Origin of the sequence: Kitasatospora sp. NBC_01539 (assembly GCF_045040525.1) — a bacterium.
Taxonomy (GTDB): Bacteria; Actinomycetota; Actinomycetes; order Streptomycetales; family Streptomycetaceae; genus Kitasatospora.
This window is the reverse complement of record NZ_CP109390.1, coordinates 4176798-4231550: the sequence shown is the minus strand read 5'-3', so window position 1 is coordinate 4231550 and position 54753 is coordinate 4176798. Positions and strand designations below refer to the sequence as shown.

The window sequence follows — 54753 nt, the reverse complement described above, 5'->3', positions numbered from 1 at the left end:
GACGGCGACACCGTCGCGACCGTCCGCAAGAAGCTGTTCACGCCGTTCCGCGACAAGTACCACGTGGAGCTGGAGGGCGGCGGGGAGCTGGAGGTCCACGGCGACCTGATCGACAAGGAGTACAAGGTCGAGTCGGACGGCGACACCGTCGCCGAGATCTCCCGCAAGTGGTTCCGGATCCGCGACACGTACGGCGTCGAGATCGCCGGGGGCGCGGACGTGCCGCTGCTGCTCGCCGTGGCCGTCTGCCTGGACCGGATGGTCGAGCACAACGACTGACCGGGCCCGGTGCCGCCCCGCGAACCGGCCGGTGGCCGCGAGCGGGGCGGCGGTGCCGCCGTCGGCGTGGCCGGGCCGGGCCGTCAGAGGATGACGTGCGGCAGGAACCGGGCGCCCTGGTGGGTGATCGGCGAGTCGTGGGTCTCGCGGATGCCGAGGCCGGCGGCCTCGCCGTCCACGACCCAGGCGCCGAGCACGGGGTGGTTGCCGTCGAAGTCCGGCAGTGGGCAGAGCTGCTGGTAGCAGAAGCCCTCGGTGCCGTACCGGTCGGGATCGCCGGCCCAGGCGGGGAGCAGGGTCTGGGCGCCGTCGGGTTCGACGATCCGCACGCCGGCGCCCTCGCGGCCGAGCAGCGGCTTGGCCGCGTAGCCGGTGGCGGTGAGGTCGCGCGGCCCGTCCAGGTAGGCGGGCAGCAGGTTGGGGTGGCCGGGGAAGAGCTCCCAGAGCACCGCGAGCAGGGCCTTGTTGGAGAGCAGCATCTTCCACGGCGGCTCGATCCACAGGGTGGAGCCGGTGGAGCCGCCCAGGTCGATGCCGGCCAGCAGCTGCTCGCCGAACTCGTCGTCGGCGAGCCACTCCCAGGGGTAGAGCTTGAACGCCGAGCGGATGTAGCGCTGCTCCAGGTCGACGAAGCGGCCGGAGATGCCGTCGAGGCCGATGTCCTCCATCGCGATGGAGACGGTCTCCAGGCCGGCCTGTCCGGCGGTCTCCTGCAGGTAGAGGGTGGTCATCCAGTCCTCGCCCTCGGTGTCGCCGCGCGAGTGCGCGAAGTGCACCGGGCCGGGGGGCAGCAGGTCCTTCTGCCGGCCCCACGCCTCGACCAGCCGCTCGTGGAGGGAGTTCCACTGGTCGGCCTCGGGGAAGCGCTCCTCCATCCAGAACCACTGCGGGCTCGCCGCCTCGATCAGCGAGGTGGGGGTGTCGGCGTTGTACTCGAAGAGCTTGGCCGGCCCGGTGCCGTCGTACGCGAGGTCGAAGCGGCCGTACAGCGAGGGCTGTTCCTCGCGGCGGCGCCAGGAGGTGCTGACGACCTCGGCCAGGCGCGGGTCCGTGATGCCGTAGTCGGCGAGGCGGCCGGTGCGCACCACGTGGTCGGCGGCCTCCAGGCAGAGCTCGTGCAGCTCGTCGACGACCTCCTCCAGCGCCTCGACCTCGGCCGGGCGGAAGGAGTAGTAGGCGCTCTCGTCCCAGTAGGCGTACTCGGTGCCGGGGTCGCGGGGGTCCTCGCAGACGGCGTAGATGAGGCCCTGCGACTCGACGGCCGCCTGCCAGCCGGGCCGGGGTTCGACGGTGTGGCGGCGCATGCCGGTCAGCCCCCGCCCGAGCCCGAGGTGCTGCCGGTGGGGCAGCCGAAGCCGCCGCGCTTGGTGGCGGCCTTGTCGAAGGTGCCGCCGCCGGCGGTCAGCGCGCCGGAGCCGCAGTAGTACCAGCGGCCGGCGGAGGCGGCCGTGCCGCCGCTGCAGGAGTGGTCCTCCAGCACCTTGAGGGTGCCGGGGTCGACGCAGCGCCGCGGGGCGCTGCCGCCGCCGCTGCCGGTGGCGCAGCCGGTGAGGGCCAGGGCCAGGGTGCCCACCATGCCGAGGGCGACGACGCCGGAGCGACGGCGGGCGGGAGCGGTGTCGGTGGGGGTCATGACGGGTGATGGTACTTGGGGGTCCCCCGGGCCGGGGCCATGGGATATCTTTTGCCGGTCCTTGACTCGTCGCCACGGGGGAACACCATGAACGACATCGTCCACGGCCTGGGCGTCGCCGCCGCGTTCGGCGCGTTGGGCCTGGTGCTGCTGCTGCTGGGCGTGGGTCTGGTCGACGTGCTGACGCCGGGCAAGCTGGGCCGCCAGATCTGGGTGGAACGCAACCGGAACGCCGCCGTGGTGCTGAGCTCCGCGCTGCTGGGGATCGGCGGCATCGTCTTCACGGCGATCATGTACACCTACGACGAGTTCGGTAAGGGCCTGGCGGCGACCGCCACGTTCGGCCTTCTCGGCCTGGTGCTGATGGCGGCCGCGTTCTGGCTGATCGACCTGCTGACGCCGGGCAGGCTCGGCGAGGTGCTGGTCGACCCCGAGCCGCACCCCGCGGTGTGGGTGACGGCCGCCTGCAACCTGTCGGTGGCGGCGATCGTGGCGGCTTCGATCGCCTGACCCGTCTCCCCCTCCGTGACCTACCGGCCCGCGGCCAGGCGCTCTGTCAGACGAGCCCTGGCCGCGGGCCATTCGTCGTGCAGCATGGAGAAGTAGACGGTGTCGCGCCAGGTGCCGTCGGGGCGGCGGCGGTGGCGGCGCAGGGTGCCCTCGTACAGGGCGCCGAGGCGGCGGATGGCGTTCTGCGAGCGCTCGTTGAGGTGGTCGGTCTTCCAGCTGACCCGTCCCATGCCGAGGTCGTCGAAGGCGTGGGTGAGCAGCAGCAGCTTGGCCTCGGTGTTCACGGCGGTGCGCCACACGGCGCGGGCGTACCAGGTGCCGCCGATCTCGACCCGTTCGTGCGCGGCGTCGAGGTCGAGGTAGCAGGTGACGCCGACGGCCCGGCCGGTGCCGGGGGTGACGACGGCGAACGGCACGGACGCGCCGGCGGCGGCCTCGGTGAGCACGGAGTCGACGATCGCGGCCATCGCCTCCCCGGTGCGGGGCACCGGGTGCGTCAGCCAGCGCCAGACCTCCTCGTCGCCGCCGGCCGCGGCGAACAGGTCGGGGGCGTGGTCGGCGCGGAGCGGTTCGAGGCGGACGTGGCGGCCGGTGAGGACGGTGGGTGCGGGCTGCTTCGCGGTCATGCCGCCGACTGTAGGGCGCTGTTGCACTAGATGCAATCCATATTTGCACTAGTGCAATCGTGGGGACCCGGGCATGCCGAAGGGCCCCGCACGCCGGTGCGGGGCCCTTCGGAGGTGCGTCCTACAGGAAGGAGTTGATCTGGATGGTCTCGGTGCGGCCGGGGCCGACGCCGATCGCGGAGATCGGTGCGCCCGACATCTCCTCCAGCGCCTTCACGTACGCCTTCGCGTTCTTCGGCAGCTCGTCGAAGGTCTGCGCCTTGCTGATGTCCTCGGACCAGCCCGGAAGCGACTCGTAGACCGGCTTGGCGTGGTGGAAGTCGGACTGGTTGTACGGCAGCTCCTCGACGCGCTTGCCGTCGATCTCGTAGGCCACGCAGACCGGGATCTGCTCCCAGCCGGTGAGCACGTCGAGCTTGGTGAGGAAGAAGTCGGTCAGGCCGTTGACCCGGGTCGCGTAGCGGGCGATCACGGCGTCGAACCAGCCGCAGCGGCGGTCGCGGCCGGTGGTGACGCCGCGCTCCCCGCCGATCCGGCGCAGGGCGTCGCCGTCGGCGTCCAGCAGCTCGGTCGGGAACGGGCCCGAGCCGACGCGGGTGGTGTACGCCTTCAGGATGCCGATGACCCGGTCGATCTTGGTCGGGCCGATGCCGGAGCCGGTGCAGGCGCCGCCGGAGGTCGGGTTCGACGAGGTCACGAAGGGGTACGTGCCGTGGTCGACGTCCAGCAGGGTGCCCTGGCCGCCCTCCAGCAGGACGACCTTGCCGGCCTTGAGCGCCTCGTCGAGGACGAGGGTGGTGTCGGCGAGGTACGGGCGGATCTTGTCGGCGTAGCCGAGGTACTCCTCCAGCACCAGCTCCACCGGGATGGCGCGGCGGTTGTAGAGCTTGACCAGCAGCTGGTTCTTGTCGTGCAGCGCCGCTTCGATCTTCTGCCGCAGGATCGACTCGTCGAAGAGGTCCTGCACGCGGATGCCGACACGGTTGATCTTGTCCGCGTAGGCGGGACCGATGCCGCGGCCGGTGGTGCCGATCCGGCGCTTGCCGAGGAAGCGCTCGGTGACCTTGTCCAGGGTGCGGTGGTACGGCGTGATCAGGTGGGCGTTGCCGGAGATCAGCAGCTTCGAGGTGTCGATGCCGCGGTCGTCCAGGCCCTTCAGCTCGGAGAGCAGCACGCCCGGGTCGATGACGACGCCGTTGCCGATCACCGGCGTCACGTTCGGGCTGAGGATGCCGGAAGGGAGCAGGTGCAGGGCATACTTCTGGTCGCCGATGACCACCGTGTGACCGGCGTTGTTGCCGCCCTGGTAGCGGACGACGTAGTCGACGGAGCCACCGAGGAGGTCAGTCGCCTTCCCCTTGCCCTCGTCTCCCCACTGGGCGCCAACGAGCACGAGTGCCGGCACAGGCGTACACCCCTTCCGGTTGGGGCATCCTGCGGAAGGCCGCAGTCTGCCCCGAGATAGACGAAGCCCCTGGCGCAATAGCGCAAGGGGCTCTTGCACCGAGAGATTACCTGAGGAAGGACCGGTCGTGTCGTCGCAGTCCACGCCTGCGTCCCGCCCCGACGAGCCGCGCGGGAGGGATCCGCTGCTGGTGCTGGTCGACCCGGCGGCCGCCCGGGCGGACGGCGAGTCGGTGCGGATCGCCCGGGACGTCCTCCGCGGGGGCGCGGACACCAAGGTGGCCCTGCCCGAGAGCCCGTCCGAACTCGACCGGATCCTGTCGCACCGCGGCCGCCGCCGACCGGTCGTGATCGGTTCCGACCAGGCTGTGCAGCGGGTGCTGCAGGCCCTCCACCGGCAGCGTGACCTGGGCGCGGACCCGGTCGGCGTGGTGCCGGTGGGCCCGGCCGGGGCGACCACCGCCTGCCGCGCCCTGGGGGTGCCCGCCGAGCCGGTGGCCGCGGCCAGGGCGGTGCTCGCGGGCGCGCCCCGCAAGCTCGACCTGGTGGTCGACGACGGCGGCGGGGTGGTGCTCGCCGAACTGCGCGTGGTCGGGGAGCACCGCCGGGGTCCGATGTCCCTGCGTTCGCTATGGGCGAAACTGGCTGCGCCCGAGCAGGGGACCGCCTCCGACCCGGACGGCACCCGGCTGCGGGTCGAGGCGGACGGGCGGCTGCTCGCCGACGTCCACGAGAAGGTCCGGCTGCTCGCCGCGAGCGCCGCCGGCGGCGAACTCGTCCTGGACATCGCGGTGGGCGGGTCGTCCCGCCGGCTGCGCGCGGGCACCCTCAGCGTGGCGGGCCGCGGCTTCGGCTACACCGCGGACGGCTGCGCCGTCGGCCCCGTCCGGCACCGGACGTGGACGGTGCACCCGGGGGCCTGGGGGCTGATGCTCCCCACCGGGTGAGCAGGATCACGCCCGGACCCGGCCGTCGACGGACCGTCAGCCGCCCGGCCGCTCCGCAGAGCACGTGTGACAAGGGAAGTGCGCGCCCGGGCCGGATGCCCGCCGCAGCGGGTCCGCAGCGTGTAAGGGGCCTTCTCTACGCGCGTTGCCACCGTTTCGTCCAACGATCCGGCCCTCCCCTGTTCGGGAAGGCGCACGGAACTGGCCTAGACTCGAAGACGTGCCACGTGGTGACGGACGACTCAACCACGATCTTCTTCCCGGCGAGAAAGGCCCCCAGGACGCTTGCGGCGTCTTCGGTGTCTGGGCTCCCGGCGAGGAGGTCGCCAAGCTCACGTACTTCGGCCTCTATGCCCTGCAGCACCGCGGACAGGAATCCGCGGGCATCGCAGTGAGCAACGGCTCCCAGATTCTCGTCTTCAAGGACATGGGCCTCGTGTCCCAGGTCTTCGACGAGACCTCCCTGGGGTCGTTGCACGGGCATATCGCCGTCGGACATGCCCGCTACTCGACAACAGGTTCGTCGGTCTGGGAGAACGCCCAGCCGACCTTCCGGGCGACCGTGCACGGTTCGCTGGCCCTCGGGCACAACGGAAACCTGGTGAACACCGCCGAACTGGCGGCCATGGTCGCCGAGCTGCCCGGCGAGGAGCACGTCTCCCGCTCCGGCCGTTCCGCGGCGACCAACGACACCGACCTGGTGACCGCCCTCCTCGCGGGCTACCCCGAGCTGTCCATCGAGGACACCGCCCGGCAGATCCTGCCCAAGGTCAAGGGCGCCTTCTCCCTCGTCTTCATGGACGAGAACACCCTGTACGCGGCCCGCGACCCGCAGGGCATCCGCCCGCTGGTGCTCGGCCGCCTGGAGCGCGGCTGGGTGGTGGCCTCCGAGACCGCCGCCCTCGACATCTGCGGCGCCTCCTTCATCCGCGAGGTCGAGCCCGGCGAGCTCATCGCCATCGACGAGCAGGGCATGCGCACCTCGCGGTTCGCCGAGGCCAAGCCCAAGGGCTGCGTCTTCGAGTACGTGTACCTGGCCCGCCCGGACACGTCCATCGCCGGCCGCAACGTGCACCTCTCCCGCGTGGAGATGGGCCGCAAGCTGGCCGCCGAGGCGCCCGCCGAGGCCGACCTGGTGATCGCGACCCCGGAGTCCGGCACGCCCGCGGCCATCGGCTACGCCGAGGCCAGCGGCATCCCGTACGGCTCCGGCCTGGTGAAGAACGCCTACGTCGGCCGCACCTTCATCCAGCCCAGCCAGACCATCCGGCAGCTCGGCATCCGGCTCAAGCTCAACCCGCTCAAGGAAGTCATCCGCGGCAAGCGCCTGGTGGTGGTGGACGACTCCATCGTCCGCGGCAACACCCAGCGCGCGCTGGTGAAGATGCTCCGCGAGGCGGGCGCCGCCGAGGTGCACATCCGGATCTCCTCCCCGCCGGTCAAGTGGCCCTGCTTCTTCGGCATCGACTTCGCCACCCGCGCGGAGCTGATCGCCAACGGCATGACCATCGAGGAGATCGGCCGGACACTCGGCGCCGACTCGCTCGCCTACATCTCGATCGACGGCATGATCGAGGCCACCGCGCAGCCCAAGGACAAGCTCTGCCGGGCCTGCTTCGACGGGGTCTACCCGATGGAGCTGCCCGACCCGGCGCTGCTGGGCAAGCTGCTCCTGGAGGCCGAGATCGCCGGCAGCCAGCAGCCCCCGGCCGTCCGCGGCAAGCCCACCAGCGACCTGGACGGCGTCCAGTCGCTGCTCGGCGGTCACGGCGCGGCCGACGCGCTGCGCCGCCCCTAGTGCCCAGGCCGCAGGGCCCCGACCGGGGCCCTGCGGCTGTTTTTCCACCCCCATGACCCGAGAGGGCCGCAGCACGTGACCAGCAACGAGAGCGGTGCCACCTACGCCGCCGCAGGTGTCGACATCGAGGCGGGCGACCGCGCCGTCGAGCTCATGAAGCAGTGGGTGAAGAAGGCGAACCGCCCGGAGGTCGTCGGCGGCCTCGGCGGCTTCGCCGGGCTCTTCGACGCCTCCGCCTTCAAGCGCTACGAGCGTCCGCTGCTGGCCACCGCCACCGACGGCGTGGGCACCAAGGTCGCGCTGGCCGCGGCCCTGGACAAGCACGACACCATCGGCCACGACCTGGTCGGCATGGTCGTCGACGACCTCGTGGTGTGCGGCGCCGAGCCGCTCTTCATGACCGACTACATCTGCGTCGGCAAGGTCGTCCCCGAGCGCGTCGCCCAGATCGTCAAGGGCATCGCCGAGGGCTGCGCCCTGGCCGGCTGCGCCCTGATCGGCGGCGAGACCGCCGAGCACCCGGGCCTGCTCGGCCCGGACGAGTACGACGTGGCCGGCGCCGGCACCGGCGTGGTGGAGGCCGACGCGCTGCTCGGCGCCGAGCGGGTCCGCGCGGGCGACGTCGTCATCGCGATGGCCGCCTCCGGCCTGCACTCGAACGGCTACTCGCTCGTCCGCCACGTACTGCTCAACGAGGCCGGCTGGAAGCTCGACCGCGAGGTCGAGGAGTTCGGCCGCACCCTCGGCGAGGAGCTGCTGGAGCCGACCCGGATCTACTCGCTGGACTGCCTGGCGCTCACCCGCGCCACCGAGATCCACGCCTTCTCGCACGTCACCGGCGGCGGCCTGGCCGCCAACCTGGCCCGGGTCATCCCGGAGGGCCTGCACGCCCGCCTGGACCGCGGCACCTGGACGCCGCTGCCGGTCTTCCAGACCGTCGCGCAGGTCGGCCGCATGCAGACCCTGGAGATCGAGAAGACCCTCAACATGGGCATCGGCATGGTCGCGGTCGTGCCGCCGGCCTCCGTCGACGTCGTCCTCGCGATCCTGGAGGACCGCGGCGTCGAGGCCTGGCTGCTCGGCGACGTCGTCGACCGCGCGGACGAGCACGACGCTGCCGCGACGCTCTACAACGCGTACGAGGGCTTCACCCTCGCCTGACACCGGTCCGTGGCCGCCTCCCTCGGGGGCGGCCCCGGCCGTGCAGGAGCCCCGCCCGGCCGGAGTGCGGACGGACGCCGACCGCAGCCGCGTGCCGCTCCGCGGCGGCGCACCGGGCCGCGACCGTGCGTCGGGCAGCGGACACGCCGAAGACCGGTCCGGCACTCGTGGAGTACCGGACCGGTCTCGGTCGGCTGTCAGGCGCGGCGGCGGGAGTTGCCGTTGTCGGCGCTGTCCTCGTCGTCGTCCTCGTCGGCGTACAGATCCGCGTACGCCGCGTAGGGGTCGTCCTCGTCGTCGTCCTCGATCGGCTCAGGCTCGATCGCGGTGGACGGAGATACACCCAGCTCATGAGACAGACGATTCGCGTCGAACCCGCCGCTGTTGTACTTCAGCTCGCGGGCGACCTTCGTCTGCTTGGCCTTGGCCCGGCCGCGCCCCATGGGTCGACCCCCTCAACGATGGGGCTCACGGCCCCGAGTCTGACACGTGTTCATGATCAGGAGCGGCCTGCCCGGAGTGGGATAGCCGTCCCTTGGAGCATTAACGGTACCTGTTTCCGCCGCCGGACGGTACGTCACGGGTGTGACGTGGCGCGCACTCACAGCCTCCGAAACCAGGTCTTTCCAGGTCACGGGAGGTTTGTTCGGCTTCTGCAGGCTCCCGGGAGCATTCCCGGGCTTGTCGTTCCACTGCCGATTATCCCCCGCCGGAGGAGCGGGCATCGCCCGATCGGGCTAGCAAGTGAGAATCCGGTTCCACATTGTGACCGGCGGGGGGCGGGCTCCCGCCCCCCGCCGGCGGCACGCGGCGCGGATCAGGAGCGGCGGGCGCCCGGGAGCAGGATCGAGCGCAGCGCGCTCACCTCCCGCATCCGCTTCTCCGCGAGGCGGTCGGCCGCCACGGCCGGCGGCACCCCGTCGGCGGCGGCCCGGGTGAAGATCTCCAGCGTGGTGTCGAAGATCTTCGTGGCCTTGTTCTTGGCGCGGTCGAAGTTGAAGCCCTCGATCTCGTCCGCGACCTGGATCACGCCGCCGGAGTTCACCAGGTAGTCGGGGGCGTAGAGGATGCCCCGGTCCGCGAGGTCCTTCTCCACGCCGGCGTGGGCGAGCTGGTTGTTCGCCGCGCCGCAGACGATCACGGTGCCGGCGGTGCCGAGCACCCCGACCGTGGCGTCGTCGAGCGCACCGCCGAGCGCGCAGGGCGCGTACACGTCCAGGGAGGCCCCCAGCAGGGCCGCGGTGTCGGCGACGACCTCCACCCCGGGGTGGGCGGCGCGCACGCGGTTGACGGCCGCCTCGGAGACGTCCGTGACGACCACGGTGGCGCCGTCCGCGACGAGGTGGCCGACCAGGTAGTGGCCGACCTTGCCGACGCCCGCGACGCCGACCCGGCGGCCGCGCAGCGTGGGCTGGCCCCAGCGGGCCTGCGCGGAGGCGCGCATGCCCTGGAAGACGCCGAAGGCGGTGAGCACGGAGGAGTCGCCCGCGCCGCCGTACTCGGGGGAGCGGCCGGTCACGAAGCGGGTCTCGCGGGCCACGACGTCCATGTCCTGGACGTACGTGCCCACGTCGCACGCGGTGACGTAGCGGCCGGCCAGCGACTCCACGAAGCGGCCGTAGGCCCGGAGCAGCGCCTCGTTCTTGTCGCCGCCCTCGGCGGACGGGGCGGGGTCGCCGATGATGACGGCCTTGCCGCCGCCCAGGTCGAGCCCGGCCAGGGCGTTCTTGTAGCTCATGCCGCGGGAGAGCCGCAGCGCGTCCTCCAGCGCCTCCTCCTCGGTGTCGTACCGGTGGAAGCGGGTGCCGCCGAGGGCCGGGCCCAGGGCGGTGGAGTGGATGGCGATGACGGCCTTCAGACCGGTGGACCGGTCGTGGCAGAGGACGACCTGCTCGTGGCCGTCCCCGGGCGCGGCGTCCGGCCCGGTCGCGAAGATCCTGCTGAGCACTCCTGGTGCGGGGTGCGCGGCGGATGCGGTGTGTACGTCGGTCACTGTGGTGACTCCAGTATCTGCGGGCCCGCGGCTGTGGTGCGGGCGTCTGATCGAAGCCTAGCCCCGGGTCCGCCACCGGATCTGCCCTCTGACGGTCCCACGGGCATAACGACCGGAAGCCGTCCACGGCACCCTCCCCGGCGGCCGCCGGTGCGTGCGACGATGCCGGGTGTGACCGCCGTGCGCACTTCGGTGCTCCCGCCCTACGCCGCCCAGCTGCGGGTCTACGAGCCGCTCGCCGCCTATCCGGAGCCCGAGCGGAGCCGCTGGCAGGCCTATGCGGCGGAGCACGGCCCGGACGCCGAGGGGCTGGACGGGGCGGTCGCCGCCGCCGCCCTGGCCGAGCAGCGCCGCGCCCTGGCGGAGCTCGCGGGCCGGACCCCGGGCGCCCTGCCCGACCGGGAGGGCGGGCGGGCCCTCGTCCGGCTGGTCGACGGGGTCACCTACGTCTGCCCGTGGACGGACCGGCTGCGGAGCTGGCAGGCCCTGGACGAGCTGCGCGGGGCGCTGCCCGCGTTCCTCCTCGACACCGTGCTCCCGCCGGCCGTCCGGGCGGCCGCGGAGGCGGACCACGCCCGGTGGCGGGCCGACCATCCGGACGCCCGTCCGTGGGTGCTCACCAGCCGCTGGGAGGTGCCGGTGCGCTGGTGCCTGCCCTTCGGGGAGGAGGACCGCCGCTTCGTGCCCGCCGGGCCGGCCGAGGACGGGCGTGCGGCGGCCCCTGCGGCCCTCTTCTACCTGACGCCGATGGCGCAGGCCCGCCGCCGCGTGGCGCGCGGCTACCGGGCGCTGCGGACCTCCGTGCCGGGGACGCGGCGCGGACCCGGCGGCGCCCTCGTCCTCGGCGTGGAACAGGTCGGCCGGTGGCTGGAGGAGTTCCACCCGCGGTCGCTGGTCGAGCTCGACTACGGGGGCCTGGTGCACCTGCTCGGGGCCGAGGGGCTGGCCGCCGAGAGCTCGGTCGGGGAGGTCGAGTCGGGCATCGGCGCGCTGCGGGCCGGGGACACCGAGGCGGCGGTGCGCGCGTACGAGGCGGTGACCGCCCGTTGGCGGCGGGTGCTGGCCCTGCGGCAGGCGAGCTGACACGAGGTCAGCCGTGCGGGGTGAGAGTACCGGTGAACAGGGGTAGGAACGGTAGGGACCTTCGACCCTGTCCGAAGGACGATGGTCCGGGTTCGGTCAATACCTGTCGAACGTGACACTACTCACCGTTGACGCGAACTTACCCCTATATGCAAAAATGGGACAACCAGCCCAAGTTCAACCCGGTGTGTCCACTTCTGGGCGCATCTGACGGTGGTGCGTACTTTGCGGTGAAACGGAGGGTCTGGTCATCGCGTAGCCGAATGTCATGATTTCGTGACTGTCCGTTATGAGATGGTCCATGGCTGTCCGTCACACTTGACCCACCAGGGGGCAATTTAGGCGGTTTGGCCGATGGGGCTGGACGGATGGTGTAGTTGTAGACATCAGGACAAGCCGTTCGTCCTATTACCGACTCGGCCCGTCTGTGCCATTTCGGGCATCGCGGGTCAAGGTGCAGAATTTGAAGGATAGAACCGCCCTGGTTCGGTTCTCCCGAGGAGGCCGCTCATGACCGCTCGTACCCCTGACGCCGAACCTCTGCTGACGCCGGCAGAGGTCGCCACCATGTTCCGCGTGGACCCCAAGACGGTGACCCGTTGGGCCAAGGCGGGCAAGCTGACGTCCATCCGCACACTGGGCGGCCACCGCCGCTACCGTGAGGCGGAGGTACGTGCTCTGCTGGCCGGTATTCCGGCCCAGCGCACCGAGGCCTGAGGGGCTTCGGAAGCTTTTCCCGAGGGCCGCACCCCTGACTCCGCCGGGTCGGGTGTGCGGCCCTTCGGCATGCCGTGCGCAGGATTCCTGGTGGGGCCCCTGGGGGTGGGGGGAATTACCGGTAATGCATGTGCAATTTTACATATTAAATTCCGGGGGGCCCGGGAGGGGGCTCAAGTGTCCGATCTCAAGGATGGATAAGTGATGACCGTCACAGACTCGTTACCTTGAGGTCTAGACCTGACTCGGTGTAGAGGAGTGCTGACACGGCATCGGTCCCGCCGCGCCGGGAACACGGAGAGGCCCGGAACCTGACGGTTCCGGGCCTCTCCTGTACTGCGATCCCGACGGGACTTGAACCCGCGACCTCCACCTTGACAGGGTGGCGAGCTAACCAACTGCTCCACGGGACCAGATGTTTCTGATCCGTTCGCCTGCTCTCGCCTGCGAACAAGACAGACCCTACTGCATCGCGGGGCCCCAGGTCGAACCGGCTCCGATCGGCCGGAACCGGTGCGCCCCGGGGCCCCGCGACGGCTCAGCGCACCGCCGCGTCCAGCGCGCGCAGGATGCGCTTCTCCGACACCGGGGAGGGCGTGCCCAGCCCCTGCGCGAAGAAGCTCACCCGCAGCTCCTCGATCATCCAGCGGACCGCCCGCAGCTCCGGAGACGGCTCCCGGCCGGCCGGCACCCGGGCCAGCTCCTCCCCGTACGCGTGCTGGACCGCCTGCACCTTCTGCAGGTTCGCCAGGTCGCGCTGCGGATGGTCGGGCAGCGCCTCCAGCCGCCGGTCCACGGCCAGCAGATAGCGCTTCAGGTCCGGCAGCCGCTGCCAGCCGGTGGCCGCCACGAAGCCCGGGAACACGAGCGAGCTCAGGTGCAGCCGCACGTCGTTGACCGCCGTCAGCAGCACCGGGCTGCTGACCGCCTTCAGCCGGTTCGAGGCCCGGTGGAAGGCGATGAGCGCGGTCGCCGCCTTCAGGGTCGTGTCCGCCGCCAGGTCGTACAGGTCGGCGCGCACCTTGTCGTACAGCACGGTGAACGCCGCCTCGTCCCACACCGGACCGCCGTTGACCGTCATCAGGCGGTCGACCGCGGCCGTCACGATGTCCTCGAACAGCGCCGGGACCGAGCCGTGCGGGTTGTACGACAGGGCGAGCTTCGCCTGGTTGCCCAGCCGGCCCTGGATCGCCTTCGCCGGCGAGTTCACCTGGAGCATCAGCAGCCGGCGGGTGCCCGCCCACATGGCCTGCTCCTGCCCCTCCGGCGTGTCGAACAGCCGGATCGCCACCGACGAGCCCTCGTCCACCAGGGCCGGGTAGGCCCGCAGGGCGTGGCCGCGCGAGCGCTGCTCGAAGGTGCGCTGCAGCACCGGCAGCCCGGCCGGCCAGGCCGTCAGCCCGCTCTGCTCGATGCCCCGGCCCGACGCGGCGCTGGACAGCGTCTCCGACAGCTTCGGCTGGAGCGTGCGGCGCAGCTCCTCCAGGTCCTTCGACTCGGCGAGCTTCTTCTTGCCGTCCACCACCCGGAAGGTGACCTTGAGGTGGTCCGGCACCCGCTCCTCGTCCCAGGCCTCCGGCGGCACCGGGACGGCCGACATCCGGTGCAGCACGCGTTCGAGCGTGGGCAGCAGCGGCTCCTGCCGGTCCTGCATCTCCCGCAGCGCCGCCGCCGCGAAGTCCGGCGCCGGCACGAAGTTGCGGCGGATCGCCTTGGGCAGCGACCGGATGTGCGCGGTCACCAGCTCCGCCCGCAGGCCGGGGATCTGCCAGTCGAAGCCCTCCGCGGTGACCTGGTTGAGCACCGGCAGCGGAATGTGCACGGTGACGCCGTCCGCGTTGCTGCCCGGCTCGAACTGGTACGTCAGCGTGAAACGCAGCTTGCCCTGCTGCCAGGTGTCCGGGTAGTCGGCCTCCGTGATGCCGTCCGCCGACTCGTTGATCAGCATCGACTTCTCGAAGTTCAGCAGGTCCGGCTGCTCGCGCCGGGCCTGCTTCCACCAGGCGTCGAAGTGCCGGGTCGAGACAACGTCCTCGGGCAGCCGGGCGTCGTAGAAGTCGAACAGCGTCTGGTCGTCGACCATGATGTCGCGGCGCCGGGCCCGGTTCTCCAGCTCCTCGACCTCGCCGAGCAGCTTCCGGTTCTCCGCGAAGAACCGGTGGTGGGTCTCCCAGTCGCCCTCCACCAGCGCGTTGCGGATGAACAGCTCGCGGCAGAGCTCCGCGTCGATCCGCCCGTAGTTCACCTTGCGCTGCGCGACGACCGGCATCCCGTAGAGGGTGACCTTCTCGTACGCCAGCACCGCGCCGGCCTTCTTCTCCCAGTGCGGCTCGCTGTACGACCGCTTGATCAGGTGGCCCGCCAGCGGCTCGACCCACTCCGGCTCGATCTTCGCGTTGATCCGCGCCCACAGCCGCGAGGTCTCCACCAGCTCGGCGGACATCACCCAGCGCGGCGGCTTCTTGAACAGCCCCGACCCGGGGAACACCGCGAACCGGGCGCCCCGCGCACCGCCGTACTCGCGCTTCTCCACGTCGAACAGGCCGATGTGCGAGAGCAGGCCCGACAGCAGCGCCTGGTGGATGCGGTCGGCGTCCGGCTCGGTGTCGTCGTCGGCCCCGTGCGGACCCTCGTCGATCGTCACCCCGAGCTGCTTGGCGACCGTCCGCAGCTGCACGTAGACGTCCTGCCACTCGCGTATCCGCAGGTAGTTCAGGAACTCCGACTTGCACATCCGGCGGAAGGCCGAGGAGGAGAGGTCCCGCTGCTGCTCCCTGACGTACCGCCACATGGAGAGGAAGGAGAGGAAGTCCGACGTCTCGGACGTGAAGCGGCGGTGCCGGTCGTCGGCGGCCTGGCGCTTCTCCGCGGGGCGTTCGCGCGGGTCCTGGATGGAGAGAGCGGCGGCGATCACCATGACGTCGCGGACGCAGCCGAGCCGGTCCGCCTCCAGCACCATGCGGGCCATCCGCGGGTCGACCGGCAGCTGGGCCAGCTTGCGGCCGAGCGGGGTGAGCCGCTTGCGGTGGTCCTTCTCCGCCGGATCGAGCGCCCCCAGCTCGTGCAGCAGGTTGACGCCGTCCTTGATGTTGCGGGAGTCCGGCGGGTCGAGGAACGGGAACGCGGCGATGTCGCCCAGCCCGGCGGCGGTCATCTGGAGGATGACGGAGGCCAGGCTGGTGCGCAGGATCTCCGCGTCGGTGAACTCCGGCCGGGAGAGGAAGTCCTCCTCCGAGTACAGCCGGATGCAGATGCCGTCCGAGGTGCGGCCGCAGCGGCCCTTGCGCTGGTTGGCGCTCGCCTGGCTGACCGCCTCGATCGGCAGGCGCTGCACCTTCGTGCGGTGGCTGTAGCGGGAGATCCGGGCGGTGCCCGGGTCGACCACGTACTTGATGCCCGGCACGGTGAGCGAGGTCTCGGCGACGTTGGTGGCGAGCACCACCCGGCGGGAGTTCGACCGCTGGAAGACCCGGTGCTGCTCGGCGGAGGACAGCCGTGCGTACAGCGGCAGCACCTCGGTGAACTTCAGCTTCATGCGGTTCAGGGCGTCCGCGGTGTCGCGGATCTCCCGCTCGCCGGAGAGGAAGACCAGGATGTCGCCCGGGCCCTCGGCCTGCAGCTCCTCGACGGCCTCGCAGATCGCCTGCACCTGGTCGCGGTCGCGGTCGGCCTCGCGCTCGCCGTCCTCGTCCTCCGCGCCCTCCTCCAGGATCGGCCGGTACCGCACCTCGACGGGATAGGTGCGGCCGGACACCTCGACGATCGGCGCGTCCTCGAAGTGCGCGGCGAACCGCTCCGGGTCGATCGTCGCCGAGGTGATGACGACCTTCAGGTCGGGGCGGCGCGGCAGCAGCTGCTTGAGGTAGCCGAGCAGGAAGTCGATGTTGAGGCTGCGCTCGTGCGCCTCGTCGATGATCAGGGTGTCGTACTGCCGCAGCTCGCGGTCGGTCTGGATCTCGGCCAGCAGGATGCCGTCCGTCATCAGCTTGACCAGGGTGTCCGGGCCGACCTGGTCCGTGAACCGGACCTTCCAGCCGACCGCCTCGCCCAGCGGCGTCGCCATCTCCTCCGCGACGCGCTCGGCGACGGTGCGGGCGGCGATCCGGCGGGGCTGGGTGTGCCCGACCAGGCCCTTCACGCCGCGGCCCAGCTCCAGGCAGATCTTCGGGATCTGCGTGGTCTTGCCGGACCCTGTCTCGCCCGCGACGATCACGACCTGGTGGTCGCGGATCGCCGCCAGGATGTCGTCCTTCTTCTGGCTGACCGGCAGCTCCTGCGGGTACGTGATGGCCGGTACCGCGGCCCGCCGCCGCTCGACGCGCAGCTCGGCCTTCGCGATCTCGGCGGCCAGCTCCTCGGCGATCTTCTGGCGCGCCTCCGGCTTGCGCACCCTCCGAGCGCCGTCCAGCCGTCGGCCGATCCGCTGCTGGTCGCGGAGCATCAGCTCGGGAAGCCGGGCGGCCAGACCTCCGACGGTGGGGGCATCGACGGGCTGGGATACGGGAGAACTCACTGCGGGCATCCCTCTAGGTTCGCAAGGAGGCACGGGCACGCGCACCTCGGTTTTCGAGCGCCTCCAGTGTCACAGCCCGGGGCGGCGAACGGCGAACGGCCTGCGCGAACCGCGGGGGGCGGGCACGGACGGCACCCGTGCCCTGCCCGTCCGCCGCAGTCCCCGTCGTCGTCCCCGCACGCCGGGCACCGCCCGGCCGCTGGCTAGGCTGCCGCGCGGACGTTCGACGAGAGATCGTGGGGGAGCGATGGCCGGCGAGTTCGACGCGCACGAGCGGAGCATGTGGAAGGGGACCGCGGCCGCGTACGCGCGGAGTTTCGCACACCTGTGCGGTGCCACGGTGCCGGAGCTGGTTGCGGCGGCCGGGGCCGGCCCGGGTACGGCCGTGCTGGACGTCGGCACCGGGCCGGGCACGGCGGCCGCCGCCGCGGTGCGGCTGGGCGCCGCGGTAACCGCGGTCGACGCCGAGCCGGACATGGTGGCGCTGGCCGCCGCGAACGTGCCGGAGGCCGCGGTGCGCCACGCCGTCCTCCCGGACCTGCCCTTCGCGGACGGCTCCTTCGACGCGGTGGTGGCCAACTTCGTGATCAACCACGTCGAGGACCCGGTCGCCGCACTGGCCGAGCTGCGCCGGGTGACCCGCCAGGGCGGGCGGATCGCGGCCACCGTCTGGGCGGCGGAGGGCAACGGGGCGATGGCGGTTTTCGCCGGGGCGCTGGACGCGGCCGCGGTCGAGCGGCCGGTCTTCCCCACCCTGCCCGTCGACTTCGCCCGGACGCCCGAGGGCCTCGCGGGCCTGCTGGCCGAGGCCGGCTGGAGCGGGACCGCCGGGCGCGCACTGCGCTGGACGCACCGCGCCACCGCCGAGGACTACTGGCAGGGCCCGGCTGGCGGCGTCGCCAACGTCGGCCTGCTGGTGACGGCGCAGCCGCCGGAGACCGTCGCGCTGATCAAGCGGCACTACGACCGGCTGGCCGCCGGGCAGGCCGACGCGGACGGCCTGCTGGCCCTGCCCGCGGCGGCGGTGCTCGCGGTGGGCCGCAATTGAGCCGGTGCCAACTGCCCGTGCGGGGACCGGTGGGCTAGCCTTTTGACCGCTTGTCAGCCTGTCGTAGGAATGAAATCGGGGGAGCTGCTGTGGGACTGTGGGACGACGTCAAAGATCTTGGCAGCGCGGCGGTGCACGTCGCCGAGGACGTCTTCTGGGCGCCCACCAAGATCGCGCACTGGGTGCTCACCAAGATGTTCGGCGACCCTGACGCCGAACTGGAGAGGTACGCGGCCGAACTCCACCAGATGAGCACCGAGGTGGAGGCGTTCGGCAAGGAGATCGACACCGCTCTCGGCCACCTCACCTGGCACGGTGCCGCCGCGGACGCGTTCATCGAGCACGCCCGGAAGCGGATCAAGGAACTGAACACCGTCGCCGACGAGCTCGACGATCTGGGCTCGGCGATCAAGGGCCTCGCGGACGCCTTCTGACGCCGCGCGCCGCGCGCCGCGCGCCGTCGCACCGTCCACCAATCCAGGCACGAGGGAGAACGCGCCATGGCCGACCAGTTCGGTGTCCAGCTGCAGGAGCTGGCCAAGATCCAGAACGACTTCCACAAGATCAACGACCGCATGCAGAAGATGGGCCAGAGGGTCGAGGCCATCAAGTCCGCGGTCGCCGAGGCCGCGGCGACCGACCTCACCGCCGGCGGCCTGCTCGGCATCGCCAACTTCTTCGCGGTCGCCGCCCAGGTCGCCTCCAAGGTCAACGCGATCGCGGACAAGGCCCAGGCCCTGGAGGAGACCAAGAAGCAGCTCACCCGGGACATCGCCGAGGACGCCCGGAAGATCAAGCTCGTCATCGCCGAGTACGAGGCCGCCGAGAAGAAGCTCAAGGAGGGCCTCGGCAAGATCGGCGGCGGTGGGGAGAAGGACCCGAAGTCGCCCCACACCGGGATCGACGGCGCCGGCAACGGCGGCAACAACGGTGGCAGCAACGGCGGTGGCGGCAACGGCGGAGGCCACACCACCCCGGGCTCCCCGCACACCGGCGGTTCGGACACCAGCGGCAACGACGGCAGCGGCATCACCACCCGGCCGGGCGGCAAGCACGATGGTCCCAAGATCAAGGACCGCAGCGACGGCGACTGGAAGACCCGCATGATCAACGGGAAGGGCTGGGACGACTGGAGCCCGAGCCACAAGTGGCACCCGCGCAACGGCCAGGGTGCGGGCGTGCTCGACAAGCCGAACCTCGACGGCGCCTCGGACGAGCGCCGGGCCATGGTCGACCGCGCGATGGAGCGCGTCGAGCGGAAGCTCGGCTACAGCCAGGGCGCCGAGACCAACGGCTACCGCGTCGACTGCTCCGGCTTCGTCTCGGCCGCCTGGGGCCTCAGCCACCCCGGCACGACCACCGGCCCGCTGATCAGCGAGAGCTCGGGCATCGCCCACCACATCGCCAAGGGCGACATGCAGCCCGGTGACGCCATGGTCGTCCACCACACCGGCGGTGACATGAACCAGCACGTCGTGCTCTTCGGCGGCTGGGCCAACAAGGAGCACACCAGGATGATCATCCTGGAGGACAGCGGCAGCAAGGGCTGCGTCTCGCGGGAGACCTCGGTCGGCGCCTTCGCCGCCTACACGGCCATCCGCAAGAACGGCATGTAGGCCGGACGCCTCTCCGGCGGGGGGCCGCGCCCCCCGCCGGAGGCGCGGGTCAGGAGCTCCAGGTCTCCTTCAGCGAGGTGATGGCGCCCTTCGCGTCCACGGTGAACTCGTACGTGTTCTGGTAGCAGAAGTAGCCGGCCGGCAGCTCCTCCGAACCGTCCACGAACTTGGTCTCGGCGCACGTCTTCACGTGCGCCAGGCCGTCCTTGGCCGTGCCCGTCTTCACGGTCACGGTCTTCGTCGCCAGCTCCTCGGTGGTGAAGACGGTCACCTTGGCGTCGGGCGAGACGGTGTACGACCTGAACTTCTCCGTCGGGTTGAGGAACAGGCCGTTCGGGCTGCAGTTGGGCTCCGCGATGTCGGCGGTCAGCTTGCCGAGGCCGCTGTCGACGCTCTTCACGTGGATGACCTTGTGGGTCTTGAAGTACGTCTTGCAGTTCGGCCCCCGGCCGCCGTTGTCGGGCTCGGCACTCGCGGCCGGTGACGCGGAGGCCGCGTCGTCGGCGGGCGTGCCCGCGGCGGACGTCGCCGGGTCGGCCACCGGCTCGCTCACGGCCGCCGACGGCACGGCCGCCGTCGGGCTCGACCCGGCGGCCACCGCGCCGTCCCCGGACGACTCCGGGCCGCACGCGGCCGCGCCGAACGAGACGGCGACCAGCAGCGCGGCGATCGCGGCAGGACGGATACGCATGTGAGAACTCCCCCTGGATAGCTGTCGCGCGGCCACCGCCCCACCGCGGCGCGCCGCCCTCCCGGCCGCCACGGCACACGAACGGCCGCGATTGCGCGCTGGAGCCTACTAGTTGCCGTCCCACCGGCTGACGCCGACTCATGCCGCGTCGTTCGCCTGCAGCCCGTCGCGCAGGCGCCGCAGCCGGTCGGCGGGCGCGCCGAGGCCGTTGATCGACCGCCGCGCGGCCTCACTGCCCGGACGGCGGTGCGCCGCGAACGCCAGGTTCGCCGACTGGTGCAGCATCCACTGGTGGTAGCTCACCAGCCGGATCGCCAGGTCGCGGGCGCCCACCAGCTCTCCGTCGGCCGGCAGCACCCGCAGCCAGCCCGCGAACCGCGCGTACCGCACGGACTGCCGGGCCAGCAGCTGCGCCAGCTCCGCCGGGACGGGGCCGGGCTCGCCGCAGGCCGCGATCGCCCGGTCGGACCGGGCCTGCTCCGCCACCGCGGCGTCCAGCACGGCCAGCAGCGCCGCCCGCTGGGTGTCGGGCCCGCCCTCCGGCGGCGGCCCGGGCGGCAGCGCTCGCGGCGGTCCCGCGTGGCCGAGCCGGTGCGCCAGCCGCCGCAGCACGGTCGGCCGGGGAGTCGCGGGCACAGCGGGCACGGTCACCTCCCGGCAGGGCCGGTACGCGGGACCGGCGGTCGCCGTCCGCCCGGCATGCGGTTGCAGTTACCAGTGTGCGCCCGCCGGCGGTGGGCCGGGCCGCCGCGCCGGGCGGACGGGCCACGGTGCGGCGCCCCGCCCCGGGCCACGGCGTCAGACCGCGGGGCGGCGGCGTGTCCGGACGCGCAGGGCGAGCGCGAGCGGCGCGCGGAGCGCCGCCGCCGGCCCGCGGACCCCGAGGGCGCTGCGCAGCGGGGCGTCGAGCAGGGCGGCGGCCAGGGCCGGGCCCAGCGGGGCGAGCGGCGCGGGCAACCGGGCCGCCAGCAGGCCGCGGGTGGCCCGCCACAGCTCCCGTCCCTCGGCGGAGGGAGCGAAGCGGTCGGCCTCCCAGGCCCGCATCCACGCGGCCACCCCGGCCAGGTCGGCGCCGGGCGGTTCCGGCAGGTCGAGTGCGTCCGCCAGCTCGCGGTGGAAGGCGAGCGCGGCGGTCCGCTCCTCCGGCGTCGACGGCCGGGGGCCGTGGGCGTCGACGAAGGCCAGCGGACAGACCGTGAAGCACGCCAGCACGTACAGCATGAGGTCCGGCGTGATCCCCGGCCGGTCGTGGACGCTGCGCAGCCCCGCGACCACGGCGCGCCCCTCGGGGCTGTGCGGCCCCAGCCCGATCAGGGTGAACATCGCGGCGCCGGTGGCCTTGGCCCGGTCCGCGGGCCGGCCGGTCATCCGGCCGGTGGCGTGCAGCACGGCGGCGATCTCCGGCACGGCGAACGTCCGGACGAAGCCGAGGGTCAGGCCGACCTTCGCCTCCCCCGGCATGGCCGCCAGCACCAGCCGGGCGTACGGGTCGCGGTACCCGGTCACGCGGGCCCCGGGCCGCCGGCCGCGGCCAGGGCCTCGGCGGTGAGCGGGCCGTCCAGGCCGAGGGAGACCCGCACCAGGTGGGCGCGCTCCTCGGCGGGGTCTGCGTCCAGGCCGGGCAGGGCGGCCTGCTCCTCGCGCGGGCGGGGCGGGCGTCCGGAGGCCAGCGCGTCGACCGCGGACCGCAGTGCGACGGCCACCACCAGGGCGGCCCGCTCGGCGTCGCCGAGGCCGGCCCGCTCGGCCACCCGGGTGCCGGAGGCCACCGCCGCGGGGTCGACCCACGGCCGCAGCGTCAGCTGGCCGTCGCGGATCTCCAGGCCCCGCCGGGTGGTGCGCCACTCCAGGTCGCGCAGGGCGATCCGCTCCGTCCACGGGGTGGCCGGGGCCTCCAGGGCGAGCCGCCGGTCGGCCCGGTAGACGAGGTCCCAGAGCGGTCGCAGCGCCCGGTAGTCGCGGCGGCGCCGGGCCCAGGCCGCGGCCGCCGGGCCGGCGAACCCCGCGGTGATCAGCAGCGCGCCCGCCGCCGCGAACGCCGGTCCGGCGGCGGTGCTGAGCCACTCCAGGCCGCCGATCCCGGCGGCGGCGGCCCCGATCGCGGCGATCTTGCAGAGCACGTAGCCGCAGGCCGTCACCGAGCCGTACGCCAGCAGCCGGATGCCGCGCCGCAGCCAGCCCGCGGGCAGCCGTCCGGCGTGGCCGTGGCAGACCCGGCCGATGTCGATCAGGGCGAACGCGAACGCGCCCTGGTAGAGCGCGAGGAAGCCGGCGATCGCGGGCACCCGCGCGAACGTCGTGTCGAAGGTCAGCGGCGTCTCCGGGCTCCCCGCACCGCCGACCGCGAAGAGCACCGCCATCAGCGGCGCCAGCACTCCGAAGACCGCGAGGCGCGTCCGGACGCGCCGCCGGATGCCGGCCCGCGAGGCGTCCCAGACGCGGTCCGCGGTCCGCTCCTCGGGCGGTGTCCAGATCAGCGCCAGCACCACGGCGGCGGCCGAGAAACCGGTGATGCCCAGGTAGACCAGCAGGGTGGCGAGGTTGCCGACGTGCGCGACCCGGTCGACGAGGCGGTACACGACGGGCGCGGCCACCAGGAAGGAGGAGGCCGGTGCGGCGATCGCCAGCGCCACCACCAGCAGGCCGGACGAGGGGTCGCGCCGCCAGGCCCGGAGCTTCAGCCCCGCCACCGTCCAGGCGGCCGCGCCGATCGCGAGGTAGACCGCGTCGAAGGGGAGTTCGGAGACCGCGGCGGCCGCCCCCAGGGCGGTGTGCGGTTCAGACATGCTGGCCCTTGCGGTGCTCCAGCGCGGGTGCGAGCTGCGAGGTCGTGCCGAGCCCGGGGGCCAGCACCAGGATCCGCAGCAGTTCGGCGCCCAGCACCTCGGCCTCCTCCTCCGCGACGTCGTCGTAGTGCGAGCGGCCGAGGACGAGCCGCAGCATCTCGGGGGAGATGGTGGGGAGTTCGACGGAGGCGGTGTCCTCGCCCGGCCGCGGCGCCTCGGCGAGGTGCCCGCAGAGCAGGTGGGCGAGCTCGTGGCAGATGATGTGGGCGCGGTGCAGGTCGGAGGTCTCCTGCTCGAAGTGGATGACGTCCGCGTCGGCGAGCCGTTCCACGAAGCCGGAGGGCTCACCCACCCGCATCCGCCGCGGCGCCAGCCGCACCGGGCGGCCGGAGCGCTCGGCGACCGCCGTGCACAGCTCCTCCACGGTGCTGAGCGGCGGCAGTCCCAGACGTCTGGCCACGGCCCGCATCCGGCGGCGGGTACGCCCCACACCTCGCACGTTCTCCCCCTCGGACGGCCGCCAGTGCCCCAGCGGCGTCTGCTGCTGCCCGGTCACGTCACCGGGTCGTCGTCGGGCAGTCCGACCGCCCGGCGCAACTGTTCCACGACGGTCAGGGCGGCGTCCTGCATCTCGGGCGGAAGGCCGGCCGCGCGCATGGCGATCCGCTCGACCCGGGCGTCGCGAAGGGCCTCGATCTGCTGCAGGTCGCGCTCCACCGCCTGCGCGGTGGCGGAGTCGCTGAAGTAGTCGAGCGGCACCCCGAAGTGCCGGGCGATCTTGACCGCGTTCTCCAGGCTCGGCTTCTGGGTGCCCTTGCGGAGGTTGCCGATGTAGGTGCCGCTCAGACCGGTGCCGGCCGCGATCTCCGAGTCCCGCCAGGGGCGGCCGAGCTCCTTCGGGTAGATCACCTTGATCAGGCGCCGGAAGCGGGCCGCGAAGTCGGGGGAGTCCGGCGGCACGGTACCGTCGCCGGCCGGCCGGTCCGGCGGCTGCGGACGGGCGGATTCGGTGGGCATGGGCGGATCATAGAACGATCTGATGCTCCGCCAGTATCGCTTCGGCGCACCCGCCTGCACGATCGTTGACGGAGAAGTGCGGGGCGGGTGGCCCTTTCGTGGCAGTGTCCGGGATTCCGCCGACCACCGATCCACCATAGTTGACACCTCGTCACGCACCGAGCAGGATCGACCGCACAGGCCCGTCCGCGCACGGACGGCCGCGCAGTACCCCCGGTTCCTCGGACTCCGGACCGCCGCTGCCTCACGGGGGTGGGCAACGGCGGCCGGCCCGACGGGCGGTGCTGCTGCACTACCGTCGGGCCCGCACACCCGATCACCTCTGTGCGGGCCGCGGACGGCGGCCCGGCACGTGGTCGCCGAGGCGGAGACGGTGCCCGATGAGCCAGCTGTTCCCTCCCGGTCCCCTGGTCGGAGCCGACGCACTGGCGGCGCGGCTCGGCCATCCGGATCTCGTCGTGCTCGACGCGAGTGTCGGACCGCACCGCGGGGCCGCGCGGCGCATCCCGGGCGCCCGGGTCTTCGACCTCGACGGCGCGATGTCCGACCGGGCCGACCCGCTGCCCCACACCCTGCCGGGCCCGGAGCAGTTCGCCCGCGGCATGCGGGCCCTGGGGGTGGACGACCGCAGCACCGTGGTCGTCCACGACGCCGCGGGCCTTCACTCCGGTGCCCGCGCCTGGTGGATGCTCCGTGCCATGGGCTTCGACCGGGCGGCCGTGCTCGACGGCGGCCTCCCCGCCTGGACAGCGGCCGGGCTGCCCACGGAGCCCGCCGACGCGGTGGCCGCGCCGCGGCCCGGCTCGTTCACGGCCAGGCCCCGCCCCGACCTGATCGTCGGCCTCGACGCCGTCACGGCGGCCCTCGCGGACGACGCGGTCGCGGTGGTCGACGCCCGGTCCCGGGAGCGCTTCACCGGGACGGTCGAGGAGCCGCGGCCCGGGCTGCGGCGCGGGCACATGCCCGGATCGGTCAACCTGCCCTTCACCGAGGTGCAGGCGGACGGCCTGATGCGGCCGGAGGCCGAGCTGCGCGTCCTCCTCGCAGCGGTGGCCGGGCCGCGCGAACGCCTCGTGCTCAGCTGCGGTTCCGGGGTCACCGCGTGCGTGCTCGCCCTCGCGGCGGACCTGGCGGGCTACCGTGACCTCGCCGTCTACGACGGGTCGTGGAGCGAGTGGGGGCAGCCCTCGGACCGGCCCGTGGCCCGCGGCGCGGCCTGAGGCGGCCGGACGCGCGACCGCACCCGCCCGGGCGTCAGCCGGCGCGCGGGCGTGGCTGCACGCCGGGGCGTGCAGTACCGCGTACGGGGCCACCGGACGTCACGGCCCGCCCGGCCGGCCCGGCCGGGCACGCCGATCGGACCGACCGGCAGGGCGCCGCACACGGGCGACGCCGGGGCCGGGCGGCCGACAGGACCGCCGCAGTCGTTCGGGTCAGAGCAGGAACAGCTTGGCGAAGGGGGCCGGGAGCCGCTCCTGACGGGACCCGAAGTCGACCACGACCGCGATCTTGCCGTCGCCTTCGACCTCCGTGACCCGGCCGAGGCCGTACTCGTCGTGGCTCACCCGGTCTCCGGTGGCGAATCGCTTCGGCGGAGGCGGAGTCGCAGCTCGGAACGGGCTGGTGGGGAGATGGCGCCGGGGCGCAGCTGAATTCGTCATCGATGCCAGTATGCGCCTGATCCGACGTGCCGGGGTCGTCCGTAACGCCGAATTCTCCGGATCGTGGCCTGGGCCGAGGGCCCGGCGGGCCGGGCCGGGCCCGTGGCGGGCGCGCAGGTGCGCCAGCGTCACCGGGCCTCCACGCTGCGTGCCCGCCGGGTGCCGGGCGGTCGCCGGGCCGGCTCGTCCGATACCCGTTCGGCACCCGTCCGGCCCGCCCGCGGGCGGCGTGCGCGGGGGCGTGTCGGGCGTGGCCGCGCGGGTCCGGCACCGCGCGGGGGCGGGGTCGTTCGCGGGCGGGCGGGACCCGCGCGAAGACCGGTGCGCCGAGAACCCCCGTTCGGGACCGGACCCTGCTACAGTCGTGGTAGTTGCAGTTGTGGTCCCCATGAACTTTGTGTGCGCCTGCTGGTTGTAACAGCAGGTGCATTTTTGTTTTCCCGGAAAATCCCGGGGCGGGTCATCCATCGCGGCGACGAGAAACTCGTGAGTTGCGAGTTTCAGAATGCCCGTTCAAGGAGATTTTCAAATGGCTAACGGCACCGTGAAGTGGTTCAACTCGGAAAAGGGCTTCGGCTTCATCGAGCAGGATGGCGGCGGCCCCGACGTCTTCGCCCACTACTCGAACATCCAGGCCAACGGCTTCCGTGAGCTGCTCGAGGGCCAGAAGGTCGAGTTCGACGTCACGCAGGGCCAGAAGGGCCCGCAGGCGGAGAACATTCGCCCCGTCTGAGCATTCGCCGCTCTGCTTTTCCCGCCGCAGGCCAGTTCTGCGGCATGAAGGCCTGCACCGCGTCCGTCGCGGTGCAGGCCTTCGGCTTTCCCGGGGTCCCGCCGCGGCGCCCGGCCCCGGCCCGGCCCCGGCCGCCGCTTCCGGGGCTAACGCTTCCGGGTGACCTCGCGCCAGATCATCCGCGGGATGCGGGGCCTGACGTCCGTGGTGACCACACCCATCGCCCGGCGCACGTACCGGTCGTCGGTCAGCTGCCCGAGCATCGCGGCGGCGAGGTCGGCCCGGGAGGTGAACACGCCGTCGGCACTGTCCTCGGCCAGCCCGAAGTCCGTCACCTCCGGATGGTCGAACAGCCCGGAGGGGCGGGCGATCGTCCAGTCCACCGCGCTCCGCCGGACGAGTGCCTCCATCCGGCGCATGTCCGCGTGTGCCGCCCGCGCGACCACCCGGTTCACGTACGGGTCCAGCACGTGGTTGAAGAAGAACGCGCCGCTGGGCCGCCACGCGGGGTCGAGCACGCTGGAGCTCACCGCCACCAGCCGCTTCACGCCCTGCCGCTCCATCGCCGCGAGGACGTGCCGCATCCCGGTCGAGTAGAGGTCCACCGGCCCCCGCCCGGGCGGCGCCCCCAGGGCCGACAGCACGGCGTCGGCGCCGGAGACGGCCGCGTCGACCGCTGCCGCGTCCGTGACGTCGGCGCCGACCGCGGTGAGGCCGTCCTGCCCGGGGAGGGAGCCCGCTCGGCGGGCCACGGCGGTGACCCGGTGGCCTGCGGCCAGGGCCTGTTCGGTCAGGCGACGGCCGGTCGGGCCGGTCGCGCCGAGGACGACGATGCGCATGGGTCAGCTCCTTCGCTCCGCCCCGGCCTGCCCGCAGCGGTGAACCCCTTGACAGTGCCGTCCGCCGGTCACGATATTCAACGCTGATGAATAAAACGCGCGGCCGCCCCCGCGGCAACCCGCCCACCCGGGCCCGCATCGCCGAGGCCGCCCTCGGCCTCTTCCTCCGGCACGGGTACCGCGGCACCACCCTGCGCGCGGTCGCGGCCGAGGCCGGCGTCGACCAGGCGCTCGTCAGCTACCACTTCGGTTCCAAGCAGGGCCTGTTCGGCGAGGTCACGCAGCTGCACTGCGCCCAGTCGCTCGCGCTCGCCCAGGCCCTGGACGGCGATCCCGCGGGCGTCCCCGAGCGGCTCCTGCAGGCCGTCACCGACCTCTGGGACGACGTCGGGTTCAACCGGCTCGCGATGCAGAACGACGACGTGATGCGGGTCTTCCGCGAATACCTGGACAACGAGGTGCTCCGGCGCATCGCTGAATATCTCGGCGGCCACGACGCGACCGAACGCGCCCTCGCAGCCGTCACCGTCATCGGCGGGCTGATCTTCACCCGTTACATGAACCCGCTGCCCACCTCGGCCCGCCTCGCCTCCGCCGACCTCCACCGGATCCTCGCCCCGACCCTCCGCGCCGCCCTGCAGCCCCGCCCCCACCGCGCCCTCGCAGGCCGCCGGTGAGCCGGACGCCGTCGGACACCGGCGTGCGGGTCGACGCCGGCGCCCGGGCCGGCGTCGCGTGCGCGGCTCCCGGCCCGCCGTGGGGCTGCTCGGCGTCCGGCTCACCGGTGGCGGGTCGTGCGAGCCGGCGTGGGTCAGTGCGGCAGCAGGTCGCTCGTGATCAGGTCGAAGCCGAACGGCTCGGGGATGTGCAGCGTCTCGCCGAACTCGATGTCCTCGCGGCGGTGGTACTTCGTACCGTCGGGCCGACTGAACAGGGTGACGGTCTTCTGCCTGGCGTCGACCAGCAAGTACAGCGGGATGCCCATCAACGGGTAGTCGCGGACCTTCCCCACCCAGTCGTTCTCCGGGTTCGAGGGGGAGACAAGCTCGACGGCGACAGTGGCGAACTCGGATGGGACCTGGTTGTCGGACGTCTCCAACGCCTCGCTCGGAAGGTATGTCAGGTCCGGGTTGCGGCTCTTGCCGACGTTGGGCGACACCAGGTCGGTGTTCTCGCTCGGCAGCAGATCGACCGGGGCGTGTCTGTCGAACTGGCGGCGGACCAGCAGCAGGTTTCGCTGGTGGATGCCCGAGGGGCTGACCATCATGACGATGGTGTCGCCCGAGATTTCCACCTTGAATCCGTCGGGCAGGCTCCGTCGGGCTTCTTCGAGGAGTGCGAAGTGCTCCGGGTTCATGCGCGGTGTCTCCTGGGGTGTGCCGGGCAGCATCCTCAGAGTAGTCCGGCGCCGGGGCCGACAGCGCTCGTGCGCGGTGCTTGCCGTGGAGCCCGTTCTCCGGACCGTCGCGGGGCCTCGATCGCTCCGGCGGCTGACCGTCCGCCGTCCCGTTGGTGTCGAACGGCACGAAAATGCCCCCGAAGCGAACTGCTTCGAGGGCATCGTGCCTGGTAAGGCTGTGTGGCCAGGGCCGGGGTCGAACCGGCGACCTTCCGCTTTTCAGGCGGACGCTCGTACCAACTGAGCTACCTGGCCGTACTGCATCGCCTCTTGCGAGACGGGCGATCCCGACGGGACTTGAACCCGCGACCTCCACCTTGACAGGGTGGCGAGCTAACCAACTGCTCCACGGGACCTGGTGCGGAAATCCGCTCAGGCCTTGCGGCACTGCTGTACTACGGTAACGCGTACCCCCAACGGGATTCGAACCCGTGCTACCGCCTTGAAAGGGCGGCGTCCTGGGCCACTAGACGATGAGGGCTTGCGGCCCCCCTGCTGTTTCCAGCGTTCGGGGTCGTCGAGAAGCATATGGGATCCGGGCGGGAACGCCAAAACGGTTTCGGGGGCCGCTGCGGGGTGTCGCCGGAGCGCTCCGGCGCACCGTCACGACCAGCCGAGTTCGTGGAGCTCGTCGTCGTCGAAGCCGAAGTGGTGTGCGACCTCGTGGACCACCGTGGTGCGGACCTCGTCGACGATCTGCTCGAACGTCTCGCAGTAGCGCAGCGTGGGGCCCATGTAGATCAGGATCCGGTCGGGCAGGACCCCGGCGTACCACTCGCCGCGCTCGGTGAGCGGCGTGCCCTCGTAGAGGCCGAGCAGGTCGGGGGAGGACGGGTCGGGTTCGTCCTCGACGAAGATCGCGACGTTGTCCATCATCGCCGCGAGCTGCGGCGGAATCTGGTCGAGCGCGTCGGCGACCAGCGTCTCGAACTCGTCCCGGGTCATCTCCACCGCCTCATTGTCGGGTGTGCGGTGACGGTGTGCCAGGTGATCGGCGCGGGTGATTCACTGGAGTATGCGTTCGGACGGCACAGGTGAGGTGACGGCGCCCGCCGGAAAGTCCTCGGGCGGCGTGCGGCAGGTCCTGCACGGGCAGGGGGCGGCGGTGGCCGTGGTGGCGGTGGGCGGCGCCCTGGGCGCGTCCGCGCGGTACGGCGCGGCGCTGGCCTGGCCCACCGGCCGCGACGCCTTCCCCTGGACGACCCTCTTCGTGAACACCCTGGGCTGCGCGCTGATCGGGATCTTCCTGGTGCTCCTCACCGAGACCGGGTCGCCGCACCCGCTGTGGCGCCCCTTCGTCGGTACGGGCGTGCTGGGCGGCTTCACCACGTTCTCGACCGCGACCGTGGACGTCCAGCGGCTGGTCGACCACGGGGCGCCGGCCCGCGGCCTGGCGTACCTCGCGGCGACCGTGCTCGCCGCGCTCACCGCGGTCTGGGTGGCGGCCGGGTCGACCCGGCGGCTGGTCGGGCGGCCGGCATGAGCAGGCCGCGCGGTACGGCGCTGCGGCTCACCGTGCTGGTGGGCGAGGACGAGAGGCACCACGGCCGGCCGCTGTACACCGAGGTCGTGCACCGGGCGCACGAGGCGGGGCTGGCCGGGGCGAGCGTGTTCCGGGGGATCGAGGGCTTCGGCGCGTCGTCGGTCGTGCACACCTCCCGGCTGCTCTCGCTCGCGGAGGGCCTGCCGGTGGCGGTCGTCGTGGTGGACACGGCGGAGCGGGTCCGGGCGTTCCTTCCCCGTCTGGAGGAGCTGACCGGGCTGGGCCCGGTGCTCCTCGACGAGTGCGAGGTCGTCCGGGGGCCGGGCGAGGCGACCGGGGAGGCGCCCGGCGGGCCGGAGGAGGTCCGGTGAACTGGCTGCTGGTGGTGGTCGGCGCCATGGCCGGTGCGCCGCTGCGCTATCTGACCGACCGGGCGGTGCAGGCGCGGCACGATTCGGTGTTCCCCTGGGGCACGTTCACCGTCAACACGGTGGGCTGCCTGGTGCTCGGCCTGTTGGCGGGTGCGGCATCCGCCGGTGCGGCCTCCCCGGAGCTCCAGCTGTTGGTCGGCACCGGCCTGTGCGGGGCTCTGACGACGTATTCGACGTTCTCGTACGAGACGCTCCGGCTCGCCCAGGGCGGGGTGCGCTTCCTCGCCCTGGCGAACGTCGCGGGCAGCGTCTTCGCGGGCCTCGGCGCCGCGTACGCCGGGACGGCGCTGGCACAGGCGTTCTGGGGGTGACCCGGTCGGCCGGTCGGCGTGCCGTCGGCCGTGTCCGCGGGCCGTGCCGCGCGTTGGGCACCGGAGGGCGGTGGGCCCGGGTGGGCGGCGCGGGAGGTGGCTCGGGTGAGAGCGCGGGTGATGGCGGTCGGTACGCGGCGGCGCGCGGCGGCGGGTGCCGCACTGATGGCCCTGGCCGGGCTGGGGCTCGGCGGGTGCATGGCGGTGGGCCCCGGCGCGACGGGATCGGGGAGCAGCGGGCTGCGGGCGGGCCCGGACGGCGCCGCGGAGGCCTCCGGCGGGCCGGAAGCGGTGCAGGTGTCCGGCCGGCACCGCGGGGGCAAGGGCGTGACGGTGCCCGCCGCGGAGGCCGGGAGCGCCGGTGCGCAGCCGTCCGGCGGGGCGGCGGACGGCGGTGCGGAGTCCGCGGCCCCCGGGCCGGGTGTGCCCGAGGCCACACCGTCCCCCTCCGTGCCGTCCAACCGCTCCGCGGAGACGCCCGGGCAGCCGTACCCGTCGCCCGTGCCGGTCGAGCCCAGTCGGGCCGCCACGCCGGAGCCGGGGGCCTCCCCCAGCGGGCCTGCGGCACCGGACGGCCCGGGGCCGTTCCCGAGCCTGCCGGGATCGGCGGGCTCCGACGGCGGATCGCCGGAGCATTGACGGGCTGGCCAGGGCATTTGCCTCTGATCCCCAGGCTCGTCTATGGTGGTAGATCGTTCGTTTGATTCATTTGATTGGCGCCCTATTCCCATCTGGCGCCCTTGGCGCGTTCCGGCGATCCGTGGCTGACCGCATAGAGGCGGTTGTGTAACAGAACCCCGGACTTTGGCGCGTGCCACTTCCGGAAGGTTTTGCATGTCTCTCGTTGACGACGCCCGCTTCGCCATGCCCGCGAACGGTCTCGACGCCGCCGACACCATCGACCCCGCAGAGCTCCTCGAGGACGACGCCTCGGAGCTCACCGACACCGCCGACATCGCCGAGGGCGACACCGGCACCGACGAGCCCACCCTCACCTTCGGCGACCTCGGCCTGCACGACGACGTCGTGCGCGCCCTCGCCAAGCGGGGCGTCACCACGCCGTTCCCGATCCAGGCCGCGACCATCCCGGACGCCCTGGCCGGCAAGGACGTCCTCGGCCGTGGCCGCACCGGCTCCGGCAAGACCCTCAGCTTCGGCCTGCCGCTGCTGACCCGCCTCGCCGACGGCGAGCGCACCCGCGCCAAGCACCCGCGCGGCCTCATCCTCGTCCCGACCCGCGAGCTGGCCATGCAGGTCGCCGACGCCCTGGAGCCGTTCGGCTCGGTGCTCGGCCTCAAGCTCAAGGTCGTCTGCGGCGGCACCTCGATGTCGAACCAGATCTACGCGCTGGAGCGCGGCGTCGACGTCCTCGTCGCCACTCCGGGCCGCCTGCGTGACCTGATCAACCGCGGCGCCGCCAAGATGGACGACGTGCAGATCGCCGTCCTCGACGAGGCCGACCAGATGGCCGACATGGGCTTCCTGCCCGAGGTCACCGAGATCCTCGACCTGGTGCCGGCCGGCGGCCAGCGCCTCCTGTTCTCCGCCACGCTGGAGAACGAGATCGACACCCTGGTCAAGCGGTACCTGAGCAACCCGGTCACCCACGAGGTCGACCCGTCCGCCGGCGCGGTCACCACGATGACCCACCACATCCTCGTGGTGAAGCCGAAGGACAAGGCGCCGATCACCAACGCCATCGCCGCCCGCAAGGGCCGGACGATCATCTTCGTCCGCACCCAGATGGGTGCCGACCGCGTCGCCGAGCAGCTCGTCGAGGCCGGTGTGAAGGCCGACGCCCTGCACGGCGGCATGACCCAGGGCGCCCGTACCCGCGTGCTCGGCGACTTCAAGGACGGCTACGTCAACGTCGTCGTCGCCACCGACGTCGCCGCCCGCGGCATCCACGTCGACGGCATCGACCTCGTGCTCAACGTCGACCCGGCCGGCGACCACAAGGACTACCTGCACCGCTCGGGCCGTACCGCCCGCGCCGGCCGCTCCGGCATCGTCGTCACCCTGGTGCTGCCGCACCAGCGCCGCGGCGTCTTCCGCCTGATGGAGGACGCGGGCGTCGACGCCTCGCGCCACATCCTCGACCACGCCTTCGACGCCGAGGTCGCCAAGATCACCGGCGCCCGCTCGCTCGTCGAGGTCCAGGCCGAGTCGGCGGCCGGCATCGCCGGTGCCGCCGAGCGCGAGGTCGCCGACATGTCCCGCCACCTGGAGCGCGCGCAGCGCCGCGCCACCGAGCTCCGCGAGGAGGCCGACCGCCTGGCCGCCCGCGCCGCCCGCGAGCGTGCCGCCCTCGGCATCGAGGACGAGGTCGTGGAGGCCGTCGAGACCGACGGCACCGAGACCGCCGTCGTCGAGGCCCCGGCCGTCGAGACCGAGGCCCCGGCCGTCGAGACCGAGCGTGCGCCGTACCGCGACAACCGCAGCGAGCGCCCCGCGTTCAACCGCGACCGTGACCGCGAGCGCCCGTCGTTCAACCGCGACCGTGACGACCGCGGTGGCCGTCCGTTCAACCGTGACGACCGTGGCGGCCGTTCCTTCGGCGGCGACCGTGAGCGCGGCGGCTTCAACCGCGACGACCGTGGCGGCCGCCCGCAGGGCCAGGGCTTCAACCGTGACCGTGACGACCGTGGCGGCCGTTCCTTCGGTGGCGACCGTGAGCGTCCCGCGTTCAACCGCGACCGTGACGACCGCGGTGGCCGCCCGCAGGGCCAGGGCTTCAACCGTGACGACCGTGGTGGCCGTTCCTTCGGCGGCGACCGTGAGCGTCCCGCGTTCAACCGCGACCGTGACGACCGTGGCGGCCGCTCCTTCGGCGGCGACCGCGAGCGTCCGGCCCGCTCGTTCGGCGACCGCCCGTCCTTCGGCGGCGACCGCGACCGCAGCGCCGGCGGCAGCAGCCGTCCGTTCGCCCGCCGTGACGACCACCGCTCCGGTGGCCGCCCGCAGGGCCAGGGCTTCAACCGTGACGACCGTGGTGGCCGTTCCTTCGGTGGCGACCGCGAGCGTCCCGCGTTCAACCGTGACCGCGACGACCGCGGTGGCTTCAACGGCGGCGCCGACCGCAAGCCGCGCTGGAAGAACTGACGCCTGACAGTCGTCCGGACGGGCCCGCTCCACTTCGGTGGGGCGGGCCCGTCCGCGTACCCGGCCCTCGGCGCGGTTTTTCTCGGAAGGAGAATAACCGGTGGCGGAGGACGGCCGCCGGCGCGTACCGTCGGCGGCATGAGTCGTATGCATCAGCTGGCGGTCGAGAACGAGGAGATCGCCGACCGGGGGAGCTACCGCACCCGGGAGGGCGTGGCCGTGGAGATCGGCCCGCAGCTCGCGGCCGCACGGGCGGGCACGGTCTCGTACGGGCCCGGACCGCTGCCCGGCCACGTACCCGCGGGGCCGAGCACCGGGACGGTCGAGGTCACCGCGGAGGGCAGCATCCAGGCCGGTGCGCGGCTGACCGCCGCCGGCGGCGAGCACGTGGCCGTGCTCAACTTCGCCTCGGCGCGCAACCCCGGCGGCGGCTACCTGCGCGGCGCCAAGGCCCAGGAGGAGGACCTCTGCCGCAGCGCGCTGCTCTACCGCAGCCTGCTGGAGGCCCCCGACTACTACGCCGCGCACCGGGCCTCCGCCGACCTCCGGTACAGCCACCGGGTCATCTGGTCGCCGCACGTCCCGGTCGTCCGCGGGGAAGGTGGACTCCTCGCGCAGCCGTACCCGCTCTCGTTCCTCACCTCGCCCGCGCCCAACGCGGGCCAGCTCGCGCTGCGTTCGGAGGGCCGACCGGTGGACGTCGCCGCGGTGCTCGCCGAACGCGCCGGACGCGTGCTGGCGGTGGCCGCCCGGCACGGCGTCCGGGAACTCGTGCTCGGCGCCTGGGGGTGCGGTGTGTTCCGCAACGACCCGGCGGTCGTGGCGGACGCCTTCGCGCACGCCCTGGCGGAGGACGGCGCCGCCTTCACGAAGATCGTCTTCGCGGTCTGGGACAGGTCGCCGGTCTCCGCGAACCGCACGGCGTTCGAGGAACGCTTCGGGGCCGGGGCGGAGGCCTGACCGTACGTCCGGCCGGCGGAGTGCCTCCTGGCCGCACCGTGCCCACTGCACCCGCGTCCGGTGCCGGGCTCCGTGGCGCGGGCGTCAGCGGTCGCGGGTCGCCAGCGCCGAGGCGGCCGCGACGACGCCCGACACCGCGAACACGGACGGCCACGCCCCGATCCGCTTCGCCAGCGGATGCGAGGCGCCGAACGCCACGACGTACAGACCCGTCAGCGCGACGGCGGTGCCCGTACCGGCCTGCCGCCGCCACTGCACCGCAGCGGTCGCACCGGCAGCCGCCAGCACGGCACCGCCCAGCTCGCGCCGGCCGCTCCAGCGCGCCGCGCCGTAACCGCCGATCAGCCCCGCCGCCGCGACCGCCGTGCTCGGGACACCCGCCATGCTGCTCTCCTCCGACACCGGGCCCGGCTCGCGCGCGTCCGGACCGCCTGCGCCCGGCCCCGCGCCACTGCCTGCTCGTCGGCCGGGCCGGGCCGTGCTCCGACGATAACCCCGGCCGCTGCCGGTCCTGCCGCCGGTCCTGGTCGCTTTTTGATCACCGAGGTGCTGAAACCCGTCCTCCGCGGTCCGTCGTGATCCATACTCACGCCCGTGAGTACTGACACCCGGAGCCCGGCCGCGGGCGGCGAGGCCGAACTGCGCGTCAGCCCGCTGGAACTCTTCTTCGACCTCGTCTTCGTCTTCACCGTCACCCAGCTGACCGCCAGCCTCACCCACCACCTCGACGTCGGCGGGCTCGTACGGGTGCTGGTGATGCTCGCCGTCATCTGGTGGATGTACGACGCGTTCATCTGGCTCACCAACGCCATGCCGCCCTCCACCCACCCCCGCCGCGGCTTCCTGCTCACCGGGATGGCCGCGTTCCTCGTGATCTCACTCGCGGTGCCGCACGCCTTCGACGGCAGCGGCGCCGCGTTCGGCTGGGCGTACCTCGTGGTCATCGCCGTGCACACCGGCATGTTCGCCGCCGCGGGGGTGGCGCGCGGGCCGGTGCTCCGGATGGGCGGACTCAACCTGCTCATCGCGCTGCTCGTGGTGATCGGCGGTTACCAGGAGGGCACCGTCCAACTCGTCCTGTGGACGGCCTCGCTGGGCGTGCAGTTCGCCATCCCGTACCTCGTCGACCTGCCGCAGTTCCACCTGCGGGCGCACCACTTCGTCGAACGCCACGGCCTGATCGTCATCGTCGCCTTCGGCGAGTCCGTGGTCGCCCTCGGCGTGGGCGCCTCCGAGCACACCGAACTCACCCCTGCCCCGGTGCTCGCAGCCGTCTGCGCCCTGGCCGTCTGCGTCGGCCTCTGGTGGGCGTACTTCGGCCACGACGACGACGAGGTCGCCGCCGATCGGATGGCAGCCCTCGACGACGAGCGGCGCAACCGCCTCGCCATCCGCGTCCACAACCTCGGTCACTACGCGCTGCTGCTCGGCGTGATCCTCCTCGCCGCCGGTGCCGAGTCCGCGGTCGCCCATCCGACCCACACCGTGACCCTGCCGCAGGCCGCCGTCCTCGCCGCCGGGCCGGCCCTCTTCCTCGCCGCGAACGCCGGCATCCGCCGGGCCTTCGACCAGGGCCCCGTCCTCCCCCGCCTGGCCGCCGCGGCCCTCATCGCCGCCACCGTCCCGCTCGGCACCTCGCTGCCGGCGATCACCCAACTCGCGGTGATCGCCGGTCTCCTCGCCCTCACCTTCGCCTACGAGGAGCGCCGCACCACCCGGCGGTGACGGCGTCGACCGAGGTCCGAGGGCGGTCCGGCGGGTGCGGGAGCACCCGGTGGACGGCGGAGACCCGGTCCCGAAGGGCGGGGCCCGCCGCCCGGCGACGGTGGCCTGTCGTGGCGATCGCAGCGCGTCGAGCAGATCGGCGGGCCCGGTCGGGGCCGACCGCCGCGGGGTCACGGGGTCAGCGCCGCCCGGACGGTGTCGAGGTCGGCCCGGGTGGCGCCGTGGGCGAGGAGGTAGCCCTCGATGCTGCCGTGGAGTTCGCGCATGCGGTCGAGGGCGGCGAGGAGGTTGACGGTCTCGACGGGGTGGGAGAGCTGTTCCTCGCCGTTCTCGTCGAGGTAGGTGACCGGGCCGCGGTCGAGGCCGAGGTGGGCGTTCGAGCGCAGGAAGTCGGTGACGATCTCGTCGTCGGGCAGACCGGCGAGGTGGTGGAGGACGGCGATGGTGATGCCGGTGCGGTCCTTGCCGACGGCGCAGTGGACGATCGCGGGCAGCCCGCCGGGTGCGGCGATCCGGCGGACGGCGCCGGTGATGGCGTGGCCGCCGGTCTCGGCCATGAAGACGTACGTCTCCAGGCCGGTGGTGGGCCATTCGGTACCGGTCTCGGCGCGGTCGGGGAGTACGGGGTGGTGGTGGTCGGTGTAGTCGAGGCCGTGGCGCTCGTCGGGCCAGCGGGAGCGCTCGCTCGACGTGCGGAGGTCGATGACGCTGCGGACGCCGAGTGCCTTGAGGCGCTGGGCGCCTTCGGGGGTGAGGAGGCTCAGGGCGCCGGAGCGGAAGAGCCGTCCGGTGCGGAGGCCGCCCACGCCGGCGTCGCGGAAGTTGGGCACGTCCGGCACGGCGACGTGGGCGATGCCGGGCCGGCCCGGCAGGGTCGCGGCGTCGACCGGGCCGATCCCGGTGCTGTCGGCGTCGTGGGGGGTGGTGGCGGCGTCGGACTCGCGGTCGGTCATGTGCCCCACGGTAGGGCTGGGGGCGGCCCGGTCACGGGTTTTCCGGCGAACTTGTCAGCGGCCGCCCGCGACGTCGAGGAACGCGCCGGTCGAGTAGGAGGAGGCGGGTGAGAGGAGGTAGAGAACGGCCTCCGCGACCTCGTCCGGACGGCCGCCGCGGCCCATGGGGAGCTGCGGGGCGACGCGGTCGACGCGGCCGGGTTCGCCGCCGAGCGCGTGGATGCCGGTGTGGATGAGGCCGGGGCGGACGGCGTTGACGCGGATGCCCTCGCCGGCGACCTCCAGGGCGAGTCCGCGGGTCATCGAGTCGAGGGCGCCCTTGGACGCCGCGTAGTCGACGTACTCGTGGGGCGAGCCGGTGCGGGAGGCGGCCGAGCCGACGTTGACGATCACGCCGCCGCGGCCGCCGTAGCGGGTCGACATGCGGCGGACGGCCTCGCCGGCGCACAGGAACGGGCCGGTGATGTTGGCGGCCCAGATGCGGGTGAGCCGGTCCTCGTCGAGGCCGTCCAGGCGGGACTGCCGTTCCAGGGTGCCGGCGTTGTTCACGAGCCCGGTGAGCGGGCCGAGTTCGGCGTCGACGGTGCGGAACAGCCGGGCGGCCTCCGTGCTGCGGCTGACGTCCGCGCGGACGGCGATCGCGGTGCCGCCGGCCTCGCGGATGCCGGCCACGACCCCGGCCGCCGCGGCCTCGTCGGTGCGGTAGTTGACGCAGACCCGGTATCCGCGGGCGGCGGCGAGCGCGGCGGTGGCGGCGCCGATGCCGCGGCCCGCGCCGGTGATCACGAGTACGTCGTCCATGGGCCCGACGGTAGCCGATCGGTACGCCTGCGGAGGACGCGCGTCCCCGCGCTCCGGCAGGGGGCGCCCCGCAGGTCCGGCGGACGGTGCCCCGACAGGTCCCGGGCGGTGTCAGGGCGTGCCGGCGGCGGCCCGGATCGCGGCGATCTTCGGGGCGCGGCTCTTCGGCGAGTCGAGGCCGAAACCGCGGGCGTCGCCGAGTTCCCCGCGGACGAACTCCTCGGTGCGCGCGAGGGCCTCCCGCAGCGCGGCGTCCGTCGGCACGTACAGGTGGTGCACGATCTCGCGCCGCTCGGTGTCGTACTCCCACAGGCCGACGATGCGGCCGCGGTCGACGACGAGGTGCGTCTGCGGGTCGGACTCGCTGCCGAAGCTGCGACCGGCCCGCCCGCCGGGCAGGGTGCGGCCGGTGTCCGCGGGGTCGAGCAGGCGCGGCAGGTCGCGGTGGAGGAGGTGGATGCCGTCGATCCCGGCGACGAGTGCGTACGAGGGGCCGGTGGGGGCGGTGAACGCCTCGAACTCGTCCACCAGTGCGGCGGGCAGCAGGAGTTCGGTACCGGGCAGGGTCACCAGGTCGAGCGGGGCGAGTGCGGCCTTCGCGGTGGCGGCCGTGAACCCGGTGAACCACCGCAGGTGGCGTACGGAGGCCGGGGCGGCCCAGGCGAGGTAGCGCTCGGCGAGCTCTGCGGCGGAGCCCTTCACCGGCTGGTCCCACCGGACGTAGCCGTAACGCTGCTGGTCGAGACGGCCGTTGACCGGCACCCGGCGCACCTGTCCGCGGGCCTGGAGCAGGCCGAGGGCCAGCGGCAGGGTGCTGGACACGCCGCGCTTGCGCCCCGCGTCGCCCAGCGCGCGGACTGCCCCGCCGGCCGCCTCACGGATCGCCGTCGGCTCCAACGGCGTCTCGGTGGTGAGCAGCCCGGTGACCGCCAGGCAGAGCTTCTCGATCTCGTCGCGGGTGACGCCGAGGTGCCGGCCGGCCGACGCGATCTCGCTCTCCGGTGCGCCGGCGCCCGCCGCGAGGCCGAGCGCGAAGTCGGACGCCGGCAGGAGATAGGTGCAGCCACGGGCGGACGGCAGTTCGTGCACCTCCGAGGCGGCCACGGCGGTGTCCACCTCCGCCCGGTGCAGCCCGGCCCGCGCGAACAGGCCCAGGTACGGCGCCGCACCGCCGACCGATCTCGCCCAGCCGGTGGCCGCCAGCACCTCGGCGGCGGACGCGCCCGCGTGCGGGCCCTCCGGCCCGCCGTCCAGCCACTGCCGGTGCGCCCACCAGGCCCGGAGCTTCGCCGCCGGGATCGCGCTGTCCGCCATGAGCCCACTCGCCATGCGCCCAGTATCGGCGTGCGCCGGGGCGGCCGGGCGGACCGACGTCCCGGCAATTCGCTCGCGTGCCGCGCCGCCCGCGCGGCAGACTGCCCCCACCCGCAGTGCCCGGCCGGGGCCGGTGCATGCGCCCGACGAACGGAGACCGCCCGTGCACGTCCTGCTGTCCGGCATCGTCGGCTCCACCGCGTACGGGCTCGCGCACGCGGGCTCCGACATCGACCGCCTGGGCCTCTTCGCCGCGCCCACCACCGACTTCCACGGCTTGCACCGGCCTTCCGAGTCGCACGTCACCACCGCGCCCGACCGCACCCTCCACGAGGCCGGCAAGTGGTGCCGCCTCGCCCTGAACTGCAATCCGACGGCCTCCGAACTCGTCTGGCTGCCCGACGACCTGTACGAGGTCCGCACACCGCTCGGCGAGGAGCTGATCGCCGTACGCCGCTCCTTCCTCAGCGCGCGGGCCGTCCGCAACTCCTATCTCGGCTACGCCACCCAGCAGTTCCGCAAGCTGAGCTCCCGTGACCCGGACGACCCGGTCTCGCGGGTGCGCAGCGCCAAGCACGCCCGTCACCTCGTGCGGCTGGTCGAGCAGGGTCTCGCCCTGCACGAGACCGGCGAGGTCGCGGTGCGGCTCGCCGACCCGGAGCGGGTACGGGCGCTCGGCGAGCGCTACGCGGGCCGCCCGGCCGACGCGGCGGGCCTGCTGGCCACCGCCGAGGAGCGTTTCGACCGCCCCGGCGTGCTGCCGGAGGCACCGGACGAGCGTCCCGCCGAGGCCTGGCTGCGCCGCGTACGGGCCGTCCACCTGGAGGCCGCCGCCTGACCGCGGCCCGCCCGCGCCGGGCCGCCCGGCGCGGCGCACAATCCCCTGGCGGTGTGCGGGGGATCACCGGGTAGGATCTGCCCCGGTGAGCGCTGGACGGTACCGTCCTCGCACTCCGGCGGGCCGCTAGCTCAATTGGCAGAGCTGCGGACTTTTAATCCGTAGGTTCAGGGTTCGAACCCCTGGCGGCCCACCCATAAAGAGAAGGCCCCCACCAGCGGGTTAACCGCTAGCGGGGGCCTTCTGTTGTTCGGTGTCAGGCTGTTCGTCGGGCTGTGCTGGCCCGCTGCTGGCCCGAAAGGCTAACGATCAAGGTGAGCCACCCTGATTCCGGACCCATGCCCGGGCGCCTTCGAGCCGTGGCCACCAGTGCGAGTCCGTGAGGCCTGGTTGCTCAACGCGCTTGCCGAGCTTGTGGTCCCACACGCCGTAGCCGCCGGTCGGCAGGGCGACGGGCGCGTACCGCTGGGTCGGGGTGCTGGTCACATCGGGGCCTTGTTCTTGGTGCTGCAGGAGCAGTTCGGGTTGGAGCACGTGCAGCGGACCTGTTCGACGGCACCGCCCTCGTACCGGGTGCGGATCCCACCGGGGCACCCCCAGTGAGCCTGGTTCTGGCACTCCGCGGAGACGTACCGGCCGGGGATGAGAATGAGCCGGATCTCCATGCTGTGCGGAGGGAACGACGCGACGGGCGGGATGGGAACGTCGGTCACGGCGTCGACCTGTGGCTCTGCCCGCTGTGGAGGCCGCACACCACCACGGCCCAGCCGAGCAGGGCGCCAGCCTCCTCGGGGGCGCTGTAGACGTGGCCGTCGGGCTGGAGGGGGCCGTCGTGCGGGCCGCTGTGCCAGCAGGCCCGGCCGTGCAGTTGATCGTCGGTCAGGCCCTCGGCCGGCCGCTCGCCGGTGGGCTGTGTCGTCTGCATACTGCAACCCTCGGACAGCGCAGCGTCACAGCCGATACCCTGCCGGTGATCTCACCGTGGGATGAATCCGGAGCATCGCATGGGCACCGCACTCGTCCCGATCAACCTGCCGGATACAGCCTGGCAGCACAGCGACGCCCGCACAGCCCTCAGCACCCGGAACATCGGGGCCCTGTTCCGCTGGGTCCAGCACCACACCGGCGCCAGTCAGGCGCGCATCGCCGTCCAGGTCGGCATGACTCAGGGCCGCGTCAACGAGATCATCAACGGCCGCCGCGAGGTCCACCGTCTGGACGTCTTCGAGCGCGTCGCCGACGGTCTCGGCATGCCGGCAGAAGCCCGGCGTCTCCTCGGCCTGGCACCTCACCGTGAGAGCCGAGTCCCCGGTGCCGCGTTCGACCTCGCCGCGTTCCCGGAGATCGTCCGCGTCTACACCGACCAGGCAGCGGCCGCCGCCGAGATCCAGCGCGCCGCCCGGTCCGCGCGGGAGCTCGACGTCCTCGCCGTGCGCGGCCTGGGCCTGCTCGCCCTCCGCGACTCCCTGCTCCGCCCGCACCTCGACCGTGACGGCGACGAGCCGCCCCGCCTGCGCGTGCTCCTGCTCGACCCGGATTCACCCGCTGCTGCAGCGCGGGCCTCCGAGATCGGCGAGTCCGCAGAATCCCTCGCCGGTGGCGTCCGCCTCGCCGAGGCCCGGCTGCGCGAGCTTGCCGAACTCGGGCACGTCGAGGTCTACCGGTACCGGACGCTGCCCGTGTGGCGGATCATCCGCCTCGACACCACCCTCTACGTGTCCGCATTCGACAGCGGATGGGAAGGACGCGAGAGCGCGACGTACAAGGTGATGGCGACGCCGAGCGGCCCCTTGTACCGCGGGTGGCGACGGGGGTTTGATGCCATGGTCGACGAGGCTGAGCGCGTGATCTGACGGAGGTTCATCAGTGGCGATCGAGGCGGAGCTCAAGGCCGTGGTGCGCGACCCGGAGGGCGTGCTGCAGCGCCTGGAGGACGCGCACGGGCCCGGCCGGGCGGAGGTCTACCGGGACACCTACTACGACGCGCCCGACGGCTCCCTGATGGGCGCCGACCGTGAGCTGCGGATCCGCACCGTGCACGGCCCGGACAGTACCCGGACCGTCCTCACCTACAAGGGTGCCCGGGTCGACGAGGCGTCCGGCTCGAAGCCGGAGGCCGAGACCGGCGTCGAGGACGCCGACGCCGCTCACGAGATCGTGCGCGGCCTCGGCTTCGTCGAGCGCCTCGCCTTCGAGAAGCGGTGCCGGAACTACGCCTTCACCGCGGACGGCCGCGACCTGCTCGCCACGCTGGTGCGCGTCCCGGAAATCGATGGCACCTTCCTGGAGGTGGAGACCGTAGCGGCCGACGAAGCCGGGCTCCCGGCGGCCCTGGCCGTCGTACGGACGGTCCTGGCCGGCCTCGGCATCGGCGGGGACGACCTGACGACCGGGCAGTACACCGACGCCGTCACCGCCGTCCGCGGATCCCGCACCTGACGGCGCCGCCCCCGTGCGGCTGCGCACCGGTGCGGTCCGTCCCTCCGCGTGCGGCTGCGCACCGGCGCGGCCCGTCCCGGCGGCTCCGGTGGCGGGGTGTGGCGGCAGCGGGAAGGGTGGGCCGCGAGGATCGCCCCCGTACGGCGCGGGGGGATCCGCCCCGACCTCCTGGGAGGCGCGATGCCCGAGGTATCCACCCGTTACGAGCCCGGCACCCCGTGCTGGGTCGATCTGATGGCCGACGACCAGCAGGCCGCCCTCGGCTTCTACCGTGACCTGTTCGGCTGGCAGGGCGAGGTCGGCCCGGCCGAGTTCGGCGGGTACGCGGTGTGCACGCTGAACGGCCGGCCGGTCGCCGGCATCGCACCGAAGATGGCCCCGGAAGGCCAGCCGGCCCCGCCGACCGTCTGGACCACGTACCTGGCCTCGGACGACGCGGACGCCTCGCTCGCCGCGATCGGCGCGGCCGGCGGCACCACCCTGATGCCGGTGATGGACGTCGGCGACACCGGCCGGATGCTGGTCGCCTCCGACCCGACCGGCGCGGTCTTCGGCGTGTGGCAGCCGGTCGAGTTCATCGGCGCGCAGGTGGTGAACGAGCCGGGCGCGCTGACCTGGAACGACCTGCACACCTCCGACGTGCCCGCCGCGTCGGCGTTCTACGCCGCGGCGTTCGGCATCGAGGTCGCCCCCATGGAGGGCATGCCCGGCTACCACGGCATCCACGTGGCGGGGCGCCCGGTCGGCGGGCTCGTCGGCCTGGAGGACGACCCGCCCGGCACCCCCTCGCACTGGCAGGTCTGCTTCGCCGTCGACGACACCGACAGCACGGTCGACGCGCTGGTGAAGAGGGGCGGCACGGTGCTCGCGCCGCCGTACGACACCCCGGTCGGCCGGATCGCCCTGGTCGCCGACCCGCAGGGCGCGGTCTTCGCGATGATCACCGCGGCCCGCTGACCTCCCGCGGCAGGGTGCCGCCCGTTCGCCCGGTGTCCAACACGCCGGTCCGCGAATGGGCGGCTTATCCGTGGCGGCACGGGCAAGACTGACATCCATGCTGGGGCTTCCGGACACCATCCGTGCGTATCTGTTCGACCTGGACGGCGTGCTGACGCAGACCGCGACCGTGCACGCCGCCGCGTGGAAGGACATGTTCGACTCCTTCCTGCGCGATGAGGCGGCCCGCGACGGCACGCCGTTCGTCCCGTTCGACGCCACCGCCGACTACGACACCTACGTGGACGGCCGGCCGAGGCAGGACGGCACCCGTGCCTTCCTCGCGTCGCGCGGCGTCCGGCTGCCGGAGGGTTCCGACGACGACGCCCCGGGCACCCGCACCGTGCACGGTCTGGGCAACGCCAAGAACGTCACCGTGCTCGCGATGATCAAGGAGCGGGGGGTCCGGCCCTACCCCGGATCGGTCGCCTACCTGCACCGGCTGCGCGAGGCCGGGCTGCCGCGCGCCGTCGTCTCCTCCAGCGCCAACTGCCGTGACGTGCTGCGTGCCGCCGGCATCGACGAACTGTTCGAGGTCGTCGTCGACGGCGTCGTCGCGCACCGGGAGAAGCTGGCCGGAAAGCCCGCGCCCGACACCTACCTCGCGGCCGCCCGCCTGCTCGGCGTGGAGCCCGCGCACACGGCGGTCTTCGAGGACGCCCTCGCCGGGGTCGCCTCCGGACGGGCCGGCGGCTTCGGCTGCGTCGTCGGGGTCGACCGGGTCGGGCAGGCCGGCGAACTCCGTGCGCACGGTGCCGACACGGTCGTCCGCGACCTCGCCGACCTCCTCGCCGGGGAGACGCCGTGACCAGCCAGGACACCTTCGCCATCGACCCCTGGGGGGTCGTCGAGCACGGCCTCGATCTGGCCGGCCAGGCCCGCGGGGAGTCCGTCTTCGCCCTCTCCAACGGCCACATCGGGCTGCGCGCCAACCTCGACGAGGGCGAGCCGCACGGCCTGCCCGGCACCTACCTCAACGGCGTCTTCGAACTCCGCCCGCTGCCGTACGCCGAGAGCGGCTACGGCTACCCGGAGTCCGGGCAGAGCGTCATCAACGTCACCAACGGCAAGATCATCCGGCTGCTGGTCGACGACGAGCCGCTCGACCTGCGCTACGGCGAACTCCGCAGCCACCAGCGGAGCCTGGACTTCCGCGACGGACTGCTGCGGCGCCAGGCCGAGTGGACCTCCCCGGCGGGCCGCACCATCCGGATCTCCTCCGCCCGGCTGGTCTCCCTCACCCAGCGCGCCGTCGCGGCCATCGACTACACGATCGAGGCGGTCGACGGGCCCGTCCGCATCGTGGTGCAGTCCGAACTCGTCGCCAACGAGCAGCTCCCCGACGGCGAGCGCGATCCCCGGGCGGCCGCCGTCCTGGAGGCGCCGCTGATGCCCGAGGCGCACGAGGCCGCCGGCACCAAGGCCGTCCTCGTGCACCGCACCCGCTACAGCGGCCTGCGGGTCGCCGCCGGCATGGACCACCTCATCGAGGGCCCGGAACGCTTCGAGGCCACCGCCGAGGCGTCCGAGCAGCAGTGCCGGATCAGCGTCACCACCGTGCTCCGCCCGGGCGAGAAGCTGCGCCTGGTGAAGTTCATGGCGTACGGCTGGTCGGCCACCCGCTCGCTGCCCGCCGTCCGCGACCAGGTGGAGGCGGCGCTCACCGCGGCCCGCTACACCGGGTGGGACGGCCTGGTCGCGGAGCAGAAGACGTACCTGTCGGACTTCTGGGCCGCCAGCGACATCGAGGTCGAGGGCGACGTCGAACTCCAGCAGGCCGTACGGTTCGCGCTGTTCCACGTCCTGCAGGCCGGCGCCCGCAGCGAGGAGCGCGCCATCCCCGCGAAGGGCCTGACCGGCCCCGGTTACGACGGCCACAGCTTCTGGGACACCGAGACCTTCGTGCTGCCGGTGCTCACCTACTGCCTGCCGTCCGCCGTCGACCAGGCGCTGCGCTGGCGGCACACCACGCTGCCGATGGCCCGTGAACGGGCCACCCAGCTGGGCCTGGCCGGCGCGGTGTTCCCCTGGCGCACCATCCGCGGCGAGGAGTGCTCCGGCTACTGGCCTGCGGGCACCGCCGCCTTCCACATCGGCGCCGACATCGCCGCCGCCGTGGTCCGCTACGTGCAGGCCACCGGCGACCAGGAGTTCGAGCGCTCCTACGGCCTCGAACTGCTCGTGGAGACCGCCCGGATGTGGCGCTCGCTCGGCCACCACGACGCCGTCGGCCGGTTCCGCATCGAGGGGGTGACCGGCCCCGACGAGTACAGCGCCGTCGCCGACAACAACGTCTACACCAACCTGATGGCCCAGACGAACCTCCGGGCCGCCGCCGAGGCCGCCACCCGGCACCCGCTGGAGGCCTCCGCGCTCGGCGTCGACACCGAGGAGGCCGCCGCCTGGCGCGACGCCGCCTCCGCGATGTTCGTCCCGTACGACGAGAACCTCGGCGTGCACCCGCAGGCCGACGGCTTCACCGACCACCAGCTGTGGGACTTCGACAGCACGCCGGGCGAGAACTACCCGCTGCTGCTGCACTATCCGTACTTCGACCTCTACCGCAAGCAGGTCGTGAAGCAGGCCGACCTGGTGCTCGCCATGCAGGTGCGCGGCGACGCGTTCACGGCCGAGCAGAAAGCCCGCAACTTCGCGTACTACGAGCGCCTCACCGTCCGCGACTCCTCGCTCTCCGCGTGCACCCAGGCGGTCATCGCCGCCGAGGTCGGCCAGCTCGACCTCGCCTACGACTACACCGCCGAAGCCGCCCTCATGGACCTCCACGACCTCGGCGGCAACACCCGCGACGGCCTCCACATGGCCTCCCTCGCGGGCGCCTGCATCGCCCTGGTGGCCGGCTTCGGCGGGCTCCGCGACCGCGGCGGCCGGCTCTCCTTCCGGCCGAGACTGCCCTCCGGGCTGCGCCGTCTGTCGTTCGCACTGACCGTCCGCGACAGCCTGCTGCGGGTCGAGATCACGCACGCCACCACCGGCTACTCCCTGAAGCGCGGGAGCAGCCTCCAGGTGCTGCACGACGGCGAGGTGCTGGACGTCGAGGCCGGTGCGCCCGTCCGCAGGCCCACCACGGTCGCCGAGATGCCGTCCGAGCGGTGCGTGCAGCCGCCCGGACGCGAGCCCGCCCGCCGGCACCCGCAGGCCGGTGTGCACGCCGCGCCCGTGGAGCACCTGGCGGCCGAGTGACACCTCGCGGCCGGGCGAGACCCGCGGGGGGTGCCGTCCGCAGGGTGTCGTCCGCGGGGTGCGGGCCCGCGGCCGGGAGCCGCCACCCGTTCGCCGCCGCCGGGAGGCCCGCCGCGGGGCCGTCCCGCAGGGTGGCCGTGAGGTGTGACCGGCGGCGGAAGGCGGTGGCTCGTGGGCAGCGTGGCCGAGCAGGTGGTGGAGGTGCTCCGGCAGGCCGGGGTGGAGCGGGTCTACGGCGTGGTCGGCGACAGCCTCAACCCGGTGGTCGACGCGATCCGCCGGGCCGAGGGCATCTCCTGGGTGCACGTCCGCAACGAGGAGGCCGGCGCGTTCGCGGCGGCCGCGGAGGCCGAACTCACCGGCCGCCTCGCGGTGTGCGCCGGCTCCTGCGGCCCAGGCAACACCCACCTGATCCAGGGCCTGTACGACGCGCAGCGCAGCGGGGTGCCCGTACTCGCGCTCGCCTCGCACATCCCGTCCGCGCAGATCGGCTCCGGGTTCTTCCAGGAGACCCACCCCGAGCGGGTGTTCACCGACTGCAGCGGCTTCTGCGAGATGGTCTCCACCCCGGCCCAGCTGCCCCGGCTGCTGCGCACCGCCGTGCAGCACGCGCTGGGGTCGCCCGGGGTGGCGGTGCTGGTCCTCCCCGGCGACGTCGCCGCGCTGCCCGCGGCGGGGCCGACCGGCACCGGCCGGTTCCTCACCGAGCAGGCCGTCGCCGCACCGCCCTGGAGCCAGGTGCAGGCGCTCGCCGAGGCCCTCGGATCCGCCTCCACCGTCGCGCTGTTCTGCGGCGCGGGGGTGCGCGGTGCGCACGAGGAGGTCATGCGGCTCGCCGACACCCTGCAGGCCCCGGTCGGGCACTCGCTGCGGGGCAAGGAGCACATCCAGTACGACAACCCGTACGACGTCGGGATGAGCGGGCTGCTCGGCTACGGCGCCTGCCACGAGGCGCTGCACGAGGCCGAGTTGGTGCTGATGCTGGGCACGGACTTCCCGTACGACTCGTTCCTGCCGACCCGCCGCGTCGTGCAGGTCGACCACGACGCCACCCGGCTCGGGCGGCGCGTGCCGCTCGAACTCGCCGTGCACGGCGACGTCTCCGCCACGCTGCGGGCGGTTCTGCCGCTGCTCACCAGGCGCACGGAACGGTCGTTCCTGGACGGCATGCTGGCCCGGCACGCCCGCGCGCTGGAGACCGTCGTCGGCGCGTACACCCGGGACATCGAGAAGCACACGCCGATCCACCCCGAGTACGTCGCCGCGGTGCTCGACGACGTCGCCGCCGACGACGCGGTGTTCACCGTCGACACCGGCATGTGCAACGTGTGGGCGGCCCGCTACCTCACGCCGAACGGGCGCCGCCGGGTGATCGGCTCGTTCCTGCACGGCTCGATGGCGAACGCGCTGCCGCACGCCATCGGCGCCCAACTGGCCTTCCCCGGACGGCAGGTCGTCTCCATGTCGGGTGACGGCGGGCTCGGCATGCTGCTCGGCGAGCTGCTGACCGTGGCCAAGCACCGGCTGCCGGTCAAGACCGTGGTCTTCAACAACGGCGCCCTCGGCATGATCAAGCTGGAGATGCTGGTCAGCGGCTACCCGGAGTGGGGGATCGACAACGGCGACGTCGACTACGCCGCGATCGCCCGGGCCGCGGGCATCCCCGCCAAGCGGGTCACCGAACCCACCCGGGTCCGCGAGGTGCTCGCCGAGGCGCTGGAGCGGCCCGGGCCGGCGCTGATCGACGTCGTCACCGACCCGAACGCGCTCTCCATCCCGCCGCACATCACCGCCGCCCAGCTCAAGGGCTTCGCCCTCGCCGCCGGCCGCACCGTGCTCTCCGGGGGCGTGGGCCGCATGATCGACCTCGCCCGCAGCAACCTGCGCAACATCCCGCGGCCGTGACTCCTTGCCTCTGAGGCAAGGAGCTTGCCGCTCGGGCAGAGCCGGGTGTGCACTGGTCGCATGACGGACGACCAGGAGGTCGCGGGCCTCGCCGCGAGACTGCGGGAGCACCGGCTCGCCGGGCGGCTCACGCTGGAGGGCGCGGCGGCCCGGGTGGGCCTCTCCCCAGCGTATCTGTCCCGCCTGGAGACCGGGGCGCGGCAGCCCTCGCTGCCCGTGCTGCTCGGCCTCGCCCGCGCGTACGGCACCACCGTCGCCGGGCTGCTCGGCGAACAGCCCGGCGAACCCGACCCGGTGGTGCGCGGCGGCGCGATCGAGCCCGGCGTCGCGGGGGGCTGGGGATACCGGCGTGCCGGGGCGCAGGGACGGGCCCTGCAGGCCCTGCGGGTGCAGGTGCCGCCCGCCGTGCAGGACGCCGTCGTCCGGGTGCACCCCGGCGAGGAGTGGCTGTACGTGCTGGACGGACGGCTGCGGCTCACCCTCGGCGACCGCACCCACCTGCTCGACGCGGGCGACTCCGCGCACTTCGACTCGCTCACCCCGCACTGCATCGCCGCCGAACCGCCCGGCGGGGTCGAGCTGCTCTTCCTGCACACGCTGCTGCAGAGCCCCGGCGGCGCGCTCTGCCTCGGCGACACCCCCCGCATCTGACCCGACGCACCCAGGAGACGGACATGGCCCAGCCCACCGCCACCACCACCGACGCCGGCCGCCGCACCGACCGCCGGGTCTGGATCCGTGTCGCGATCTACATGGTCGCCACCCACGCCTTCGCGGGCTTCGTGATCCTGCTCTTCGAGATCGGCGCCCGGAAGAACGGCTGAACGGCTGAACGGCTGAACGCCTGAACGCCTGAACGCCTGAACTGCTGAACTGCCGAACACCTGAACGCCCCGCCGCCCGGGCCGCCCGTCCTCACAGCCGGACGAGCGTGCACAGGGCGTCCAGCGCGGCCTCGAAGCCGTGGTCCGGCGGGGTGGCGTACCCGATCACCAGGGACGCCGGGCGCTCCTGCTCCGGGCCGGCCGCCGGTGTGCGGCACCAGCCCACGGAGTTCAGGGACAGCCCGAGCCACGCGGCCTGCCGCACCAGCTCCTCCTCGTCGAGGGAGCCGGGCGGCAGCTCCAGCACGGCGTGCAGTCCCGCGGAGATGCCGGTGACCCGCACCTCGGGCGCCCGCTCGGCGAGCACCGCCACCAGGCGGTCCCGGCGGCGCCGGTACACCAGCCGGCTCCGCCGCACATGCCGGTCGTACGCCCCGGACGTGATCAGCTCGGCCAGCGTGAGCTGGTCGATCACCGCGTGCTGCCCGTCGGCGAGTTCCTTCTGCCGGACCACCGGGCCGACCAGGGAGCCCGGCAGCGCCAGCCAGCCCAGCCGCAGCCCCGGGGCGAGGCTCTTGCTGGCGGTGCCCGCGTAGACGACCCGCTCGGGGTCGAGGGCCTGCAGCGCCCCGACGGGCTGGCGGTCGTAGCGGAACTCGCCGTCGTAGTCGTCCTCGACGACCAGACCGCCGCTCTCCCGGGCCCAGGCGACCGCCGCCGCCCGGCGGTCCGCCCGCAGCGCGACTCCGGTCGGGAACTGGTGCGCGGGCGTGAGCACGGCCGCCGCCGCGCCCGTGCCGGGCAGCAGGTCGGTGCGGGCCCCGGCGCCGTCCAGGGACAGGGGGACCACGGTGAGGCCCTTGGCGTCGATCACCGCCTGCTGCGGCGGCAGCCCGTACTCCTCGACCGCGACCCTGCCGTGGTCCTGCGTCCGCAGCACCTCGCACAGCAGGCCGAGGCCCTGCGTGTACCCCGAGCAGACCACCAGCCGGTCCGGGTCGGTCCGCACGCCGCGGACCCGGGCCAGGTAGTCGGCGAGGGCCCGGCGCAGTTCGATCCGGCCGCGCGGGTCGGTGTAGCCGAACGCCTCGTGCGGTGCGGAGGCCAGCGCCCGGCGGGCGGCGGCCAGCCAGGCGGACCGCGGGAACCGCGAGAGGTCCGGCCGCCCCGGCAGCAGGTCGTGGCGGACGGCGGGGCCGCGCGGTGCGACCGGCCGGGGCGCCGGATCGGACGGCGTGCCGCGGTCGGCCACGACCGTGCCGGAGCCCTGGCGGGAGGCCAGCCAGCCCTCGGCGACGAGCTGGGCGTACGCCTCGGCGACGGTGTTGCGGGCGATGCCGAGATCGCGGGAGAGCTCCCGCGAGGACGGCAGCCGGGTGCCCCGGGCCAGCCGGCCCGTCCGGACGGCCTCGCGCAGCGCGTCCTTCAGCGCGGCCCGCAGGCCGAGGCCGCGGGTGCGGCCCGCGGTCAGGTCGAGGTGCAGGTCGCCGCCGAAAGTGGCCCAGGAATCCATGCCCCCAATGAACCACGGGCAGGGGCCACTTCGCTCCTAGGGTGGCGGTATGACGACGAACGACACCGCCTACGTCCCCGCCCCCGTCCAGCGCCTCTCGATGCCCGAGCAGGCCGCCGAGTACTACCGCGCGCAGGTCGAGCTCGACCGCGCCGCCCGCGCGGGGATCGACCCGGTCCTGGCCGAACTCGTCCGCATCCACGCCTCCGCGCTCAACGGCTGCGCGTTCTGCCTCGACATGCACACCACCGACGCGCGCCGGCTCGGCGAGCAGGACCACCGCCTCGCCACCCTGCCCGCCTGGCGGGAGACCCCGTGGTTCACCGCCCGCGAGCGGGCCGCCCTGGCGCTCACCGAGGCCGTCACCCTGATCACCGCCGGCCACGTGCCGGACGCGGTCTACGAGGAGGCCGCCAAGCAGTTCGCGCAGCAGGAGCTCGCCCAGCTGATCGCCCTGATCATCTCGATCAACTCCTGGAACCGGATCGCCATCACCTCCCGCATGAGCCCGGCCCCGAAGCAGGGCTGAGGCCCGCCTCCCGTCCGTGTCCGTAACCCGCCGGTCCGGCGGTCCGTCCTTCGACAGGCTGGTACCCATGACGACGCAGCAGGATCTCGCCCGCCGGTTCCACGACCTCCACCGCCCCGGTACGCCGCTGGTGCTCGCGAACGTGTGGGACGCGTTCGGCGCCCGCCTGGTGGCGGAGGCCGGCGCCCCGGCGGTGGCCACGGCCAGTGCCTCCGCCTCCTGGACGCTCGGCGTGCCCGACGGCGAGGGGCTCGACCGGGACGCCGCGGTGGCCCTGGTCGCCCGGGTCGCGCGGGCGGTCGCGGTGCCGGTCACCGCGGACGTCGAGAGCGGGTACGGCGGGACCGCCGCCGAGGTCGGGGAGACGGTCGCGGCCGTGCTCGCGGCGGGCGCGGTGGGCGTCAACCTGGAGGACGGCACCCGCAGTTCGGCCGAGCACGCCGAGCGGATCGCCGCGGCCCGCGCCGCCGCCGACGCGGCCGGTACGGCGCTCTACGTCAACGCGCGCACCGACGGTCATCTGCTGGGCCTGGGCGCGCCGGAGGAGCGGTTCGACGAGGCCGTCCGCCGGGCGAAGGAGTACCTGGCGGCGGGGGCCGACGGCGTCTTCGTCCCGGGGGTGCGCGACATCGCGACCGTGGCGGCGCTCGCCGCCGCCATCCCGGCGCCGCTCAACGTGATGGCCGGGCCCGGTGCGCCGTCCGTGGCGGAGCTGGCCGCGGCCGGGGTGGCCCGGATCTCGTTCGGCCCGGCGGCGGCGCTGGCCGCGTACGGCACGCTGCGCGAGGCGGCGGGCGAGCTCTACCGCACCGGCGGGTACGTGGGGTTGGCGACCTCGCTGACGTACGGGGAGGCGAACGCGCTGATGCGGGGTCAGGCGGACCCGGCGTAACCCATCTCACAGCGCGGCCCGGCCGGTTCGGCCGGGCCGCGCCGCGTTCCCGCCCTATTCTTTGGACTGACTGGTCAGTCTAAAAAGGGGAGGCGTCATGGGGGAACGGAACGCGGGAGCCGCGGTCCGCGCCGACGCACTGTCACTGCGCGGCCCACGCGGCCCCGTCTACCGCGACATCGGCTTCGAGGCCGCCCCGGGCGCGCTCGTCGCCGTCGCCGGGCCCGCCGGATCCGGCCGCACCTCGCTCCTGCTCACCCTCGCCGGAAGAATGCGCCCCGGCAGCGGCCGCGCCGAGATCGACGGCCTCGCCCTGCCGGGCCGGGCCGCCGCCGTCCGCCGGATCGCCGCCCTCGGACCGGTGCCCGGCGTCAACGACCCCGACCCCGTGCTCGACGTCGGCGCCCACCTGCGCGAACGGATCCACCTGCACGGACGCCTCTTCGCTCGGCCCGCACGCCGCGACACGGCCGACCGCACGAACCGCGCCCTCGCCACCGCAGGGCTGCCCGCCGACCGGCTCCCGCACGGCCTCCGCACCCCCGTGGAGGAGCTGGACGCCCTCGACCGGCTCCGCCTGGGCCTCGCCCTCGCCCTGCTCGGCGAACCACGTCTGATCTGCACCGACGACGTCGACGACCGCCTGCACGGCGCAGACCGCGACGCCGCCTGGCAGCTCCTGCGCACCGTCGCCGACACCGGCACCACAGTGGTCGTCGCCACCACCGACACCGCACACGCCGCCGACCGGGCCGACCTGACCGTGCACACCGCGCCCGGGGCCGCGCCCGTACCCGGCGCCGGCGACCCGGCCGGCGACCGGCCCGACGAGCCCGCGGCGTCCGAGGAGGAGACCACCGATGCGCACGCTTGACCTGGCCCGACTGGAGCTCGGCCGCTTCGCCCGCGGCCGGCTGCCGCGCGCCGCGATGGCCGCCCTCCTCCTCCTGCCGCTCCTCTACGGCGCGCTCTACCTCTGGTCGTTCTGGGACCCGTACGGACGCCTCGACCGGCTGCCCGTCGCCCTCGTCGTCGAGGACCGCGCCGTCACCGCGCAGGGCACCAGGGTCGACGCCGGGCACGAACTCGCCGCGAAACTGAAGCAGAGCCACGCGTTCGGCTGGCAGGAGACCACCGCGGACGACGCCGCGAAGGGCCTCGCCACCGGCCGGTACTACCTCACGCTCACCGTGCCCGCCGACTTCAGCGCCGCCATCGCCGGCAGCGACGGCGACCACCCCGAGCACGGCACGCTGCAGGTGCGCACCAACGACTCCAACAACTACATCGTCGGCTCCATCTCCCGCACCGTCTTCGCCGAGGTGCGCGCCGCCGCCTCCGCCAAGGCGTCCGCCGCGTTCTACGACCGCATCTTCCTCGGCTTCTCCGACCTCCACGACCGCACCCGGGAGGCCGCCGACGGCGCCGGCCGGCTGGACGCCGGGGCCGCCCGCGCCAAGGACGGCGCCGCCGCCCTCGCCGACGGCAGCGCCCGAGCCAAGGCGGGCACCGGGCAGCTCGCCACCGGCACGCGGCAGGCGGGCGCCGGCGCCGCCGAACTCTCCGCCGGGCTCGACCGCGCCAAGGAGGGCAGCGGCGACCTCGCCGACGGCGTCACCCGCATCGACGAGAACCTCGCCCGGCTCTCCACCGGCGCCCGGCAGGTCGCCGACGGCACCCGGCAGCTGACCGACCAGGTCGACCCGCTGGCCCGTCGGCTCTCGCCGCTGCTGCACGCCTACCCCGAGCAGATCCGCGCTGCCGCCCGGGCCACCGCGGACGCCGCCCACGAGGTCTCCCTCGGCCTGAAGGACCTGCCGGGCCGGTCCGCGGCCGTCCTCGCCGACGCCCGCGCCCTCTCCGCCCGGATCGACACGGCGTACGAGCGGGCCTGCCCCGGCGGTGCCCCGGCCCCGGGCGGCAGCGCCGTCGACTGCCGGTCGGCCGCCGCCCTCTCCGACCTGGGACACCGGCTCGTCACCACCGCCGAACACGCCGACGCCCTCGTCCGCCAGGTGGCACCCGCGCTCGACGGCCTGGCCGCCGACGCCGCCACCGTCGAGAAGCTCGCCCGGCAGCTCG

56 protein-coding genes and 5 tRNA genes (2 of these 61 running past the window's edge) are annotated in these 54753 nt (G+C 73.5%); 33 read left to right on the top strand and 28 right to left on the bottom strand.

What is annotated here, in order from left to right; translation table 11 throughout:
- Positions 1-279: the 3' portion of an LURP-one-related/scramblase family protein gene (locus OG335_RS18175; RefSeq protein ID WP_405012165.1), read on the top strand. Its footprint begins 207 nt before the window's first position; the window shows 279 of its 486 coding nt (coding positions 208-486); its start codon lies beyond the left edge, outside the window; its stop codon occupies positions 277-279.
- An 83-nt stretch (positions 280-362) separates the two neighbouring features.
- On the opposite strand, the gene OG335_RS18170 is transcribed toward OG335_RS18175, so the two are convergent.
- Both OG335_RS18170 and OG335_RS18165 read right to left on the bottom strand, forming a co-directional pair.
- Entirely contained in the window at positions 363-1583 is a 1221-nt protein-coding gene (locus OG335_RS18170) for a glutathionylspermidine synthase family protein (RefSeq protein ID WP_405012164.1), read from the bottom strand.
- Between the two features lie 5 nt (positions 1584-1588).
- Positions 1589-1912: a hypothetical protein gene (locus OG335_RS18165; protein WP_405012163.1), complete on the bottom strand. Its 324-nt coding sequence runs from the start codon at positions 1910-1912 to the stop codon at positions 1589-1591.
- Positions 1913-1999: 87 nt separating this feature from the next.
- On the opposite strand from OG335_RS18165, the gene OG335_RS18160 reads away from it, so the two are divergent.
- On the top strand, positions 2000-2422 hold the full coding sequence (locus OG335_RS18160) for a DUF350 domain-containing protein (protein ID WP_405012162.1): 423 nt from the start codon (positions 2000-2002) through the stop codon (positions 2420-2422).
- Positions 2423-2442: 20 nt separating this feature from the next.
- On the opposite strand, the gene OG335_RS18155 is transcribed toward OG335_RS18160, so the two are convergent.
- The gene (locus OG335_RS18155; protein ID WP_405012161.1) at positions 2443-3048 is read right to left on the bottom strand and encodes a GNAT family N-acetyltransferase; all 606 of its coding nucleotides are present in this window, start codon (positions 3046-3048) and stop codon (positions 2443-2445) included.
- Between the two features lie 121 nt (positions 3049-3169).
- The gene (locus tag OG335_RS18150; protein ID WP_405012160.1) at positions 3170-4453 is read right to left on the bottom strand and encodes an adenylosuccinate synthase; all 1284 of its coding nucleotides are present in this window, start codon (positions 4451-4453) and stop codon (positions 3170-3172) included.
- Between the two features lie 127 nt (positions 4454-4580).
- Here OG335_RS18150 and OG335_RS18145 point away from each other — a divergent pair, with 127 nt between their 5' ends.
- The 3 genes from OG335_RS18145 (at position 4581) to purM (ending at position 8358) form a co-directional block, all read left to right on the top strand.
- Positions 4581-5399, top strand: a complete 819-nt coding sequence (locus OG335_RS18145; RefSeq protein WP_405012159.1) for a diacylglycerol kinase family protein — start codon at positions 4581-4583, stop codon at positions 5397-5399.
- A gap of 220 nt (positions 5400-5619) precedes the next feature.
- Positions 5620-7197, top strand: a complete 1578-nt coding sequence (purF, locus tag OG335_RS18140) for an amidophosphoribosyltransferase (RefSeq protein WP_405012158.1) — start codon at positions 5620-5622, stop codon at positions 7195-7197.
- 75 nt (positions 7198-7272) lie between these two features.
- Positions 7273-8358: a phosphoribosylformylglycinamidine cyclo-ligase gene (gene purM, locus OG335_RS18135; protein WP_405012157.1), complete on the top strand. Its 1086-nt coding sequence runs from the start codon at positions 7273-7275 to the stop codon at positions 8356-8358.
- A 197-nt stretch (positions 8359-8555) separates the two neighbouring features.
- On the opposite strand, the gene OG335_RS18130 is transcribed toward purM, so the two are convergent.
- Both OG335_RS18130 and OG335_RS18125 read right to left on the bottom strand, forming a co-directional pair.
- Positions 8556-8801, bottom strand: a complete 246-nt coding sequence (locus OG335_RS18130) for a DUF3073 domain-containing protein (protein WP_405012156.1) — start codon at positions 8799-8801, stop codon at positions 8556-8558.
- Positions 8802-9175: 374 nt separating this feature from the next.
- Complete coding sequence (locus OG335_RS18125; RefSeq protein WP_405012155.1) at positions 9176-10351, bottom strand: Glu/Leu/Phe/Val dehydrogenase dimerization domain-containing protein; 1176 nt, start codon at positions 10349-10351, stop codon at positions 9176-9178.
- Between the two features lie 162 nt (positions 10352-10513).
- Between OG335_RS18125 and OG335_RS18120 the strand changes: the two genes are divergently transcribed.
- Both OG335_RS18120 and bldC read left to right on the top strand, forming a co-directional pair.
- Positions 10514-11434 carry a hypothetical protein gene (locus tag OG335_RS18120; RefSeq protein ID WP_405012154.1) on the top strand — a complete coding sequence of 307 codons (921 nt, stop codon included), beginning with the start codon at positions 10514-10516 and terminating at the stop codon, positions 11432-11434.
- A gap of 510 nt (positions 11435-11944) precedes the next feature.
- Positions 11945-12151, top strand: a complete 207-nt coding sequence (gene bldC, locus OG335_RS18115; protein ID WP_014137253.1) for a developmental transcriptional regulator BldC — start codon at positions 11945-11947, stop codon at positions 12149-12151.
- A 339-nt stretch (positions 12152-12490) separates the two neighbouring features.
- Here the strand turns inward: bldC and OG335_RS18110 are convergent.
- Positions 12491-12564: transfer RNA gene (locus OG335_RS18110), tRNA-Asp, on the bottom strand.
- A 125-nt stretch (positions 12565-12689) separates the two neighbouring features.
- On the bottom strand, positions 12690-16673 hold the full coding sequence (gene hrpA / locus OG335_RS18105; protein ID WP_405012153.1) for an ATP-dependent RNA helicase HrpA: 3984 nt from the start codon (positions 16671-16673) through the stop codon (positions 12690-12692).
- Positions 16674-16911: 238 nt separating this feature from the next.
- Here hrpA and OG335_RS18100 point away from each other — a divergent pair, with 238 nt between their 5' ends.
- The 3 genes from OG335_RS18100 (at position 16912) to OG335_RS18090 (ending at position 19328) form a co-directional block, all read left to right on the top strand.
- Positions 16912-17712, top strand: a complete 801-nt coding sequence (locus tag OG335_RS18100; protein WP_405012152.1) for a class I SAM-dependent methyltransferase — start codon at positions 16912-16914, stop codon at positions 17710-17712.
- Positions 17713-17801: 89 nt separating this feature from the next.
- Complete coding sequence (locus tag OG335_RS18095; protein WP_405012151.1) at positions 17802-18146, top strand: WXG100 family type VII secretion target; 345 nt, start codon at positions 17802-17804, stop codon at positions 18144-18146.
- Between the two features lie 66 nt (positions 18147-18212).
- Positions 18213-19328 carry a hypothetical protein gene (locus OG335_RS18090; RefSeq protein WP_405012150.1) on the top strand — a complete coding sequence of 372 codons (1116 nt, stop codon included), beginning with the start codon at positions 18213-18215 and terminating at the stop codon, positions 19326-19328.
- 49 nt (positions 19329-19377) lie between these two features.
- On the opposite strand, the gene OG335_RS18085 is transcribed toward OG335_RS18090, so the two are convergent.
- From OG335_RS18085 to OG335_RS18060, 6 genes are all read right to left on the bottom strand, one after another.
- A complete protein-coding gene (locus OG335_RS18085; RefSeq protein ID WP_405012149.1) occupies positions 19378-20019 on the bottom strand; it encodes a hypothetical protein in 642 nt (213 codons plus the stop codon).
- Positions 20020-20157: 138 nt separating this feature from the next.
- Complete coding sequence (locus OG335_RS18080; RefSeq protein ID WP_405012148.1) at positions 20158-20655, bottom strand: hypothetical protein; 498 nt, start codon at positions 20653-20655, stop codon at positions 20158-20160.
- A 162-nt stretch (positions 20656-20817) separates the two neighbouring features.
- On the bottom strand, positions 20818-21525 hold the full coding sequence (locus tag OG335_RS18075) for an oxygenase MpaB family protein (protein WP_405012147.1): 708 nt from the start codon (positions 21523-21525) through the stop codon (positions 20818-20820).
- Complete coding sequence (locus tag OG335_RS18070; RefSeq protein ID WP_405012146.1) at positions 21522-22805, bottom strand: MAB_1171c family putative transporter; 1284 nt, start codon at positions 22803-22805, stop codon at positions 21522-21524. The genes OG335_RS18075 and OG335_RS18070 overlap by 4 nt, the downstream gene beginning before the upstream one ends.
- On the bottom strand, positions 22798-23265 hold the full coding sequence (locus OG335_RS18065; protein ID WP_405012145.1) for a hypothetical protein: 468 nt from the start codon (positions 23263-23265) through the stop codon (positions 22798-22800). The genes OG335_RS18070 and OG335_RS18065 overlap by 8 nt, the downstream gene beginning before the upstream one ends.
- A gap of 92 nt (positions 23266-23357) precedes the next feature.
- On the bottom strand, positions 23358-23822 hold the full coding sequence (locus tag OG335_RS18060) for a helix-turn-helix domain-containing protein (protein ID WP_405012144.1): 465 nt from the start codon (positions 23820-23822) through the stop codon (positions 23358-23360).
- A 380-nt stretch (positions 23823-24202) separates the two neighbouring features.
- Here OG335_RS18060 and OG335_RS18055 point away from each other — a divergent pair, with 380 nt between their 5' ends.
- Positions 24203-25042 (top strand): sulfurtransferase, encoded by an 840-nt coding sequence (locus OG335_RS18055; protein WP_405012143.1) that lies wholly within the window; start codon positions 24203-24205, stop codon positions 25040-25042.
- A 213-nt stretch (positions 25043-25255) separates the two neighbouring features.
- On the opposite strand, the gene OG335_RS18050 is transcribed toward OG335_RS18055, so the two are convergent.
- Positions 25256-25483 (bottom strand): hypothetical protein, encoded by a 228-nt coding sequence (locus OG335_RS18050; RefSeq protein ID WP_405012142.1) that lies wholly within the window; start codon positions 25481-25483, stop codon positions 25256-25258.
- A gap of 529 nt (positions 25484-26012) precedes the next feature.
- Here OG335_RS18050 and OG335_RS18045 point away from each other — a divergent pair.
- On the top strand, positions 26013-26216 hold the full coding sequence (locus OG335_RS18045; protein WP_405012141.1) for a cold-shock protein: 204 nt from the start codon (positions 26013-26015) through the stop codon (positions 26214-26216).
- Positions 26217-26362: 146 nt separating this feature from the next.
- Here the strand turns inward: OG335_RS18045 and OG335_RS18040 are convergent, their stop codons facing one another.
- Positions 26363-27055 (bottom strand): NAD(P)-dependent oxidoreductase, encoded by a 693-nt coding sequence (locus tag OG335_RS18040; protein ID WP_405012140.1) that lies wholly within the window; start codon positions 27053-27055, stop codon positions 26363-26365.
- Positions 27056-27141: 86 nt separating this feature from the next.
- Here OG335_RS18040 and OG335_RS18035 point away from each other — a divergent pair, with 86 nt between their 5' ends.
- A complete protein-coding gene (locus OG335_RS18035) occupies positions 27142-27732 on the top strand; it encodes a TetR/AcrR family transcriptional regulator (protein WP_405012139.1) in 591 nt (196 codons plus the stop codon).
- Between the two features lie 134 nt (positions 27733-27866).
- Here OG335_RS18035 and OG335_RS18030 read toward each other — a convergent pair whose 3' ends face one another.
- The 5 genes from OG335_RS18030 to OG335_RS18010 all read right to left on the bottom strand — a co-directional run bounded on the left by OG335_RS18030 (position 27867) and on the right by OG335_RS18010 (position 29399).
- Positions 27867-28412, bottom strand: coding sequence for a Uma2 family endonuclease (locus OG335_RS18030; protein WP_405012138.1), 546 nt, complete (start codon positions 28410-28412; stop codon positions 27867-27869).
- Between the two features lie 223 nt (positions 28413-28635).
- Positions 28636-28709, bottom strand: a tRNA-Phe gene (locus OG335_RS18025).
- A gap of 27 nt (positions 28710-28736) precedes the next feature.
- A tRNA-Asp gene (locus OG335_RS18020) sits at positions 28737-28810 on the bottom strand.
- 52 nt (positions 28811-28862) lie between these two features.
- Positions 28863-28935: transfer RNA gene (locus OG335_RS18015), tRNA-Glu, on the bottom strand.
- Positions 28936-29057: 122 nt separating this feature from the next.
- Entirely contained in the window at positions 29058-29399 is a 342-nt protein-coding gene (locus OG335_RS18010) for a metallopeptidase family protein (protein ID WP_405015442.1), read from the bottom strand.
- Between the two features lie 70 nt (positions 29400-29469).
- On the opposite strand from OG335_RS18010, the gene OG335_RS18005 reads away from it, so the two are divergent.
- The 5 genes from OG335_RS18005 (at position 29470) to OG335_RS17985 (ending at position 34741) form a co-directional block, all read left to right on the top strand.
- Positions 29470-29937: a fluoride efflux transporter FluC gene (locus OG335_RS18005; protein ID WP_405015441.1), complete on the top strand. Its 468-nt coding sequence runs from the start codon at positions 29470-29472 to the stop codon at positions 29935-29937.
- Positions 29934-30308 (top strand): DUF190 domain-containing protein, encoded by a 375-nt coding sequence (locus OG335_RS18000; protein ID WP_405012137.1) that lies wholly within the window; start codon positions 29934-29936, stop codon positions 30306-30308. Before OG335_RS18005 ends, OG335_RS18000 begins: the two co-directional genes overlap by 4 nt.
- Positions 30305-30679 carry a fluoride efflux transporter CrcB gene (gene crcB, locus OG335_RS17995; RefSeq protein WP_405012136.1) on the top strand — a complete coding sequence of 125 codons (375 nt, stop codon included), beginning with the start codon at positions 30305-30307 and terminating at the stop codon, positions 30677-30679. Before OG335_RS18000 ends, crcB begins: the two co-directional genes overlap by 4 nt.
- Positions 30680-31513: 834 nt before the next feature.
- The gene (locus tag OG335_RS17990; RefSeq protein ID WP_405012135.1) at positions 31514-33781 is read left to right on the top strand and encodes a DEAD/DEAH box helicase; all 2268 of its coding nucleotides are present in this window, start codon (positions 31514-31516) and stop codon (positions 33779-33781) included.
- A 138-nt stretch (positions 33782-33919) separates the two neighbouring features.
- Positions 33920-34741, top strand: coding sequence for a TIGR02452 family protein (locus tag OG335_RS17985; protein ID WP_405012134.1), 822 nt, complete (start codon positions 33920-33922; stop codon positions 34739-34741).
- 84 nt (positions 34742-34825) lie between these two features.
- Here the strand turns inward: OG335_RS17985 and OG335_RS17980 are convergent, their stop codons facing one another.
- On the bottom strand, positions 34826-35125 hold the full coding sequence (locus OG335_RS17980; protein WP_405012133.1) for a hypothetical protein: 300 nt from the start codon (positions 35123-35125) through the stop codon (positions 34826-34828).
- Between the two features lie 210 nt (positions 35126-35335).
- On the opposite strand from OG335_RS17980, the gene OG335_RS17975 reads away from it, so the two are divergent.
- A complete protein-coding gene (locus OG335_RS17975) occupies positions 35336-36466 on the top strand; it encodes a low temperature requirement protein A (protein ID WP_405012132.1) in 1131 nt (376 codons plus the stop codon).
- Between the two features lie 170 nt (positions 36467-36636).
- Here OG335_RS17975 and OG335_RS17970 read toward each other — a convergent pair whose 3' ends face one another.
- From OG335_RS17970 to OG335_RS17960, 3 genes are all read right to left on the bottom strand, one after another.
- On the bottom strand, positions 36637-37419 hold the full coding sequence (locus tag OG335_RS17970) for a tyrosine-protein phosphatase (protein ID WP_405012131.1): 783 nt from the start codon (positions 37417-37419) through the stop codon (positions 36637-36639).
- 54 nt (positions 37420-37473) lie between these two features.
- Positions 37474-38220, bottom strand: a complete 747-nt coding sequence (locus tag OG335_RS17965; RefSeq protein WP_405012130.1) for an SDR family oxidoreductase — start codon at positions 38218-38220, stop codon at positions 37474-37476.
- A 111-nt stretch (positions 38221-38331) separates the two neighbouring features.
- Positions 38332-39549, bottom strand: a complete 1218-nt coding sequence (locus OG335_RS17960; RefSeq protein WP_405012129.1) for a DNA glycosylase AlkZ-like family protein — start codon at positions 39547-39549, stop codon at positions 38332-38334.
- Between the two features lie 118 nt (positions 39550-39667).
- Here OG335_RS17960 and OG335_RS17955 point away from each other — a divergent pair, with 118 nt between their 5' ends.
- Complete coding sequence (locus OG335_RS17955; RefSeq protein ID WP_405012128.1) at positions 39668-40372, top strand: DNA polymerase beta superfamily protein; 705 nt, start codon at positions 39668-39670, stop codon at positions 40370-40372.
- Between the two features lie 120 nt (positions 40373-40492).
- Positions 40493-40565, top strand: a tRNA-Lys gene (locus OG335_RS17950).
- A 289-nt stretch (positions 40566-40854) separates the two neighbouring features.
- On the opposite strand, the gene OG335_RS17945 is transcribed toward OG335_RS17950, so the two are convergent.
- Together OG335_RS17945 and OG335_RS17940 are read right to left on the bottom strand one after the other, a co-directional pair.
- The gene (locus OG335_RS17945; RefSeq protein WP_405012127.1) at positions 40855-41085 is read right to left on the bottom strand and encodes a hypothetical protein; all 231 of its coding nucleotides are present in this window, start codon (positions 41083-41085) and stop codon (positions 40855-40857) included.
- Positions 41082-41297, bottom strand: coding sequence for a hypothetical protein (locus OG335_RS17940; RefSeq protein WP_405012126.1), 216 nt, complete (start codon positions 41295-41297; stop codon positions 41082-41084). Before OG335_RS17940 ends, OG335_RS17945 begins: the two co-directional genes overlap by 4 nt.
- A 79-nt stretch (positions 41298-41376) precedes the next feature.
- Between OG335_RS17940 and OG335_RS17935 the strand changes: the two genes are divergently transcribed.
- From OG335_RS17935 to OG335_RS17900, 8 genes are all read left to right on the top strand, one after another.
- Positions 41377-42225, top strand: coding sequence for a helix-turn-helix domain-containing protein (locus OG335_RS17935; protein WP_405012125.1), 849 nt, complete (start codon positions 41377-41379; stop codon positions 42223-42225).
- A gap of 13 nt (positions 42226-42238) precedes the next feature.
- Positions 42239-42811 carry a class IV adenylate cyclase gene (gene cyaB, locus OG335_RS17930; RefSeq protein WP_405012124.1) on the top strand — a complete coding sequence of 191 codons (573 nt, stop codon included), beginning with the start codon at positions 42239-42241 and terminating at the stop codon, positions 42809-42811.
- Positions 42812-42991: 180 nt separating this feature from the next.
- Positions 42992-43768, top strand: a complete 777-nt coding sequence (locus OG335_RS17925) for a VOC family protein (RefSeq protein WP_405012123.1) — start codon at positions 42992-42994, stop codon at positions 43766-43768.
- 97 nt (positions 43769-43865) lie between these two features.
- On the top strand, positions 43866-44615 hold the full coding sequence (locus tag OG335_RS17920) for an HAD family hydrolase (RefSeq protein ID WP_405012122.1): 750 nt from the start codon (positions 43866-43868) through the stop codon (positions 44613-44615).
- A complete protein-coding gene (locus OG335_RS17915) occupies positions 44612-47008 on the top strand; it encodes a glycoside hydrolase family 65 protein (protein ID WP_405012121.1) in 2397 nt (798 codons plus the stop codon). Before OG335_RS17920 ends, OG335_RS17915 begins: the two co-directional genes overlap by 4 nt.
- A gap of 171 nt (positions 47009-47179) precedes the next feature.
- Positions 47180-48913, top strand: coding sequence for a pyruvate dehydrogenase (locus OG335_RS17910; RefSeq protein ID WP_405012120.1), 1734 nt, complete (start codon positions 47180-47182; stop codon positions 48911-48913).
- Between the two features lie 60 nt (positions 48914-48973).
- Positions 48974-49564: a helix-turn-helix domain-containing protein gene (locus OG335_RS17905; protein ID WP_405012119.1), complete on the top strand. Its 591-nt coding sequence runs from the start codon at positions 48974-48976 to the stop codon at positions 49562-49564.
- 23 nt (positions 49565-49587) lie between these two features.
- Entirely contained in the window at positions 49588-49737 is a 150-nt protein-coding gene (locus tag OG335_RS17900) for a DUF6126 family protein (RefSeq protein WP_405012118.1), read from the top strand.
- A gap of 91 nt (positions 49738-49828) precedes the next feature.
- Here the strand turns inward: OG335_RS17900 and OG335_RS17895 are convergent, their stop codons facing one another.
- Entirely contained in the window at positions 49829-51250 is a 1422-nt protein-coding gene (locus tag OG335_RS17895) for a PLP-dependent aminotransferase family protein (RefSeq protein WP_405012117.1), read from the bottom strand.
- A 49-nt stretch (positions 51251-51299) separates the two neighbouring features.
- Between OG335_RS17895 and OG335_RS17890 the strand changes: the two genes are divergently transcribed.
- From OG335_RS17890 to OG335_RS17875, 4 genes are all read left to right on the top strand, one after another.
- A complete protein-coding gene (locus tag OG335_RS17890; RefSeq protein ID WP_405012116.1) occupies positions 51300-51779 on the top strand; it encodes a carboxymuconolactone decarboxylase family protein in 480 nt (159 codons plus the stop codon).
- A gap of 67 nt (positions 51780-51846) precedes the next feature.
- Complete coding sequence (locus OG335_RS17885) at positions 51847-52671, top strand: isocitrate lyase/phosphoenolpyruvate mutase family protein (protein WP_405012115.1); 825 nt, start codon at positions 51847-51849, stop codon at positions 52669-52671.
- 97 nt (positions 52672-52768) lie between these two features.
- Positions 52769-53545 carry an ATP-binding cassette domain-containing protein gene (locus OG335_RS17880; protein ID WP_405012114.1) on the top strand — a complete coding sequence of 259 codons (777 nt, stop codon included), beginning with the start codon at positions 52769-52771 and terminating at the stop codon, positions 53543-53545.
- Positions 53532-54753: the 5' portion of a YhgE/Pip family protein gene (locus OG335_RS17875; protein WP_405012113.1), read on the top strand. Its footprint extends 1037 nt past the window's final position; the window shows 1222 of its 2259 coding nt (coding positions 1-1222); its start codon is at positions 53532-53534; the stop codon falls past the right edge of the window. The genes OG335_RS17880 and OG335_RS17875 overlap by 14 nt, the downstream gene beginning before the upstream one ends.

Excerpts from the sequence above, each read along its gene's own strand:
- OG335_RS18010 (WP_405015442.1), bottom strand. The coding sequence starts at position 29,399 with ATGACCCGGGACGAGTTCGAGACGCTGGTCGCCGACGCGCTCGACCAG.
- OG335_RS18030 (WP_405012138.1), bottom strand. The coding sequence starts at position 28,412 with ATGAACCCGGAGCACTTCGCACTCCTCGAAGAAGCCCGACGGAGCCTG.
- OG335_RS18165 (WP_405012163.1), bottom strand. The coding sequence starts at position 1,912 with ATGACCCCCACCGACACCGCTCCCGCCCGCCGTCGCTCCGGCGTCGTC.
- OG335_RS17900 (WP_405012118.1), top strand. The coding sequence starts at position 49,588 with ATGGCCCAGCCCACCGCCACCACCACCGACGCCGGCCGCCGCACCGAC.
- OG335_RS18085 (WP_405012149.1), bottom strand. The coding sequence starts at position 20,019 with ATGCGTATCCGTCCTGCCGCGATCGCCGCGCTGCTGGTCGCCGTCTCG.
- OG335_RS17885 (WP_405012115.1), top strand. The coding sequence starts at position 51,847 with ATGACGACGCAGCAGGATCTCGCCCGCCGGTTCCACGACCTCCACCGC.
- bldC (WP_014137253.1), top strand. The coding sequence starts at position 11,945 with ATGACCGCTCGTACCCCTGACGCCGAACCTCTGCTGACGCCGGCAGAG.
- OG335_RS17880 (WP_405012114.1), top strand. The coding sequence starts at position 52,769 with ATGGGGGAACGGAACGCGGGAGCCGCGGTCCGCGCCGACGCACTGTCA.
- OG335_RS17940 (WP_405012126.1), bottom strand. The coding sequence starts at position 41,297 with ATGCAGACGACACAGCCCACCGGCGAGCGGCCGGCCGAGGGCCTGACC.
- OG335_RS17960 (WP_405012129.1), bottom strand. The coding sequence starts at position 39,549 with ATGGCGAGTGGGCTCATGGCGGACAGCGCGATCCCGGCGGCGAAGCTC.
- OG335_RS17890 (WP_405012116.1), top strand. The coding sequence starts at position 51,300 with ATGACGACGAACGACACCGCCTACGTCCCCGCCCCCGTCCAGCGCCTC.
- OG335_RS18120 (WP_405012154.1), top strand. The coding sequence starts at position 10,514 with ATGCCGGGTGTGACCGCCGTGCGCACTTCGGTGCTCCCGCCCTACGCC.
- OG335_RS18130 (WP_405012156.1), bottom strand. The coding sequence starts at position 8,801 with ATGGGGCGCGGCCGGGCCAAGGCCAAGCAGACGAAGGTCGCCCGCGAG.
- OG335_RS18040 (WP_405012140.1), bottom strand. The coding sequence starts at position 27,055 with ATGCGCATCGTCGTCCTCGGCGCGACCGGCCCGACCGGCCGTCGCCTG.
- OG335_RS17895 (WP_405012117.1), bottom strand. The coding sequence starts at position 51,250 with ATGGATTCCTGGGCCACTTTCGGCGGCGACCTGCACCTCGACCTGACC.
- hrpA (WP_405012153.1), bottom strand. The coding sequence starts at position 16,673 with ATGCCCGCAGTGAGTTCTCCCGTATCCCAGCCCGTCGATGCCCCCACC.
- OG335_RS18050 (WP_405012142.1), bottom strand. The coding sequence starts at position 25,483 with ATGACGAATTCAGCTGCGCCCCGGCGCCATCTCCCCACCAGCCCGTTC.
- OG335_RS18100 (WP_405012152.1), top strand. The coding sequence starts at position 16,912 with ATGGCCGGCGAGTTCGACGCGCACGAGCGGAGCATGTGGAAGGGGACC.
- OG335_RS18000 (WP_405012137.1), top strand. The coding sequence starts at position 29,934 with ATGAGCAGGCCGCGCGGTACGGCGCTGCGGCTCACCGTGCTGGTGGGC.
- OG335_RS18155 (WP_405012161.1), bottom strand. The coding sequence starts at position 3,048 with ATGACCGCGAAGCAGCCCGCACCCACCGTCCTCACCGGCCGCCACGTC.
- OG335_RS18060 (WP_405012144.1), bottom strand. The coding sequence starts at position 23,822 with ATGCCCACCGAATCCGCCCGTCCGCAGCCGCCGGACCGGCCGGCCGGC.
- OG335_RS18170 (WP_405012164.1), bottom strand. The coding sequence starts at position 1,583 with ATGCGCCGCCACACCGTCGAACCCCGGCCCGGCTGGCAGGCGGCCGTC.
- OG335_RS18070 (WP_405012146.1), bottom strand. The coding sequence starts at position 22,805 with ATGTCTGAACCGCACACCGCCCTGGGGGCGGCCGCCGCGGTCTCCGAA.
- OG335_RS18045 (WP_405012141.1), top strand. The coding sequence starts at position 26,013 with ATGGCTAACGGCACCGTGAAGTGGTTCAACTCGGAAAAGGGCTTCGGC.
- OG335_RS18005 (WP_405015441.1), top strand. The coding sequence starts at position 29,470 with ATGCGTTCGGACGGCACAGGTGAGGTGACGGCGCCCGCCGGAAAGTCC.
- OG335_RS17905 (WP_405012119.1), top strand. The coding sequence starts at position 48,974 with ATGACGGACGACCAGGAGGTCGCGGGCCTCGCCGCGAGACTGCGGGAG.
- OG335_RS17925 (WP_405012123.1), top strand. The coding sequence starts at position 42,992 with ATGCCCGAGGTATCCACCCGTTACGAGCCCGGCACCCCGTGCTGGGTC.
- OG335_RS17970 (WP_405012131.1), bottom strand. The coding sequence starts at position 37,419 with ATGACCGACCGCGAGTCCGACGCCGCCACCACCCCCCACGACGCCGAC.
- OG335_RS17990 (WP_405012135.1), top strand. The coding sequence starts at position 31,514 with ATGTCTCTCGTTGACGACGCCCGCTTCGCCATGCCCGCGAACGGTCTC.
- OG335_RS17965 (WP_405012130.1), bottom strand. The coding sequence starts at position 38,220 with ATGGACGACGTACTCGTGATCACCGGCGCGGGCCGCGGCATCGGCGCC.
- OG335_RS17920 (WP_405012122.1), top strand. The coding sequence starts at position 43,866 with ATGCTGGGGCTTCCGGACACCATCCGTGCGTATCTGTTCGACCTGGAC.
- OG335_RS17980 (WP_405012133.1), bottom strand. The coding sequence starts at position 35,125 with ATGGCGGGTGTCCCGAGCACGGCGGTCGCGGCGGCGGGGCTGATCGGC.
- OG335_RS18035 (WP_405012139.1), top strand. The coding sequence starts at position 27,142 with ATGAATAAAACGCGCGGCCGCCCCCGCGGCAACCCGCCCACCCGGGCC.
- OG335_RS18055 (WP_405012143.1), top strand. The coding sequence starts at position 24,203 with ATGAGCCAGCTGTTCCCTCCCGGTCCCCTGGTCGGAGCCGACGCACTG.
- OG335_RS17985 (WP_405012134.1), top strand. The coding sequence starts at position 33,920 with ATGAGTCGTATGCATCAGCTGGCGGTCGAGAACGAGGAGATCGCCGAC.
- OG335_RS17935 (WP_405012125.1), top strand. The coding sequence starts at position 41,377 with ATGGGCACCGCACTCGTCCCGATCAACCTGCCGGATACAGCCTGGCAG.
- OG335_RS18160 (WP_405012162.1), top strand. The coding sequence starts at position 2,000 with ATGAACGACATCGTCCACGGCCTGGGCGTCGCCGCCGCGTTCGGCGCG.
- OG335_RS18090 (WP_405012150.1), top strand. The coding sequence starts at position 18,213 with ATGGCCGACCAGTTCGGTGTCCAGCTGCAGGAGCTGGCCAAGATCCAG.